Genomic DNA, 57,671 nt, shown 5'->3' with positions numbered 1-57,671 from the left:
ATAAAACATGAGCTCAGGCGTCATTGGAGAGGACATACATAACGTTGTCAGTTCTATATCCTGTATGTTTGCTTCTCCCTTTCCTCTCGCTTCCTCAAGCAAATCACGAATGATTTGTCTAAGTGATTGACTGTAATGACTCTCATATACTTTACTTGTCTGCTCTAAATTCCCAGAGATTGTGAGCATCCGAATCCAGTCTAGATGGTGACCGACGATCAGATGAATTTCTTCGAGAACATAGCGCAAACGTTCACGAACCGGCTGATCACTTATTTTGCTCAAGTAAAGATGCAAAGCTGGGATCAGCTGTTCAAATCTCTCCCCAAGGATAGAAAGGCACAAATCACTTTTATTGGCGTAGCGGCGGTATAAAGTGCCCTGCCCAACACCAGCTGTTTTCGCAATTTTATGCATGCTGACATTTTCTACACCAAATTCTTGAAACAAGGAGAATGCGATCTCTTCAATTTCCTCCCCAATATCTTTTTCCACCATGCTCACCTTCTTTACCTTCATCCACATGACACTTCTCTCTATGTGTTAAATCAAAACACTTTAGGTTTTTCTTAGGACAATTATCCCGATATTATCTTACGGACAACTGTCCGCAATGTCAATCATTATTTTTTACTTATGATCCTTCTTTCAATTCTATTAAATAATGCACACTGTTTATCATTATTTAGACCGATTTTCCCTTTTGAAAGAATCATGTATGATCAATAAAGAAAGCGCTTCCATAAAAGGAGAGGAGAATGCGAATATGTACCGTATGAAACGAATGTTGATGCTGCTTGTCACTGGATTAGTCTTGAGTTTGTCCACATTTACAGCGGGTGCCTCGGCACAAACGGGTGGATCGTTTTATGAACCTTTTAATAACTATAATACGGGGTTATGGCAAAAAGCCGATGGATACTCGAATGGAAACATGTTTAACTGTACGTGGCGTGCAAATAACGTGTCGATGACATCATCAGGTGAAATGCGTTTATCGCTTACAAGTCCCGCCTATAACAAGTTTGACTGCGGAGAAAACCGCTCCGTTCAAACGTACGGCTATGGGCTATATGAAGTCAACATGAAGCCAGCCAAAAATGTGGGGATCGTCTCTTCTTTCTTCACTTATACGGGACCGACTGATGGCACGCCTTGGGATGAGATTGACATTGAATTTCTAGGAAAAGACACGACAAAGGTACAGTTTAACTACTATACCAATGGTGTAGGAAATCATGAAAAGATCGTCAACCTTGGTTTCGATGCAGCGAACTCTTATCACACGTATGCATTTGACTGGCAGCCAAACTCTATCAAATGGTATGTCGATGGACAATTAAAGCATACCGCCACCACTCAAATTCCTCAAACACCAGGGAAAATTATGATGAACCTGTGGAATGGTGCAGGTGTCGATGAATGGCTCGGCTCCTACAACGGGGTTACCCCGCTCCACGCACATTATAACTGGGTGCGTTACACAAAAAGATAACTCTATCAAAAAAACCTGTGACAAGTCACAGGTTTTTCTTCGTTTAATTAGAATGAGTTTTCAGCTGATGAGCGAGTTTTTTCTCATGATTGTGGATAATATCTTCATAACTTTCTATTTTGAAATCCAACCGTTTAATGGTCTCTTCGATTTCCTTTTGTTTTTGGACGAGTCTTTCTCGTTCATTGACCAAAATGTTTTTTCGCGAAGATAACGTATGATCATCATCCTCAAAAAATAAGGCTGTATATTCTCTAAGCGCATCAATCGAGAGCCCTGCATTTCTCATGCACTTGATAAATTCAATCCATTGAAGATCATCCTCTGTATAATCACGAATCCCATGATCGTCACGTTTGATTTCCCTAATCAAACCAATATTTTCGTAATATCTAAGTGTCGCAGTGGATAAATCGAGCTGTTTTGCTGCTTGTGCTATTTTCATTGTACTCTCCTTCTTTCTCTTACCTTCCGATCTCCCTTTCCTCATCATCTCCATTTTGAAAAAGAAAGCAAGATGCTTTTGGCTCAATTCTTTTATTAAAAGCCTGAAGAGGGTTTTCTATTGACTTAGAGTTCACTTTAAGACGTACAGTATAGAAGAAAGAATCGTATCTTATTTTTGAAAGGATGATCAAGAATGTGTCAGACGCACCAATCAAACGTTTTAAGTGTATCACATGCAAAAGCGAATTTTGAACGGACGACCATTGAACGAAGAGCGCTTCGTCCACATGATATTTTAATTGATATTCAATTTAGCGGGATCTGTCATTCAGATATCCACAGCGCTTTTGATGAATGGGGCGGCGGCATTTTCCCGATGGTTCCAGGTCATGAGATTACTGGGGTCGTTGCAGCTGTAGGGGATGATGTGACGAAGTTTCAGATCGGAGACCGTGTAGGCGTTGGCTGCTTTGTGGATTCCTGCGGCACCTGTGAATATTGTCAAAATGGAGACGAGCAGTATTGCACAAAAGGGGTCGTCCAAACGTATAACAGCCGTGACTATGACGGGGAGCCGACTTATGGCGGCTACAGTCAAAAAATTGTCGTGACTGAACGATTTGTCGTCAGCATTCCTGATCAACTGCCTCTTGATGCCGCAAGTCCTCTTCTCTGTGCTGGCATTACCACTTATTCACCATTAAAGCACTGGAAGGCAGGTCCTGACAAAAAGGTCGCTATCGTCGGAATGGGCGGACTCGGTCATGTCGCCATTCAATTCGCGAGCGCTCTAGGTGCTGAAGTGACGGTATTGAGCCGCTCTTTGAATAAAAAAGAAGAGGCCCTGTCATTTGGCGCAAAAGATTATTTTGCTACAAGTGATCCTGATACGTTTCAGACACTAGCCGGTCAGTACGACCTTATTCTCAATACGGTCTCTGCCAACATTAATGTGGATGCCTATTTGTCCTTACTCCGTGTAGATGGAACCTTGGTGAACGTCGGTGCACCGCCTAAGCCGGATCAATTCCACGTCTTTTCATTAATTTCCGGCCGCCGCAGCATTGCTGGTTCACTCGTTGGCGGCATCCAAGAAACACAAGAAATGCTCGATTTCGCAGCTGCTCACAACATCGCACCACAAATTGAAGTCATCAACGCTAATCAAGTTGATGAAGCGTATGAACGAGTGCTGAAAAGTGATGTGCGTTACCGGTTTGTGATTGATATTTCGACGTTGTGATCGGATTCTATTTTGAAAGACTGGCTCAATGGCTGGTCTTTTTTTAACCATGATTTCCTCATAAACAGCTGTTTACGTTTGAATGACTGGATACGGATATAAAGGCTGGCGTCCGAGCTGTAATTGTGGATATCCTGTTTTTCTTATAGCGCGGAGGATATGTTCAAATTAAAAAAATTACCACAAAATAACCCCACTTTTTCAGAACCAAATTTATTGACAACAAATAAATAAACATGTTATTATTAAAAATTTGATTATTTAACCTCCAAGTGTGGTACCCTTAAAGTAGATACAATATATGGAGGTGGATGATATGTTTCAAATTGGTGATAACATTGTTTATCCAATGCACGGAGCAGGTATAATTGAAGCAATAGAAGAAAAAGAATTTTCTGATGAAAAACAGCAGTATTATGTGATTAAAATGTCAATCAGTCATATGAAAGTCATGATTCCAACACGAAAAATGTCAGGTTCACGTATAAGACCTGTTACAGATATACTGGCTTTAAAGAATGTGATGCACATTTTCCAGCATGGCAAATCAGATCAATTACTGACGTGGAAAGAACGGCATACAATTAATACAAACAAAATAAAAACGGGGAACATCCAAGATGGTGCTGAAGTTGTGCGTGATCTTATGCGTATGAAGAAAGAGAAAGCACTAAATGCTAGTGAAAAGAAAATGCTGGATGATGCCCATGAATTTTTGCTAAGTGAATTAGAAGTCATCAAAGGGATTACAGAAAAACAAATAAAAAGTTTCTGTTAAGAATCTCTTCCTCACCATTTTTGAATACACGTTCTCTAAGAACATGTCCACCCTTCATTTTATTTAAAAAAAGAATTTATTTAGGCAAATTCCGCATATTGTAAATCCAATATGCTATACTGTTGATAAACCTTTGAAGCATGAATTTTTTTACGATTACCTTGTAACATCTCCCTACTTGTACGCTGAGTAGGGTTTTTTATTGAAAAAATGCGTGAAAGCATAAAAAAACAGGCTCTCTACAGAGAACCTGTTTTAAAAGAATGAAGATTAAGCAGTTTTTTGAACGTTAGCAGCTTGAGCTCCACGAGAACCTTGCTCTACGTCAAATGTTACTTTTTGACCTTCGTCTAAAGATTTGAACCCGTCACCTTGGATAGCTGAGAAATGTACGAATACATCGTCGCCTTCTTCACGTTCGATAAATCCAAAACCTTTTTCTGCGTTAAACCATTTTACTGTACCTTGTTCCATGTTTGTTGCCTCCTCGTGCGTATACCACACAATGTATTATACTATCCTTGCCCAAAGTATCCTCAAGACGAAAAGTCTTTCTTCATGCTATCCTTTACGCCGAACAAAAATAATTATTCTTATTGTAGCATGAATCGGAAATAATTGCAATTTAGGATTTAAAAGCACATGATTTTTGTTCTTCTCTCCCTTTAAAGATCGCTTTTTTCTCAAATATAGAATAGGTGGTTCAATCATGAAAAGCAATGTGATTGACATCATCTCTAATGACCACATCTAATACACAATTTAAAAAATCAATATCAAGAAATGTATGACACTTATTATGAAAGGATAGATTAAACTAAGCACTTGATGCGAGTGATTCTGATGACACTTCACTCCAAATGCATAGCATCAAACAATCATGAATAACTCTTAAAAGCCAAAGTCTAACCTCAAAGAGTTATTCATCTTAGCTTTTTGATCTATTCACTTTATAATTAACGGTCAAAATTCTTTACACTTCATTTCCCTTTTAAAAACGAACAATCACTTTCCCTTTCGGCCGTCCATTTGCAACTAGTTTTAACGCTTCATTAACTCTCTCTAAGGTGAATATTGTTGGGTGAATTGCTGGAACAATGTTGTTTTCTTCAATGATTTTTGCCAACTCTTTCAGTTGTGCACCGTCAGAACGAACGAAAATAAAACGGTATTCCACGTTTTGTTTCTTAGCTTTGCGGTCATACTTTGCACCAGCAAGGGCAAATAATATTTGTTTCCATCGTGGGAAATTTCGATCTTTCCCGAATTGTTTATTAGGACCTGTACGAAGTGAGAGCAACCTTCCACCCGGTTTGATTATACTCAATTCACGGTCAAATTCTTTAGGTCCCAACGTATCAATCACGTAATCCACATTCGACAACAATTCAACATAGTCTTCAGTTCGATAATCCAAATATTGAGATGAACCCATTTCCAAAGTGCGTTCGCGTGCCTCTGAATTGCCGCTAACAATGACGTGCAAGCCCATTGCTTTCGCGATTGGTACAGCCATTTGCCCAAAGCTGCCTGATCCGCCTGGAATGAAAACAGTTTCTCCGGATTGTGCCTCAAGCTCTTCATGTAAACCTTGATACGCTGTGAGTCCAGCAAGTGGTGCAGCAGCAGCTTCCACATAGGTTAAATTTTTTGGCATGAGGGCAATAGAAGCAGCGTCAATTGCGGCATATTCTGCAAAGGCGCCAATCTTTTCTATAGGGAGACGTGTATAAATAGCATCTCCTACGTGAAATTCTGTGACAGCTTTCCCGACTTTTTCGATCACTCCTGCCAATTCATTACCAAGCGTTAATGGGAATTCATAATCTTGAATCAGTTTCACGCTGCCTGTAATAATTAACATTTCGAGTGGATTGACTGCCGCAGCTTTGACCTTTACCAAGACTTCGTTTTCATCGATTTCTGGAATTGGAATGTCATTGACTTTGGCATGAATATTTTTTGAATACTTGGTGATCTGAGCTGCTTTCATGAGTGTTTTCATTTTTTCATTAGCATCCTTCCTTGAGATTATTACAGCCGGTGTTCCCGCACTCAATCGGTGGAACAGATATTAGAGTTCATCAGCCCATAGCGTCCGAATGCAGTATACCTCTGCCAGTGTAGCGCAATTCATGCGTCAAGAATTTTTCAATTGTATGCTATTTTTAAGCATTACTGTACGATTATGTTACCATACTAGTATTGGATAGATCGGCTTTCTCAAATTGAATTCATAGTTTTCATCTACAACCCCCACCACTTCATCTTTGTCATAAACCTCCATCATAAAACCTGCCATTTGCTTAGCTGTGTGGTACATAGGGAGATTTGCTTTGTAATCAAACTCTTTCATATCATTTGCATGTTTTGCGAATTCTGTTTCCGTCATTGCTGGTGCTAAAACTTTTGCCTTCATTTTCGCACCTTTCAGTTCAAGTTCTTTTGCAAGCCCTTCGGTGAAGGCACTAACATAATATTTAGAAGCAGAATAAGCAACACTGCCAACAGCAATTACATATCCAAGTGCTGAGGATACGTTAATTAATTGAGTTCCCTCTACATCAGCATAATCTCTTACAAATAGTGTAGAAAGGATTGTCAAGGATTCTATATTAACGCGTAACATGGTTTCTACTTTATCTAAATTCTGATCTATGACAGAAGAGGTTTCACCAAGACCAGCATTATTAATCCAAGTCTCAATTTGATACTCCTTTAAACTGTTATACAGTGTATATGCCTGATCTGTGACAGATAAGTCACTTGTACGAATAATAACATCTAATTCAGGATTTAGATTCTGAATGGTTGATTTAAGTTCTTCTAATTTATCTAATCTTCTAGCTACAATAATTAAGTTTTTGCCACGAGCAGCAAATGCTAATGCTGTCTCATATCCTATACCTGAACTTGCTCCTGTAATAACTGTGTACTTCATATTATTCTCTCCTTAAAAATATTTCAGATTGGGTTGACAAAGTCAAACCGATAATGGTTTCTAATTCTTTTTTATCATTTGTTGTTTTTACTAATACTCGTATTCCTATAAGTGAATTATGAATAAATTGAGAAAGCCCTTTGATATCATAGTGTTTAGAAATTTCTCCTTGTTCTTGACCATGTTTCAGTAGATCAAATAAGAAGGTTTCTGTCTTTATAAAAGTCTCTGTAACTTTTTTAGTAAACGATTTATTCCATTACAAGATCTTGGCTAGATGGCAGATCATAATCAACTGCCGCTCCACTCCTGGTCACCCTCAATTAGGTCAATGCCCTGTTCTTTGCTGTGTGGATCTGACCATACGGGTCACCACTTTGCGTGGCATCAATCGCGGAAGGAGTGCCATGAATCGGTTGCGAGCACCTGGTATTATGACCGTCTTGCCGCGTAAGAAGCCTCGGTACCCTTCCTCAGCCACCTGCCTGGCCTCCATGATAGGACCACTCTGGAACAACTTCGATTCACCAATACCCGAACGATCAACGAAGCCGGTTGACGTAAGTCCTGGACATAGTGCAGTCACAGTCACCCCTGTACCGCTCAGTTCGTTCTCCAAAGCCTCAGTGAACGACAGCACGTACGCCTTCGTTGCGTAGTAAACCGACATCATAGGTCCTGGGAAGAAAGCCACCAACGAAGCCACATTCATCACGCCTCCTTGGCCCCGTTTGACCATATCCGGTAAGAACAGTTTCGTCATAACAGTCAGAGCCTTGATATTGACGTCAATCATATTCGTCTCTTGTTCTAACTGCGTCTCCAAGAACGTCCCGTACAAACCGAAGCCGGCATTATTGACAAGATAGTCGACGACGATCCCCTTCTCCTTGAGCTCCGCAAAAATCTCTTCCGGCACGCCGGGTGACGCCACATCCTTGGCGATGACCGTCGCTTGACTGCCATATCTTTTCCGATATTCCTTCGCGAGCTCCAAAAGCTTACCCTCGCTACGCGCCACCAGCACCAAATTATATCCTCCCTTGGCGAAACGATCCGCCAACTCTTTGCCAATCCCACCCGATACCCCGGTGATAAGAACAGTTTTTTTCATTTTACAGCACACCTCTATTTTTAGTTTAGACCTTTAAAACGTTTTACAGCGTTTCTTACTGCGAGTTGTTACTATGGATGTAGGTTATCCATAATTCGAATTTTTGTATCAAGAGGATTTATACTTGCCGCATATATCTCAACCTAAGACCTCGTCATTATTTATTTTGGGCTTAGGGAAGTCTAAAAAATTTGGTTTTTCACCGTATTTTCAATCGCTAAAGCTTTCTTTACAATCCTCCACATTTTTATTTAACGCACATGTATCTTTTCATAACGAACCGAAGAAAAAAGAATATGAATATCCCTAGATGGGATATTCATATTAATTAAATTATTTTAAGAAAGGATAATCTGTATAACCTTCTTTTCCCCCTACATAGAACGTGTTTATATCAGGTTCGTTTAGGGGAGCACCTGATTGAATCCGTTCTGCAAAGTCTGGATTTGCTAGTACCCAAGTGCCTACTGTGACAACATCTGCAAGATTATTATCTACATCAGACGAAAGCTGATCTAGAGGACGACCTGGACGGTTAACAAGAAGAGCTTGATCCCAAAGTTGACGCACATCTTTTAGGAATTGCTCGTTTCCAAAGTGCATTAAATGCAGATATGCAAGGTTAAGCTTATTTAATTCACTTATTAAATAGCGATACATCTCAAGGCTATTTTCCCCCTCATCAATGCCTTGCAGCGTTCCTTGAGGAGAAAAACGGATACCTGTTCTTTCCGCTCCTATTTCCTCAACAACTGCTTTAGCTACTTCAATAGCGAATCGAGAACGCCCCTCAATCGTACCACCGTATGCATCTTGACGATGATTGGAGTTTTCACTAAGGAATTGTTGGATCAGATAACCATTCGCTCCATGAATTTCAACTCCGTCTGCACCAGCTTCAATTGCTGAACGTGCTGCTAAACGAAACTCATTGATAACATCTTTTATCTCAAGCTCACTCAGTTCTCTTGGTGTTGGAACTTCTTTCATTCCTTCTGCCGTGAAAATTTCTACACCAGGAGCAATAGCTGACGGTGCAACTGCTTGGCGGTGGTGAGGTGTGTTATCAGGGTGTGATATACGTCCCACATGCATAAGTTGAATAAAAATATGACCGCCTTCACTATGAACTTTAGAAGTTAATTTTTTCCATCCTTTAATATGATTTTCTGTATAAATACCAGGTGTATTCGTGTAACCTTGCCCATCATCTGAAGGTTGGGTTCCTTCGCTTATAATTAAACCGACTGAAGCACGCTGACCATAGTACTCTGCTGCTAAATCGCTCGGCGTACCATCTGGTAAAGCTCTATTTCTAGTCATCGGAGCCATAGCTATACGATTTTTTAATTCAACGTTTCCGATACGAACTTTTTCAAATAATCTGCTCATATGAATACTCTCCTTTTTAATAAGAATTAGAATCAAGAAATAAATTTACGTGTTCTGCAAATAGTTCTGGAAATTGAAACAAATGCCCGTGACCAGAATCAGGATATATAATCAACTGTGCTTTAGGTAATTTCTCTGTTAAGATATAGCTATTTTTAGTCGGTACCATCACATCATTAACACCATTAGTGACAAGTACAGGGTGTTTGATGTTTTGCAACCATTCATAATCATGATTAGATTTTTGTTTAGCCCATTTTGCGATGGCTTGTAATTGAGCCTCTTTTACTTGCTCCGAACTATTTACTTTTTTCTGATTAAAAATTCTTTGTAGTGAAGCCATTCCTGCTGATTTACTTGTTTCGGTTTGTTCGTAGAAAAAGTACATAAAATCATTTATTCCATCTTCTTCTGTTCCGCCGTGACGATTCATTCTTTCAAGAATCTCTGGATTTGGATTAATACCAGATTCAGGTGAAGTACCTGCCATAATAATTTTTCTTACTAAATCTCCTTCTTGTAAAGCTAACTCTTGTGCAACCATGCCACCAATGGAAAAACCAAGAATGTCAACTTGTTCTAATCCAAGTGCTTTTATAAATGTTGCTGTATCTTTTGCCATATCAGCAATTGTAGTAGGTGTTAGTCCATCCGTCTCACCAACCCCTTTATTATCAAATAAGATTACAGGGCGTTTATTCGCAACAGGTTCAAGCATGGCTGGATCCCAGTTTTCCATCGTTCCTCTAAAGTGAACAAGAAATACTACTGGTATACCATCTTGTGTACCAAATTTCCTATATGCATAACGAGTTCCATCCGCTTCAATAAATTCTGATTCTGATGGTATTTTAAAGTTTGTCATTTTTGTGTTCCTCCTTAGAAATTAAAAAACAATTTTATAAGTATGCATTATGATGGTTTGTTTTCATGCTAATTTTAGAATGATCGTTCTAAATAGGATAAAAAAAGAAAGCTAGTCCAACACTGAAAGTGCTAGAGAAATGATGCCTTCTAATTCTTTTTTACTGTAATCAGTTTTTATTAGTACTCTTATACCTACCAAATTGTTGTGTAAGAAACGAGATATGTTATCAGAATCGATTTCTTTTGATATCTCTCCACTAGTTTGGCCCCGTTTTATAAGGTTATTAAACATATCTTCAGTACGGTTAAACATTTTTGTAACGATGCGTCCAATTTCTTTGTCCAACAAAGATAATTCAATGGCTGCATTTACTGATAGACATCCTTTTGGGTATTGTTTAATGGAATTCAGTACGAAAATAAAAACATCACGTATCGTCTGTTTAATGGATGAAGTGCTGCTGATTATGCTTTCCATCTCATTGACGATGAGTTCTTCATAGTTATTAAGGGAAGCCAAAAACAATGATCGCTTGTCGCCAAATGTGTCATATATACTCCTACGGTGTATGCCCATATGGTCCACCAAATCTTGCATGGATGTTTTTTCATAGCCTTGTTCCCAGAATAACTCCATTGCTTTTCTTAATACTTCTTTTTCGTCAAACTCTTTACTTCTAGCCATTTTAATTCTCCTTAAAAAAATCAATGAACCAATACTAACAAAAACAAATGTCATAATCCATTATAGAATGAACGTTCTAAAATGGACACATGAATTCCAAACCACGATTACATAATATCCTTTTTAGAACGATAAGTAAAGAATTATTGAAAACTAATAATAACCAAAATATATCTCACATCTTTTCCAACGGGATCAAAATTAAAATGTTATTACCAATACTTAATATCAATGCAAGGAAAAATTTTGGACTGGCAACCGTATTTTTAACTGGTTGTTGTTGGAGCAAGTGCTTATGACAAGAAAAAGTTATTTTAATCAATGATACAGTAATACCATTTGGTGAGAAAGTCTTCTCTCATGACCTTATGTTCCACATAAAAAAATAATACCAAAGGTGGTTAAACCCTTGGTATTATTGAGATGCGGCCGAGAGGACTTGAACCTCCACGGGTTATTCACCCACTAGGCCCTCAACCTAGCGCGTCTGCCATTCCGCCACGACCGCGTGTATGATGTGCTCATATATTCATAAGTGCACTGTTTGGAAAAACAATGCGGGTGAAGGGACTTGAACCCCCACGTCATAAAGACACTAGATCCTAAGTCTAGCGCGTCTGCCAATTCCGCCACACCCGCGTGACAATGGTGAGCCATGAAGGACTCGAACCTTCGACCCTCTGATTAAAAGTCAGATGCTCTACCAACTGAGCTAATGGCTCATCTGCTATGCAGAAAAACATATATAAAAAATGGCTGGGCTAGCTGGATTCGAACCAACGCATGACGGAGTCAAAGTCCGTTGCCTTACCGCTTGGCTATAGCCCAACGAATCAAAAAACAAAACATGACCCGTACGGGATTCGAACCCGTGTTACCGCCGTGAAAGGGCGGTGTCTTAACCGCTTGACCAACGGGCCATACAAAAATGGCGGAGAAGGAGGGATTTGAACCCTCGCGCCGCTTACGCGACCTACACCCTTAGCAGGGGCGCCTCTTCAGCCACTTGAGTACTTCTCCATTATGGCTCCGCAGGTAGGACTCGAACCTACGACCGATCGGTTAACAGCCGATAGCTCTACCACTGAGCTACTGCGGAATAATAAGACATGTTTCATTATATCTATGCCAGAAAAATGTGTCAAGAATTTTTAAGTGTTTCATTCCTGTCTCATTAGCGACGGCTTTTATAATTTAACATATACTAATATAACAGTCAAGCCTTTCTTCCTTCCTTTTTGTTTTCTGTTTAGACATGACAGAAAGACCCCGACCTCTAACTGAAAGACCAAGGTCTCCTTGCTGCTGCGCTCCCTATGAGTTCATGACAGCTTATACTTCCGCATCCACTTGTAAAAGGTGCTTCTTGGCACACCTGCTGACCTCGCTGCTTCTGTCACATGACCTTTCGTTTTGTGCAGTGCTTCTATCACTGTTTGCTTTTGAATGCGTTCCCTAAACGTGAGTTCTTTTGAATTCTCGGTACATTCTACTGGAGGCAGCTTCTGCTTTTTCTGATCCATCGTCTCTAATACCTCCGCATATTGCGATTCACCAATCCATCCTCCTTTAGGAAACAGTACCCTTATATGTTCAAACAGATTAAAAAGCTCTCGTATGTTTCCAGGCCAATGGTACGCTTCCAGCTTACGAAAAAATGATTCAGGAAATGTCGCATTCCATTGGTGTTTCTTTTGGTAATAGCGATAGAAATCAACAATGTCTTCTTTTCTTTCTCTAAGCGGCGGGATGTTGATTGGGTAGACATGAAGTCGGTAATACAAATCTTCTCGTATTTCACCTTCCTTCAGCAGTTCGTTCATATTTCGGTGTGTCGCTGTAATGATTCTAATATCCAAAGGGATTTCGTGTGTCCCGCCGAGCGGTACGACTTTCCTTTCTTCAATGACCCTAAGAAGCGCCACTTGCATCGCATAAGGAATTTCGCCAATTTCGTCTAAAAAGAGCGTTCCTTTCTGCGCCTGTTCAAATTTCCCCTTTGCTCCATGACGTTTTGCCCCTGTAAAAGCTCCTTCAGCATAACCAAATAGTTCGCTTTCTAACAGGCTTTCAGGTATGGCTCCACAATTCACGGCAATAAACGGTCCTTTATGTCTTTCACTAGCTAAGTGAATCGCTCGAGCGGCCAGTTCTTTCCCTGTACCAGTTTCTCCCCAAATATATACATTTACATCTGTTTGTGCCGCTCGTTTCAATTCGCTGAGCGTCTGCTGAAATACTGTACTTGTTCCAGATTCCCCGGGAAATTGAGCAAAAGAAACAGTTATATTGCTCTTCTCTGCTTCTTCAAGAGAAAAAGACATCCCAAGCAGCTTTCCGTCTTGTTCGGACTGAATGATGTGCTTGTCCCGTGTAACAAATGTATCGTCCATGAGCAGCTCAACATCCATTCCGTACCAGTCTGAAAACCGGTCTCTAATCGGCTTACTTGCCAAAACAATCTGCTTTTTCTCATTACAGACAACATATGGTTCGTCTGCTTCTACCTGCTGGAGACAATGACTGATCAGCTCCATCTCTTTCCTTTTTTGCTGGACCTGAATTTCTCTCTCTATGGCATATGCAACTGTTGAAGCCATTCCAAGCATAAAAGGATGATTTTGATCCGCCATACAGGAGATATCAATGACTCCTATGATCGTGCCGTCTGCATCACGAATAGGGGCCGCTGAACAACTCCAATGGTGGGAAGCGACTGAAAAATGCTCAGTTCCGTTGATCGCTACGGCTTCCCCAATGACCAGTGCCGTTCCAATAGCGTTCGTTCCCACATCGGCTTCGGTCCAGCGCGCGCCCTCCATAAAATTTATTTTTTTCGCTTCTACCAGCGTCCTTTGACTTCCTGTCAGACTTAGCACATAACCATCTGCATCGATAAGTAATGCCATCATGTCCGATTCTTTTAATTGACGACTGATTTTATTTAAGTAAGGAAGAGCTGCATTTAGGAATAGTGAGTACTTCTTTTTTTGAACACTGAATAACTCCTTTTCTAACAACGACTGTCCTTTATCTAAATACGGGTTCACATTTGCCTGTTTACATCTGTGCCATGACTCCATCACTCTCTTATCCAGACGAGACCTATCAAGCAAACCTTCATGAACAAAACGTTTCCAAGTATTTAAATAACAAGGCGTCGGATTCATTCCATCCTCTCCTCTGGGGGCTTTTTATCCATTATAGATAATTATAAAAGCGCTTTCAATTATTGGCTGACCCAGGAAGTCATTCGGATAGAAAGTTTCTCTATCAGCAGTGCACCGCTCGCCCATTTGTTTGCAGCAAGGCTTCGTGTATCGCCTCAGAGAGTGTCGGATGTGCCGCAATAAACTGCTCTAATGTATCAGCTGTCAACTCTGTATGCATCATCACCGCCGCTTGTCCAATCAGTTCTGTTGCATTCGGCCCGATAATGGATACACCTAAAATTTCTTGATATTGCGGTTCGACAATGACCTTTACTTGACCAGCTGGCTGATTTAAAATTAATGCTTTTCCATTTGCAGAAAATGCGAATTTCCCTATTCGAATCTCCCCATATTGTTTTCTAGCATACTCTTCATTTAAACCAACACTAGCGATTTCTGGAGACGTGTAGATGCACCTTGGAATCACTTGTTCATTGACCTTTACATCTTCACCTGATGCATGTGATGCCGCAATCGTTCCTTCATGAAAAGCAGCATGAGCAAGCTGAACGCCGCCTATCACATCACCGCACGCATAGATATGCGGGAGATTGGTTTGCATATGCTCATTCACGCAGATGCCGTTCCTGTCAAATTCAATGCCGATCTGCTCAAGATTCAGCTCTCCCAGCCTCGGCTTTCTGCCAATGGCGACTAAACAATGATCAGACTGGATGTCACAGCGCTCCCCATGATCCTTCTCAATGACCACTTTTTTTGAAATTGCATCAAGCTGTTTGACTGCGGTTGATGTCAATATCTCCACACCTGCTTTTTGAAGCTGATCGTGAAGACATTTAGCCGTATCGTGATCTTCTTCAGGTAAAATGTGTGCTGCCTGTTCCACCATGACAACCTTTGATCCCATTCGGCTAAAGATGCTTGCAAACTCACAGCCGATCACCCCTCCACCAATGATACAAAGCGAATCTGGTATTGAAGGGAGCGTCATCGCATCCTTACTATCAATGATCCACTCTCTGTCAAATGGGGCGAAAGGTAAAGCAGCAGGTTCTGATCCTGAAGCAATAATGATTTGTTTTGCCTGAATGATGTCAGATTTCCCTTCACTTTCTATCAATAGCTCATGTGCTGAAAGAAATGATGCCTTCCCATTTAACACGCTGATTTTGTTTTTATTCATCAAATAACGAACGCCATCAGTCAGCTGCTTGACGACTGACCTCTTCCGCTTTTGAACGGCATCCCAATGAATGACAGGCTCCTTCCCTGGAAGCTCAATTCCAAAGTGTCCAGCTGATTTCACATGCTCGTACATATCGGCGCTTTGCAAAAGTGCTTTCGTTGGAATACAGCCTTCATTCAGGCAGGTACCTCCTAACAGGCCTTGGTCGATTAGTACAATCTCTCTGTCAAAACGGGCGGCTGTTATTGCCGCCACATATCCTGCTGGCCCGCCTCCTATAATGACAAGCGTCATTCATTTCACCTTCTTCCTATAAAAGAATGGATACTGGATTTTCTAAATATGATTTAACAGTTGATAAAAATTGTGATGCCGGCGCTCCGTCCAGCACGCGATGGTCAAAGGTCAGACTGAGTGGCAGGATCGTCCCTTTACATAATTTATTCCCATGATAAACAGGCATGTGATCCGCTTTGCCAACACCAAGAATACCTGCTTCCGGCGGATTCAAAATCGGTGTGAAATGTTCCACACCATAGGCGCCTAGATTAGTGATGGTAAAGGTAGAACCTTCAATTTCATCGTGGAGAAGTCTGCCTTCACGTGCTTTTTTGCCATACGATTTGATACTCTTCGCCAGCTCAATAAGTGAAAGTTTTTCCGCATGCCGAATAACAGGCACTGCCAGCCCGTGATCTAAAGCAGCAGCGATTCCAAGATGAACATACTCAAAAGTTTCGACTCTATCATTCTGATATTGACTGTTCATTGCAGGATGCTCTAGCAGGGAAAGAACCACTGCTTTGGCTACAAAATCGGTCATGGTTAATTTCATATCGTGTCGTGCTGCGGCTGTTTCGTTCAACTCAGACTGTAATGCTGTCAGCTTTGTCACATCCGCTTTCATCGTTATTGTTAATTGTGCACTTGTTTGCAGGCTCTCCATCATTCGCGAGGCAATGGTTTTCCGCATCATGCTGACTGGCTGATGCTTTGTTGGTTCATTGTGTTGTTTTTCTTTTTCATCAGGAAGTGCTCGAAGCACATCCGCTTTCGTGATTCTCCCATCTGGACCTGTTCCCACTAGTGTATGAATATCCAGATTAGCGCTTTGAGCAATCTTACGTGCCACAGGGGAGATTTTCTTTCTCTCTTTCTTTTGTTTTGGCGGCAGGTCTTTTTCTTTCTTTTCCTCGACCTGTTCATTTCCTTCACCGATATAGCAGATGACCGTGCCAGGCGGTACACCTTCTCCCTCAGGCACTTTTATATCCAATATGGTTCCTTCTGCAGGTGATTCGATCTCCATTTCAATTTTTTCAGAGTTGATGCTTGCAATGCTTTCACCTTTATTTACAGTCTCTCCGATCTCTTTATTCCAGACAGATACCGTTCCTTCTTTCATTGACATGCCCAATTTCGGCATCACAACCTCGACAGCCATCTCCCTCTCTCCTTTCTTTAGTTCAAGATCTTTTCATGACTCTTTCCAACCATCTCTAATACGGTGTTCACAACCTTATCAGGTGTCGGCAAATAGATATCTTCAAGCGGTGGTGAAAACGGAACCGGTGTATGAGGAGCCGTCACTTTTTTGATTGGAGCGTCAAGTAAATCGAATCCTTTATCCGCAACCAGAGAAGAAATATCTGCGGCAATTCCGCACCTCGGATTTGCTTCATCTACAATGACAAGCCGATTTGTTTTTTCTACTGAAGTTAGAATGGCCTCTTCATCGAGCGGTGACAAGCTTCTTGGATCAATCACCTCTGCTTCAATTCCTTGGGCAGCTAATTGCTCGGCCGCTTCGAGTGCTGTATGAACTTGTTTACCTACTGCAAAAATGGTCACATCTGAGCCTTCTCTTTTCACATCTGCTTTGCCAAGCGGCAGCGTGTAGTATCGCTCTGGAACATCTCCTGTGATATTGTAAAGCGTTTTGTCTTCAAAAAAGATGACAGGGTCCTGATCCTCGATGGCTGCCAGCAGCAATCCTTTGGCATCGTATGGTGAAGAAGGCACCACTACTTTCAATCCAGGGATGCTTGTAAATAGCGCATACAAGCTTTGCGAATGCTGAGCAGCTGCTCTAAAACCCGCCCCATGTGTCGTTCTGATCGTGATCGGTACCTCTGCTTTTCCGCCAAACATGTATCGGAATTTTGCTCCTTGATTCAGCACTTGATCCAGACAGGTGCCGATAAAATCATTAAACATGAGTTCTGCAATTGGTCTTAGCCCTGTGGAAGCTGCTGCCATGGCCGCACCTACATAGCCAGCTTCACTAATCGGTGTGTCAAGAACTCGCTCACGCCCAAACTCCTGAACGATTCCTTTCGTTACACCAAGCACACCGCCCCATGCTTCATCGTCCTGTAAGTGATCGACATGAGCGCCTCCAGCAACATCTTCCCCCATTAAAATGACATCCTCGTCTCTTCTCATGGCAAGTTTAATCGCTTCATTTAATGCACTAGACATGCTGATTTCTCTTGTCATTTTCCTCTCCCCCTTTGATTTATTGATACGAAACATACACGTCGGTCAATAATTCGGTCTGATCTGGATATTCACTTTCTTCACTGAATTGAACGGCTTCATCTATGGCTTCTGTTACAGCCGCTTCAATATTTGATATCTCTCCATTCGTCAGCAGCTGCTGCTTGATCAATTCATTTTTAAAAAGAGCGATCGCATCTCTCTCTTCTTGATGTTCTGTTTTTTCTTGATTTGTTTTGTAACGCTGGGCGTCTCCTTCGAAATGGCCATAATTCCGATATGTCATGCATTCAATTAATGTCGGACCTTCTCCATTTTTTGCTCGTTCAATTGCTTGTTCTGCGGCTTGATAAACGGCCATCACATCTTTTCCGTCTACTTGAATCCCAGGAATGTTATAACCGGCCGCTCGATCGACGATTGATTTGCAGCTTGAAGCATAGGAAAATGGTGTCGCTTCTCCGTACCCATTGTTTTCTGCGATGAAAATAACGGGCAGTTTCCAGATGGCCGCGAGATTGATTCCTTCGTGGAAAGTCCCTTGATTGTTTGCACCATCCCCAAAAAAGCAAACGCTTACATTTTCTGTCTTTTTATATTTAGCTGTGAGGGCTGCCCCGCACGCAAGAGGAAAGCCCCCTCCAACAATTCCGTTGGCACCAAGCATTCCTTTATCAAAATCTGCAATGTGCATGGATCCGCCTTTGCCTTTACAGAGACCTGTTGCTTTCCCATAGATTTCTGCCATCATTCCTTTTAGATCACAGCCCTTCGCTATACAGTGGCCGTGGCCCCGGTGTGTACTTGTAATACTGTCTTTTTCATTCAGATGAGCACAGACTCCTACGGCAACAGCTTCTTCGCCAGCATAAAGATGGACAAACCCCGGCAAAATTCCTTTTGTAAAAAGGGTGTGCACCCGGTCTTCAAATTGGCGGATTTCCTGCATTTTTTGATACATCCATACGGCTTTTTCTTTAGTCAATGCCATTTCCATTTGATAAAACCTCCTATCTTTTTTGCTTGCACTTCTATACAAGCAAAAATCGTGCCAACATGACGACGCATGAACACTTAGGTTTTGAACGAATCATACCGATAAAAAAAGAGACAAAATGAGACATGCGTCTCTTTTTGTCTCAATATGTCCACACATCTTTTGGAACAAAAAAAGCATCCCCATAGAGGAATGCTTGTCACAATGAATTGGTTGTGCGCAGCCACTTTAATTTCCCTTTGCAGACGCCGCATACATAACGAGAGGTATCAAACCGTCTTTTCCTTATAAAAGACCGGCCGCATCCTGTGCAAATATATTCATGTCGTTTCTCCGCACGGCGCTTATTTTGTATGGTTTTTAGCGGTGTACAAAAACGCGGGGCTCCTACTTGTTTTAATAACGCTTTAAAATCACGGTCGCGATGCTGATAGCCCTTTCCCTCAAGGTGCAGATGATAATGACACAGCTCATGCTTGATGATCCCGATTAATTCTTCTCGTCCATGCTCCTCTAGGTATCGGCGGTTCAGTTCGATGTTGTGTGTACCAAGTAAATATCGCCCGCCTGTCGTTTTTAGACGGTCATTAAAAATAGCCTGATGGCGGAATGCCTTGCCAAAGAACTGCTGGGAAATGTGCTCTGTTAACTGCTGTAACTCTCTCTCGTTCAATCAAGATCGTTCCTTTCTATAAAAACCTCGAACGGGACAATTTCCCCTATGCATACATTGAAGGTACATCCACTGTTTCGATCAAAGGAGGAATGGGCGATGCCCAACTGGCTGAAAAATCAGATGCAGAAGGCATTTTATGAGAAAAATCATTATCAAATCAAATTGCTAAATCAATGCTGGTACTTCTATAGAAAAAAACATTCAGTCACATCAAGGCACACCCCATCCTAAGGTGCGCCTCGTTTTTTTGTTACTCTGGTTTCAGCATGGAGAGGGCAACGCGGCCTTTTGCTTGGTCAACCGAGTCCACCCATACGGTCACAATGTCACCAACTGATACAACGTCAAGCGGATGCTTCACAAAACGATTGCTTAGTTTGGAAATATGCACAAGCCCATCCTGCTTTACGCCAATATCAACGAATGCGCCGAAGTCTACGACGTTTCTCACCGTTCCTTGCAGCTCCATTCCTTGCTTCAAGTCTTCCAATTTCAACACATCTGTTTTGAGCAGCGGTTTTGGCACTTCATCCCGCGGATCACGCTCAGGTCTTGTCAGCTGATCAATGATATCTTGAAGTGTAATTGTCCCAATGTCCAGCTGCTGGGCTGCTTCGTCCAGTTTCACTTCAGCCATTTTCTCTTTTAACTGATCTGTGCCAAGATCGTCTGGCGTCATGTTGATCATGCGTAAAAACTGTTTTGTTTCTTTATAGCTCTCAGGGTGAATACCTGTACGATCAAGTGGATCTTGTCCATCTGTAATGCGAAGGAAACCGATACACTGCTCATATGTCTTAGCACCGAGCCTTGGGATATCCTTCAATTCTTTTCTGCTTGTGAATCTCCCAATCTCTTCGCGGCGCTTGATGATATTCCCTGCGACGGCTTTTGAAAGGCCTGATACATATTGCAGCAGCGCCTGTGAGGCGGTATTGACGTTTACACCAACTTGGTTGACGACTGTTTCTACCACAAAGGTTAACGAGCTGTTTAATTGCTTCTGGCTGACATCATGCTGGTATTGGCCCACACCGACAGACTTCGGATCAATTTTCACGAGCTCTGCTAAAGGATCTTGTAATCTTCTAGCGATTGAGATGGCGCTTCGTTCTTCGACTTGCAAATCTGGAAACTCTTCTCGCGCAAGTGCAGATGCGGAGTATACACTTGCTCCTGCTTCATTCACGATCAAATAGGACACCGGCTGATCCAGCTCTTGAATCAAGTCTGCAATGAATTGTTCTGTCTCTCTTGAGGCTGTTCCGTTTCCAATCGCAATGACTTCAATGTTTGATGATTGAATGATCTCTTTCACTTTTTGTTTCGCTTCCGCTTTTTTCTGCACAGGCGGATGCGGGTAAATGACGCCAATATGATGGACTTTGCCTGTATCATCCACGACGGCTAATTTGCAGCCTGTCCGAAATGCGGGGTCGACTCCAAGTACACGTTTCCCTTTCATCGGCGGCTGAAGCAGCAGTTTTCTTAAGTTTTCAGCAAAAATATGAATCGCTTGTTCCTCTGCTTTTTCTGTCAGCTCTTTTCGTATTTCTCGCTCGATGGAAGGCTGAATGAGGCGTTTATACGCATCATCGATTGCCGCTTCAATAAACGGTCTCGCCGTCGTCTGTTTGCCTTTTAGAACTTGTTTGTCGAGATAGAAGCGAATATTTTCAGCAGGTGGTTCGATGGCTGCCTTTAAAATGCCCTCTTTCTCCCCGCGGTTGACCGCTAGTATACGGTGCGGGACAATCTTTTTGATTGGCTCTTGATAATCGTAATACATTTCATAGACGTTTTTCTCATCGCTTTCGACGTCTTTTCCTGATGTGACCAGACTACCCTTTTGGTACGTTTCACTGCGAATCCATTTTCGCATATCAGGATCATCTGCAAGCTGTTCAGCAATGATGTGCTGCGCACCCTCAAGTGCCTCTTCTACATTTGCCACTTCTTTTTCTTCGTTAATAAAAGCAGCTGCTTTCTTCTCGATCTGATCGCTTGGCAGCGTGAGTAAATATTCTGCCAGCGGCTCCAGCCCTTTTGCTTTGGCTACATTCGCCTTTGTTTTGCGCTTTTGTTTGAATGGCCGGTATAAATCTTCGACCTCTTGCAGTTTATGCGCTTGTTCAATTTTCTGTTTTAATTCATCAGTCAGTTTGTCTTGTTCAGCAATTAAACGAATGACTTCTTCTTTTCGGTTCATGACATTTTGGATATATGTATAGCGCTCTGAAATGGTTTGAATTTGCACCTCATCCAGTGAGCCTGTCTGCTCTTTCCGATAACGGGCAATAAACGGGACGGTGTTGCCATCCTCTAAAAGCTTGATCACACTTTCAATTTGTTTTGTTGAAAGCTTTAATTCTGTCGCAATTTGTTTCAATAAAAAGTCAGATGTCTTCATACTTTGCATCCTCTCACTGTGTCTTCTCTTTTAGTGTATCAAAAAAACCGGCAAAACAGAAAAAAGGTCAGCTATTTTACGTGAGCTGACCAAGTACATAGGTGAGATCGTCCTTTTTGTCTTGTGTGTATGTTTCAAGCTGTTTGGCGATGTCTTCAACTGAATGTCCATGCTTTAAACACATGCGCATGTTTGGCACATTCAGTCCGTCTGAATACATAATGAATATCGATCCTTTTTCGTAGGAATAGGTGTATGTTTTATATTTTCTAGGTTTCCCTGATAAGTATCCTGATGTCGGAAGTGGATAAATATAGTCGCCAGAAGGTGCATTCAAGATAAACCGAATATTACCAACCGAACAATAGGTAAATTGCTGCTGGGAAAAATTCACCTTTAATATGGCCACAGTGGCCCCGCGTTTATTTTTCATAGCCTGATTGCATCTGTCGATGAGGGCCGCCACATCCTCATGTCCATATTCTTCGACAATTTCGCTGACTAAAGAAGATGATTCATTGGCGTACTGGCCGCTGCCCAATCCGTCTGCTACAGCACAAATTAGTTCTTCATCATCTGCTTTAATAAAAAAACTGTCCCCGCAGCATGCTTTTCCTTCTTTATTCGATTGATAAATAATGGCGTTTACATGCTCATGCTGTTCAATCTGCTTCATTACCCTAGCTCCATAGACGCATCTTCTGATAATGCATCTCGCAGTTTTTTCACTGCCTTTCGCTGCAGTCTCGATACATGCATTTGGGATATACCAAGCAAATCGCCTGTCTCTTTCTGACTCTTATTTTGCAAGTAAGTCAGATTGATAATCTCTTTTTCTCTATCCGACAGCACATGAAGCACACTCTCAAGCATCATTTTTTGATTCACACGTTCGTAGCCCTCTTCCTGTGAGCCGACAACGTCTAAAATCGTCACAGTACTTCCTTCAGAATCAGCCTCTACGCCTTGGTCAACAGACAGCGCTTGATAGCTTTTGCCCATCTCCATGGTTTCAAGTACTTCTTCTTCTGTTACATCTAAGTATTCTGCAATTTCTTGGACTTTAGGTGATTTCTGTGTCTCTGTTGTCAAATGATCAACTGCCATTTTGATTCTTGGTCCAAGCTCTTTAATCCGCCTTGGTACATGGACACTCCATGTCTTATCTCGTAAAAAGCGTTTGATTTCCCCGATGATGGTTGGAATAGCAAAGGCTTCAAATGATTTACCGACGAGCGGGTCGTATCGTTTAATAGCGCCAAGTAAACCTATCATTCCAACTTGTCTAAGGTCCTCATGAAAGCTTTTTCCTTTAGAATATTTTTTCGCCAGCATATCAACCAAGTTTGTATAGCATTCGACCAGCGTGAGCTGCGCCTGCTCGTCTTGATTGGTTTGATAGCTTTGGATGAGGCGGTCTACTTCATCTTTAGTTAGTTTCATAGTTTTGGATGGTTGTGTCATGGTCAACTCGCTCCCTGTTTAAAAACTTTGTCATCGCCACGGTAACTCCGGAGTTTGCTTGCACCTCGACTTCATCCATCAATGTTTGCATTAAGTATAAACCAAGACCTCCTTCTGCCAATTGATCCACCGTATGAGCAGATGTGTACGGTCCGAGGTCTTCCTGTTTTTGCTTAAAGTCAAAGCTACCGCCTTTGTCAGCGACAATGATTTCTAGACGATCCTCGTAGACAAGAAAGCGAACAGCCACCTCTCCATCTTCGCCGTCTTCACCTTTGTAGGCATGCTGAACTGCATTTGTACAGGCCTCACTGACGGCAATTTTTAAGTCCTCAATCTCTTCATAGGCATAGCCCATCCGGCTCGCTACGCCTGACAGAGTCAAGCGAATGATGCCTACATATTCTGGTTTTGCCGGTATTTTCATCTCGATTAGATCTACTGATTCGTTCATTGTACCCCACCCTCTGACTTTGCAGAAATGTCAATGATGTCCTTTAATCCAGTGATTTCAAACAACCTTACAAGCCGTTCTGACAAGTTCTCAAGCTTTAATGTGCCACCTGCTTTTTGAGCCGCTTTAAACAGCCCAACGAATACACCTAAACCTGTACTATCCATATACGTAACATCCTTTAGACAGATTTCAAGATGCTCTCCCGCCTCAGCTTTAGGCATGAGCGTTTCTCTTAGCTCAGGAGCGGAGTACACATCAATTTCTCCGCTGACACTGATTTTCGTTTTTTGATCTATTTGATGCTCTTTTACAGACATATTCATTATGCATTCACCTCGAAATTCTTGTTTCCTAAAGTTTTATATACCCGCATGTTCACTTTCTAAACCTTTCTTTTGAGAACAAGTAAAGTAAAGTCATCGTGCAGCTGAAAATCCTGCAGTTTGAGTAAGCTGGCGTAGATGGCATCCACCATTTCTTGAGCTGAATAGGATAGGTGCTCAGATATGAGTGTTTTGATGTCCTCCCGCTCTAAGAAACCATCCTCTGACTTGGATTCTGTGACCCCATCAGAGAATAAGATCACCATATCTCCTGCGTCCAAATGCTTCTCGTACTGTCTGTAGTCAAAGTCTGGTGCGATCCCAAGGACAAGCCCTTTTGCATCTAAATCGTAAAATGTGTTCTCTTTTTTGCAATAGAAAAAGCCCGGCTCATGACCAGCCGATGCGTATTTAAACTCATGCGTTTCTTTATTATAGCTGCCATAGAACATCGTGATAAACATACTTGGGTCTACGTTTTGCTCGACTACACGATTCAGGGTTTTCAGCACCTTTGTTGGGCCGCTCCCTGACTCTGGCAAGGAATCCATCGCATATTTAATCATCGACATACAGAGCGCGGCCGGGATTCCCTTTCCAATGACATCTGCGATCGCGATATTGATTGTATCGTGATCCGTCACGAAGTGGTAATAATCTCCACTCATCTGTTTTGCCGGTACACTAATTGCACCAATATCAAAGGTATCTCCTTCTGGAATTTTCGTTTCCAGAAGGGTTTGCTGAACATTTGCAGCAATTTCGATTTCAGATTTTATTTCTTGCTGGATGCCTCTGAGTGTTAAATGTTCTTGGTAGGCAAGTCCGTACCCAATCATGACTTCAATTAAGAAGTCTAGTGAATGAAAAACATCTTCCGGCAAATCAGGGTAAAGCTCCTGAATCACTTTTCGGTGAACACTCACTATTTCTTCAGGAGGTATTTGATGATCAATGGTTTTACGGCTAAATTTTTGAGCTTGATAAAGCGATGTTTCAGTTAAATCACTGATATAACGACTGAGCAGCTGATGGTACCGCTGCTCCATTACCTCCTTAAAATCCATGGTTTCCCTCCTAGCGAAGCCACTTAACAGCTTGTATCTCCGTTCCTTGTTCTGGTGCAGAATCTAATTTAAATTCATCCATCAGTCGTCTGACGCCCGGAAGACCTGCTCCGAGCCCGCCTGATGTTGAAAATCCGTCTTCCATTACTTTACGTATATCCATGATACCTGGCCCCTCATCGGCTGCTATGACTTTGAGTCCACGCTTTCCGCGCTCCATCACTTCATCTATACAAATCTGACCTTTACCAGCGTATAAATAAATGTTTCGAGCTAATTCTGAAATGGCCGTCGTAATTCTTGCTTGGTCAACTGTTCCAAATCCAAGTTCTTTTGCAACATTGCGCCCCAATTGTCTTGCTGCGACTATGTCCCATTCCGTCAATATTCTTACACAGGATTGGTCTTTCATATCTATTCCCCCAATTCCCGCTTCAGTGTCTCAAGCCCTTGTTCAAGATCTAGTGCTGTCTGAATTTCTTCAAGCGATATTCCAAGTTCAATCAGCGTCACAGCGACTGCCGGCTGTATTCCTGTTAATACAACTTTTGCCCCCATGAGCTTGGACATCGTGATGACATCGCCTAATACCTTTGCAATAAAGGAATCAATCATGTCGACGGATGTGAGGTCAATGACAACACCGTTTGCTCCTGTTTCATGAATTTTATTCAGCAAGTCTTCTTGAAAGTGGAGAGCCGTCTGATCATCAAGCTCCCACTGTATTGAAATCAGAAGACAGTTATATAGTTTTAAGATTGGAATCTTCGGGTGATTTCTCACTAGGTTATCCCTCCAATGAAACAATTTTTCGATTTGTCATTTCCAAAGCAGTTTGAATTCCTTTTTGAAGGGTATTCTTTGTTGTAACTTGCGATAAATCAATTCCAAGGTTCACAATGGTTTGGGCTATTTCTGGGCGAATACCGACAAGCAAACACTTCGCACCTACTAATCTCACAGCCTCAGACGCTTGAATGATATGGTGGGCTACCATTGTGTCAACGACAGGGACACCTGTAATATCAATTAAGACGACCTGTGAGCGATGTTTGACGACACCATTGAGCAGGTTCTCCATAATTTTTTTCGCACGATCTGTATCAATTGTTCCAACAAGCGGCATGACGGTGATGTGCTCAAATACAGGGATCAGCGGGGCTGAAAGTTCCTGCAGCGCAATTTTTTGAAGGTTGACTGTTTTCTCCCATGAGATGGAATACTGGTTTAAGATCTCGTTATGAATAGGTGTGATGAATTGGTCGATTTGCCAGATGAGGTCATGACTTTCTTCTGTTGTATCTTTGTCATCGTTCATTTTTTGATATAAATGTGTACGGATTTCAGTTAGACCATTTGCCAGTAACTTAAGTGATATACCCATTTGAACAATGTTTAAAGCAAGAGTTTGCACTTTTTCTTCAAAATCCTCATTATACCCCTCTGAAAGAGATGTAATGATCAGTTGAACATATTCCGAACAGATGGTTTCATACATTTTGTCGTTCAGCATCATGTCCGTTTCTTTTTCTCCGAGTCGTCTAAAAATGTCCGTCCACTCTTTTTGTAATTCCTCTCGATGCTCTCTTGCAAAAGCTAACACGATATGATTCGACATGTTTTACCCCCTACGTACATAAACAGCACTTCTTTTAGTCTTCCTTCATTATAACGTTAATAAAAATTGAACACAAAAAAAGTTGCTCCCAAGAGAGCAACCAAATCTCACCATATTAAAAATCAATAAGAGCCAAACTAACTTGTAAGGCTTCATCAACCTTCTCCATCATCTCATCATCAAGATGTGTGATTTTATCTGTCAATCTTTGTTTATCGATTGTACGAATCTGCTCCAAGAGAATGACAGAATCTCGTTCAAAGCCGTAGCGCTTTGCATCAATTTCGACGTGAGTCGGTAATTTCGCTTTTTGTATTTGGGCTGTTATGGCTGCAACGATAGCAGTCGGGCTGAAGCGATTTCCAATGTCATTTTGAATCACCAATACTGGGCGAACCCCGCCCTGCTCGGAGCCAACAACAGGAGATAAATCAGCAAAGTAAACATCACCGCGTTTAACAATCAAATGTTTAACCCCCGCTGACTAATCGCTCAACTGTATTCTCAGCCTCAAATTCTGCGTATTGTGCCTCTGAAGAGATATTCAGATTAATTTTCGCCATCTCCATGTAGCCGCGTCTCATCGATTCACGATTTTGTCGAATATTACGTTCACGAATATACGTTTTTGTCGCTCGGTAGATCAATTCATTTCTTGTTACCTTATCCTGCTCTGCTACTCGTTCGATTTCAGACATCAAAGCCTCCGGTAGTCGAATCTTCATTTCGTTTGTTGCGCTGGATTCAGACAAAAAACATACACCTCCACAAAACTTACGGATACCGTTTCGATCCATTCCAAGACTAATCATACCATTATTCAATGCGCAAGCAAAGCTGTTTTTTCATGATTTCTTATTAGAACATGAAGCGGCTGTTCACCCGTAAATCAAAGATGATAATGGAGTTCCTCTTTCACATTATACGCTTTTTTCCGAAAATCATACGGTATTTCCAAAATCTCTAAAAAAGGGAGAATGTTTACGCCTTCTTTGTAGAATAAAAAGGAACGATGTCAGTTTGACGATCGTTCCTGTGAAAGCTGTTTAGAAAAAGCTTGGCCCGCCTTGAAGCAGCGGATTCCGCACATGCACCCTTTTGCCGTCCTCTATATATACTCTTGGGACGCGGTGTCCAATGGAGCATGTGACTTCATAGTTAATGGTTTCAAGCCTTTTTGCAATTTCATCGACTGATACCATTTCTTCACCTTGTCCACCAATCAAAACGACTGGCTCCCCTACTGGAAGGTTCTCTTTCAGTTCAACCATGAATTGATCCATACATACCCTTCCGGCAATCTTCCGGCGCTTTCCGCCAACAAGTACTTCCGTACCTGCCAGCTTCCGAATCCACCCGTCTGCATAGCCGACTGGTACCGTACCGATCCATGTATCTTGATTGGCGGTATACGTCGCCCCATAGCTGACACTCTCACCCTTTTGAATGGGCTTCACATGGGCGAGCTTTGTATGAAGAGACATGGCTTCTTCCAGCTTGAAAGGGAGTTCATCTTTGATTTCCTCTGATGGTGACAGCCCGTACATACTGATGCCGAAGCGAACCATATTAAACAACACTTCTTTAAACCTTAAACCTGCTGCACTATTGGCACAATGAACGAGCAGTTCGTCCGTATGAAGCGGCTGAAGCAGAGTTTGAAAAGTGTCGACCTGCCGCTCAAAATAGTTTTCATCCTTTTCATCTGCTGTCGCAAAGTGAGTAAATACACCTTCCAGTTGTAAATAAGCATGCTCGCTCACAAGCTTCTTTACTTCGCTGACTTCCTCCAACGTTTTCACACCTAAACGGTTCATTCCGCTGTCTATTTTCAAATGAAAACGAATGGGTTGTCCCATCTGCCCTTTCACCATAGCGTCGACTTCCCTCAGCCACTCTATGGAGTAAGCGGTCATGATCACATTGTATCGAACAGCGGTTTTGACATACTCCGGCGGTACTGCGCCGAGTACAAGAATCGGTGCTTTAATGCCTTGATTTCTTAAAGAAATGGCCTCATCTAAAAAGGCGACAGCTAACAAGTCTGCTCCTGCTTTGAGTGCAGCTCTTGCCACTTCTATATCTCCATGTCCATATGCATTGGCTTTCACAACAGCCATCAATTGAACATTTTGACCGATATGATCTTTCATATGTGAAACATTGTGCTTGATTGCGGTTAAATTAATTTCTGCCCAAGTGTCTCTATAAAAGGCATTTGTGTCCATCAGTCACACTTCCCTATTGAATGATTCAATCCCTTCATATGATACTAAAAATCAAGAATAATGTGAAACAAATCAAAGAAAATCAGCCCTTGCACAGGGCTGATGCTTCATTTATCAAGGCTTTCCGCCTGAGAATCTCATTTATTTAGCTGACTGGCCTTCTACACTCTTTGCAACCATCAAAAGCTCTTCTTTCGATAGATCACTTGAGGAAATTAAGTAGTCAACTCCGTCAGATGTCCATGAGAGGGATTGATCTGTCAGAACCCCTACTGTCATACCAAGATCGACCGGCTCACCGTTCATCGTGACAGGCGTAGATGCTTCAGCTACTCGCGCTTTTTCCTGAATGAGTGTGAAGGATTTCTTGCCGCCGTACGTAATCACATAACGCTTCCCAGCATCTGTCGTCATTTCTTTCTCTTCCATCTTCTTCACGCCTTCTGGCATATCAACTGGTGTTTTCACCGCAAAGCTGTCAGATGGGTCTGCACTTGTGGCAACATCCATTTGAGAGAGTGTCATGTTTTTCTTCTCATCAAATGCATCTTTGTCAAAGGATTTATTGAATTCAAAGTGAGAGAATTCCACTTTCACCATTGGCTTTTTGTCGCTATCCAGCACTTTCACACTGGCAGGCGCCATTGTTTTCTTATGAAAGGTAATCTCTTGGGTAGGCAGCATTTGGTTGTGCTGATAATTGGTCTTCGTTTCGAACACATACTTTGACTCTTTCGCTTTGAACTGAGCTGCGCTGTCATTTTTAATATCCTTCACAAGTGATTCGAATAAATAGACCTGACTGCTATTATTCGGCCAATCACTATGGAAACGGAAGCTCTTGTTCAATGAAGGTGTCAGCACAAACACACCATTGCCATTTCTTAAAATGACTTGACTCTGATCCTTTTTCGGATTTTCTAAATAGACACGGTAAAGCTCCGGCTTTTTGTACCAAATTTCTACCTGGTACTCCTGCGGGTCATTTCCTGTCTCAATGGTCATTTTTGCTTTGGCTTTGTATGATGTCATTTCCTCTGCCTTTTTGTTTAAATCTCCAACGATATCTTGCTGAGATTTTTGACCGCATGCGGAGAGAATCAGTACAAAAAGGATTCCCGTTACAAGCAAAACAAAGCTTTTTCTCACCCTTTTCAACCCCTTCGTTAATTGTGTTAAAAGGAAGAAACCGCTTGTTTGACTTTAACAGTACGCCTCAAGAGTTAACTGCGTACCGCGAACCATCAAAGCCTGTTAGCAACTCGCCCTTCCTTATCGCACTACCCAATATATGAAGGGGGGACAAACAATATGCAGACTAGCTTGACAACCTTTCAATTAAAACTTGTGCAGCAGCATATTCCTTTGTATGGGTAATGGACACATGAACCTGATCTCCCTCCGCTTTCTTGCTTTTGATAAAGGGTTTTCCCTTATCGTCTTTTTGAATGTCTATGTCATGAAAGCTTAAATGCTGACCGATTCCTGTTCCGTATGCTTTAGCGAAAGCTTCTTTTGCCGCAAAGCGCCCTGCCAAAAATTCCAGCTGTCTTTTTTCATTGAGTGTACGAAAGACGTCCTGCTCACTTAAAGTCAAAATGCGTTCCGGTAAACGAGGCTGTCTGCTGAGTACTCGCGAAAGACGGTCGATCTCTACAATATCAATGCCTATGCCTTTAATCATGAGGTACCTCCTATGATACTCGTACTAATTTAAGTGTTCGCTTCATAAACGTGTTACTATAAACTTACCAATATCTAGTCAAAAGGGGTTTGTTATGTTTATTCGAACGGAGAGCTTTCAACAATTTATTAGATCGTATCCAATCGTAACAGCGATCCTTGCTTTACAAATTGGCCTGTGGCTTATATTTGCGGTTCCTATCCCTATTATACAGCTTGGACAGGATCATCTCGTCGGTTTCAATTATGGTGTAGCGGCTGGGGAATGGTGGCGGCTCGTTACACCTATTTTTCTTCACGGAAGTCTCACGCATATTTTATTTAATTCCATGTCCCTTTTCTTATTCGCCCCAGCGCTTGAACATTTGCTTGGGAAGGTTCGATTTCTGATCATTTATCTTGGTGCAGGATTCATTGGCAATCTCGGAACCTATTGGGTGGAGCCTTTAGAGTATGTACATGTTGGCGCTTCTGGTGCGATCTTCGGTTTGTTTGGGGTTTATCTATACCTTGTCCTGTTTAAACCGCACATGATGGACCGCGGGAATTCACAAGTGATTTTAACGATTCTTGCTGTTTCTGTCATTATGACGTTCGTCAATTCGAACATCAATATCATGGCTCACTTATTTGGATTGATCGGCGGTATGCTTCTAGCACCGATTACGCTGCTTTTCCATTCGAAAAAAAGACGCTATTAATCTCATAAAAAATGTCGATCACTCCTCAAGCAGGAGCTGATCGACATTTTTCGTTTAGGACGATTGATTTTTTTCATATGAATACCAATCAAATACACGTGCCGCATCTTCTTCCTCAAGGTGATGCACACCAAAGGAATCAAGCAGCGCAGAGGATTTCACAAAGGTGTGAATACTTGCGACCCGGCCTTTCTTTTGGAAAAAAGATTGCGTCATCGTATAGTTTTGCATTCGTTTTCTCAAGACAATGCCAGTGGTCTTGCCAATGCCTCTTGATGTCATTTGAATCAATGAATCTTTGATTGTATATCCTGATTGTTTATAAGCTAAATAGCCGAAGAATAGAGCAAGCGGTAACGGAATGAGTCCCAAATACCCCCATGGTGGAAAGCGTACCGACAGGATGACACCTGCAAGTAACGGCACAAAGCCATATGAGATCAGGTAGCGTTTGAGTGAACGCTTTGGCACTTTTTTCAGCTCTGTTTCTGGTGCTACATGATAATGATCGGTGAATTGTGACAGCAATTCATTTATTTTTTTCTTCCGAATGAGCGGAAATAAGACGGAAGAGGTTTCTTTCTCTGTAATTGAACCTCCTGCACTAACAAGCATCACGGTCGCAAAACCAAAAGGCTCACGGATAATATTCTCCTTGATTTTCACTGCTTGAATTCTCGCAAGTGGAATGGTCATTTGATGTCTCTCGATGAGCCCTCTTGTAATGATGATGTCATTCCCTTTTCGTTTTGCAGCAAAATTCGCATACTGAAGTGCTGTTACCCCAACACTCAAGATCCAAGCGATCAATACGGCAAGAAATATCAAAATCGCATAGATTTCAATGCTCGCATGGCTTAAAAAAGAGAACTGCTTGAAGAACCCGTCCAAAGGGAGAATTTCATCTATTTGCGTGTAGATGGCAAGACACCCAGATATAATGACCCCGATACCGCTTGAAGTGGTCGCAGCCAAAAGCAATTCTGGCACACCCATACGATAGGAGACATTGATTTCTTCCTGCATAGGTTTTTGCGCAGTCAAATGGCCAGGCAGATCACCTGCTTCATCCATCATTTCTTCTTCCTGCAAGCGTTTCTTCCGGTTGAAAATCGACTGCTTTAATTGTTCTGCTTCTGCTTTAGTAATCGCGGTCAGGCTCACTTCTGGACCATCCGTTCCGCCTGCCGTTTCGATTTGGACCCGTACTAAACCAAAAATCCGCTGGAAAATACCTTCACTTGTATTGACTGTTTGAATTCGTTCTAACGAGATATATTTTTTCTTTTTCGTGATTACACCCGATTCCACACGAAATTCATCGTCTTCCATCCGGTAGGTGAATCGTCTCCATTCTAAAATGGTATATACGGCTTTCCATAAAAGAAGCACACCAAGAATGATAAATGCATAAAAGCGAATGCTGGAGTTCGAGTTCACAAAAATCAACACGAAAAAAGGGATAATGAAGTTTTTGATCATGGATACAGCATCTGATATAAAATCAATGAACATCGAGATGGGATGTACACGTTTTGGTTCAGACATCATCTTCCGTCACCCTTGCTAAACGAGATATGTAATCACGAAGCTCATCTGCCTCTTCTAATTCTAGCGCCGGTATATCATGAACTGTGGCAGCAGTCGAAATTTGAACAGATGCCAAACGGTAGCGCCTTAAAAGCGGCCCTTGAGATGTATCAACATGCTGAACACGAACCATTGGCACAATGACACGTGTGACGCGAATGAGTCCATGCTGTATTTCAATTTCATTTTCGAATACTTCGTAGCGCCAGATGTGGTGGCGGATTTTTGGTATGAGCCAAATGCCAAAAATAACCTGTAAGACCCATAAACCAGAAAGAATCGCTCCAATCCAATATGGCCATTGAAAATAGTAGCTGGCAACAAATACCCCAATGATGATGAGTAAGAAAATCAATGAGATAATTCCATTTTGAAGACGCCATACCTTTAAACCATTTAAACTAATTTGACGTTGCGGCTGTTTTCTCACATTCTTCCCCCATTCTCTTACTTTTCTATCAATATATTACGTAACAAAGCCTAAAAAGTTTCAATTTTAAAAAAAGCGAACCCTGCAAAGGATTCGCTCTTGTATGTTAGTTGTTATAAGATTTCTTTTGACGACGATCGTTAGAAGAACGATTGCGGTCATTTGAAGAACGCTTTTTATCACCATAAGATGAACGGCTGTTCTTGCCTTTTCCACGGTAGCCTCCGCCACCGCCGCCGTCTCTGCGTTTAGAAGAGCTGCGGTTGTTACGATGACGTTTAGAAATCATCGGTGCTTCATCTGTTAAACGAACAGGCGTTGCATCCGGCTCTTTTGTCATCATTTTGATCGCAGCTGCAACCACTGTTACAGAATCATGATCTTCCAACAATTCAGCAGCAGCTGTCATGTAGAAGTTCAAGTTGTTTTCACTGATGATTGTGCGTAGACGGTCAACTGTTACTTGCTGTTGTCCTTCAATCGCCTCATCAAGTGTAGGCTCTTTCATACGATCCATTTTACGTTTAGTCGTTTGCTCAATCGCACGAAGCATATCTTTTTCACGTGGTGTGATGAATGTCATCGCCATACCTGTACGTCCAGCACGTCCTGTACGTCCAATACGGTGCACGTAGCTTTCTGGATCTTGCGGTACGTCAAAGTTATACACGTGTGTTACGCCTGAGATATCAAGTCCACGTGCTGCAACGTCTGTTGCGACAAGCACATCGATTGAACCCTCTTTGAATTTACGAAGCGCAACCATACGTTTTGCTTGAGTCAGGTCACCATGAATTCCTTCAGCTGTATACCCTCTAAGGTTAAGTGCTTCAGTCAATTCGTCAACACGGCGTTTCGTACGGCCGAAGACAATTGAAAGCTCAGGTGATTGAATGTCAAGAAGACGAGTCAATGTATCAAACTTTTTACGTTCGTGAATATCCAAATAGAACTGTTGGATGTTAGATACAGTCATTTCTTTCGCTTTTACTTTTACGTGTTCTGGGTTTGTCATGAAACGCTCTGCAATGCGCTTAATTGGTGCAGGCATTGTCGCAGAGAATAAAAGTGTTTGGTGTTCACTTGGTACATTTGAAAGGATCGCTTCAATGTCTTCGATGAAACCCATGTTTAGCATTTCGTCTGCTTCATCTAGCACAACTGTTTCAACGTTTTGAAGACGCATTGTACGACGGTTAATGTGATCGAGTAAACGTCCTGGAGTCCCTACGATGATATGAGGATTTTTCTTGAGCGAACGGATTTGACGGCCGATATCTTGTCCACCGTAAATAGGAAGTACGCGTGCACGCTTGTCTTGGCCGATTTTATATAGCTCTTCAGATACTTGAATCGCTAATTCTCTTGTTGGCGCAATGATAATCGCTTGGATATTTGGAGACGCTGGGTCGATTTTTTCAACCAGAGGAATACCAAATGCTGCAGTTTTTCCTGTTCCTGTTTGTGCTTGTCCGATGACATCTTTATTTTGAAGACCGAGAGGAATCGTTTCTGCTTGAATCGGTGTTGCTTCTTCAAATCCCATGCGGTTAATAGCCTTCATGAGACTTTCGCTTAATTGAAAATCTTGAAACGTTATAGTCAATTTATTCAAACTCCTTCTAATTGCTGTTTCAGTAATCTCGTGAATGATCATTAAAAACTGCCCTTTTCTGAAAGGACAGGTCCATTATATACAAAGCCCGAATTACCCTACCTTATATCTTACCATTACACTATTTGTTTTTCAACAAGACAGAAATGGATATATCTACTGTTCTACAATGACAGATTCACCTTCACTTTGATCTCCGTCCATCCATTTCCACTTTTCAAACAGTTGAATTTTTCCGTTATCCAGCTGCTTTGGAGTGGAATTGCAAGTCCCGCTTCTCATACTGCCGTCCTTGCTTACATGGTGGTATCTAAAATGAAGTGTTCCATCCTCATTCACAGTTCCTACAAGTACGCCAGATACAATACTGCCGCCTTGATATGTGCCCGTTAATATATTCCCGTCCTGACGATATTGAAATATGGTTCCTGCTGATACTTCTCCGTTACTCGAATTAGACTGCGGGATAAAGGTTTTTCCGTCATATTGAAACAACCGAATCAACCACCTTTTCTTTCCTATTGTACCATATGCCTGTCACTCATTCGACAAAAATGATGCAAATTTTAACAAGTGGGATTCAATTTATATTAGTTTAGCCACATTTTAGCTTTTATATATATTAAATTGCTTTTTTTAGAAAATGTTCTACTTTCTCAAACAATTGCTGGGCACATGGCTCATGACAAACATGATGTTTACAATCGGGCAAATAAAACATTTCTTTCTGGCGAGACGGGACTTTATGATAAATAAATTCTGCACTTGAAGCAGGCACAATCCCGTCGCTTTCACCTTGAACAATTAACACAGGCAGATGAAGCTTCTCAAGCGAATTCTTCGTTTGCTTTACCAGCTTCATAAATTCTATCGCAGCTGAGAGCGGCGTGCTTGTGAGCTTATGGCGATATCGATCATATAAAGGGTTTGTATCAATGATCCCTGACAGGGACTCCTTCACCATCTGCCTTGTGTCTTGCATCATTTGTTTTGGGTTCACATATTTAGCCGCAGCACTTAATAGGACGAGACGGGCAACTGGGTACTTCGCTGCTAAGTAAGAAGCAATCATTCCGCCCATAGAAAAGCCGATCAAATACACGGTGTCACAAGTTCGATAAAGGGATAGAAGTTCGAGTTCAGCTGTCGCTATCCATTCTTGATAAAGAATGCCTTTTAACTGAAGCTCATCCCCATGCCCCGGAAGCGTGACAGACTGCACTTCCCAATCTGCCGTCTGTTTTAAATATTGCGCCAGCGGTTCTACTTCATAAGGGGCACCCGTAAAACCGTGGATACATAAACAGCCAATCATTCTGTCACCTTCTCACTTTTATAGTGCAGTAATGACTTCTTCCAATTTCATACCGCGTGAGGCTTTGACAAGCACAACATCGTCAGGCCCTGCCACTTCAGCTAGTTTTTTCTTCAGGTCCTCTTTGTCCATAAAGGAGAATACGTGCTCAGCCCCGAATGATTTTTTCGCTCCTTCAGCAATGAATGCACCTAGACGGCCATACGTCATGACATGATCAATAAATTCCGGCTTGATGTAACGGCCGAGTTCATAATGATACGTTTCTTCTTCGCTGCCCATTTCGAGCATATCTCCAAGTACAAGAATACGATTTGCGAAGCCGTCCATATCTCCCACAAGATCAATGGCTGCTTTCATAGAAGTAGGACTTGCATTATACGCATCATTAATGACAGTGATTCCTTTATCTGTTTTAAACAGCTCAAGACGCATCCCCGTCAACTTCGTTTGCATCAGTCCCTGGGCTATTTGTCTTTCATTCAGCCCAAAATGCTGGCCAATAGCAATAGCAGCAAGTGCATTCTTCACATTATGTTTCCCTAATACAGGAATGAGAAAACCTTGGGCATACCCTTCGACCTGAAATTCTGTTCCTTCTGCAAGCTGGTTGATGTGCGTTACCTTGATATCACAGTCCTCTGCTTCTCCAAAGGTTTTTACACGCTGAGAGAGTGAACTTGCTCTTTCGCGAAGCAAAGGCTCATCACCTAAGTAATAAAAGATGCCGTCTTCTTTTAACCCTTTGACGATCTCACATTTTGCATCAGCAATGGCTTCTCTTGACCCTAAATCTTGCATATGAGATTCCCCGATATTTGTGATGACTGCCGCATCCGGCTCAGCGAGGTCTGATAAAAATTCGATTTCGCCTTTTGCACTCATGCCCATCTCCAAAACCGCAATATCGGTTCCTTCTGGCATTGCAAGAATGGTGAGCGGAAGACCGATATGATTATTAAAGTTACCGTCTGTTTTATGAACTTGATACGCTGTTTGCAAGACGGAATGAATCATGTCTTTCGTTGTGGTTTTCCCATTACTTCCTGTAATACCGACAACACGAGGGTTTTCTTCTTTTAAGTATGATTTCGCCAGCTGTTGAAGCGCAGCTAGTGTATCCTCTACAAGAATTACTGGAACGCCTTCTGGCGGATTGGCTTCTTTTTGATTCCAAAGAACAGCTGAGGCTCCTAGCTCCACTGCTTTTGAAGCAAATGTGTGACCGTTAAAATGTTCTCCGATAAGCGGGATAAACAGGGCGCCGTTTGATACTTTTCGTGTATCTGTTGTCACTCCGTGAATCTGTTCTTCGCCAAAAGCTTGATTAGATAGGGTTCCACCAGCCATTTGGGCGATTTGTTTCACTGTACGTTTGATCATGATTTTTCGCCTCTCTTTCTCATTTCACGTTTGAAGGAAAAGAGACACTACCTAAGGATAGTGTCTGCTTGCTGCTCACATTAAAAAGTTGTTTTAATGGTTTGTTTTTCTCGATGGCGTTCAATTGCAAGTGACACCAGCTTTTCAATTAACTCTGGATACTCTACACCAGTGTGCTTCCAAAGTAATGGGAACATACTAAATGGTGTGAATCCAGGCATTGTATTCACTTCATTGATCAACACTTCACCTTTTTCTGTCAGGAAGAAGTCTGCACGTACGAGACCAGATCCATCGAGGGCTTTAAATGCCTTAATCGCCATGTCATGAATCGTCTTATATTCATCCTCTGACACACTCGCCGGAATGATCAAATCTGTATCGCCATCTTCATATTTTGCTTTGTAATCATAAAAATCTGTTTTAGGTGCAATCTCACCAACGACAGAGCATTTCGGCTCATCATTGCCTAACACACCAATCTCGATTTCTCTTCCAACGACGCCTTCTTCTACGACCACACGACGATCATATTGGAAAGCGAGGTCAAATGCAGTCTGCAGTTCTTCTTTGCTGCGGCATTTGCTAATTCCAACACTTGATCCCATGTTGGCAGGTTTCACAAAGCATGGATAGCCCAGTACTTTTTCCACCTGTTCTAAGCTGTCTGGTGTCGCTTTCTCGTAGTCTTTTTTATTGAAAGAAAGGTGCTTTGCTTGTGCAAGTCCTGCTTGTGCAAAAACATCTTTCATCATGACTTTATCCATACCCGCGGCAGACGCGAGAACGCCGTTGCCGACATACGGGATATTTAACAGTTCAAGTAATCCTTGCATTGTGCCATCTTCTCCATTTGGTCCGTGCAGCAACGGGAAGACAACATCAATTTTCTCATCAGCCGATGCAGGCTGTGGAAACATGCTTTCATTTAAAGAAGTTGGTAAAAACGTCTTTGCGTTCTGTTCAAATTGAAGCATTTTGACGTTTGATACTGGTTCAGTGAGTTTTTCTCCTCTTAACCATTCACCCTCTTCTGTAATATAAATTGGATGTATATCGAACTTCTCAGTGTTAAGTGCTTTTGTAACTGCAAGGGCTGTTTGCAGTGATACATTATGTTCGGCTGACTTTCCGCCGTAAATCAATCCTAAACTTATTTTCAATGGATACTCCCCCCACTAAAATTCATCTTTACTATCTTATCACTTTCAAGCAAAAATGCTCTAATTAATTTTTGTTGTTACGTAATTGAAATGATTTGTAAAGGTTGTAAGCGCCTCCCGAGCATTTGTATGTCATTCGCCTTTATTTTATATTAAAATGACATTGAAAAGGAGTTGTGACAAATTGAAAAAAATCACAAGTACTGAACAATTCAATGAAATTATTCAATCAGACAAAGAAGTCATCGTTAAATTCTTTGCAACATGGTGTCCTGACTGCACAAGAATGGACATGTTCATTCCAGACATCCTAGAAGCTTATGCTCACAATGAATGGTTTGAAATAAATAAAGATGATTTCCCAGAATTAGCTGAAACGTATCAGGTAATGGGTATTCCAAGCCTGTTAATTTTCAAAAATGGTGAAAAAACAGGTCATTTACACAGTGCAAACGCAAAATCGCCTGAAGAAGTGACAGAATTTCTTCAAGAGCACGTTTCTTAATTGATGAAACGAAGGACATCAGCAAACTCTTGCTGATGTCTTTTTTCTTTTTAAATCTCTTCATAAGACGAGCTGCACAGCCAAAACGTTTCAAATTGATGTTTCACTTACGACAAGTCATGACAAGATTATTTCCTGGGAAAGAATGCAGCGTCGAACCAGCTTGGAATATGTCGGTTACGTGAATTTTCTGAATTGAACCTTTACTTATGACATTTGTCTTTGTATAATGGAGTTGCTAATTGAAAATGATTATCAATTTCATCTATGTGAAATCCTATAGACGTCCATTCTAATAAGGGAGCGATAAGTCACATGTCTAAGAAGAAAATTAAAACCTATCAGCAATTGATTGAAGAGAATAAAAAGGCCATCATGCGCGATCCTCAAATGATGGAAAGTATTTACGAAACCATTGACAAAAAACACCAGAAGCAGCTTGCAGCTGCTGGGCGTGAATCATAAGTACAAGAGGAGCAGTCATCACTGACTGCTCTTTTGTCTGCTTCAATAAAATAAAAAAAGCCGATAAAATCTGTTATTCGATTTTATCGGCTTTTTTTTAATTTGCTTTCGCTACACGGTCCTGCTTCATTCCTAAATAAATGAGCATATATGTGAGATAACCCATTGTCATCGTTAAACCACCGAAGAAAAATTGAGAAAAGACTGGTTCCTCAAATGTCGTGACGGCAGCAAGAACGATCCAGCTTGCATATAAATAGACCATGAACCATTTCATGTTTCTTTTAAGTGTATACAGAAAGAAAAGACCCGCTAACGAAAAAATTCCCAGCGCTAGTCTGAAATAAACAAGGTGATCAAACTGGAAGGCAAAAGACACAAACGAAAACGACAGCAGCAACAAAATTGGTAAAGCCGTAATGAAATTTTTCACGATAGTGCCACCTCCATGACTCCTTCTTATTATAAGACAAAATCAGCCGGTTATCGTGAAATACAGACTCGTTTTCACAAAGATGTCACGAATTTTTCTTGTTATTTGACACAATTTTTACACATTTACATCACGTTTCCAAAAAAGAATCCAAGCCGATCCAATAAAGAAAACAAAATGCGCCCCTACTATAAATAGAGAAAACAAAATGCTCATCCCATGAAAAGGCGGCGGTCCTTGAAAGCTGTACTGAGTAAAGTCCGTATTCGCGAAAAGGAGGATTTTCCCCCACTGATTTTCTAAGAGAGACATGATCGGTACAAGTGATTTCGCCGCATATAAAACAAAAAACGAGGTCACAAGGGCAACAAGACTGTTTCTAAACAAACTGGAACACATAAAAGCAAAGCTTGCCATCATGATCACTTCCACCCACTGAGATCCAATGACGGCAAACGTATGCTGAAATAATTGCCCCGTTCTTTCATCAAAATCAGTACCGAAGAAAATAAGACCAAATAGAAAAGCCAAAACATAATAAAAAACAAACAAATAAATGACTGTCAGCACAAGTGTGATGTATTTTGACAGAAAAATGTGCAGTCTTGTTTTTGGCCGGATCAATAGAAACTTGATCGTCCTTTTCTGAAACTCTGTTGAGATCAAGGTCGCGCCAATAACAACAGCAAGTACCTGCAAAATAAACACGACGTTCGTGGAATAAGCAAAATAGTTCGCGACTGTGTCTTGTCCACCAAAGCTTGATATGACTCGTTTCAAGGTTAGAGCCATGGCCAGTTGAAATACAACGATCAATAAAAGAGCAATGAATGTGATCTTTTTCTTCATGATTTTCTTATGCTCATTCTTGATGAGATTAAGCATCTGTCGTCCCGCCTTCCGTCCATTTCATAAATGCCTCTTCAATTGACTGCTTTTGAGGCATCATTTCAAGTACATCAAACCCCGCCAGCACAAGCTGTTTGTTCAGCTCTGGCACACGTTCTTTGTTCAGTTGAAGCAGTACACGCGCTCCATTTCGTTCATATGTATAGTCGTGTGCATCAAGCCATGAGACCGCCTTTTCTACTGGCTGAATATTCATCAGCACCTGCTCTTTCCCCTCCATATCCCGGAGATGAGTACTAGCTTTGATCTGTCCCTTTTGAATGATAATCATTCGGTCACATAGCTCCTCTACCTCATGCAATAAATGCGTCGCAAATAACACCGAGGTTCCTTCTTCCTTTACAAGCATTTGTAAGTGCTCCCTGAATTCCTTCATTCCTGCAGGGTCCAGTCCATTTGTCGGTTCGTCTAAAATGAGCAGGTTCGGCCGATGCAAAATAGCTTGTGCAATCCCAAGCCTTTGTTTCATCCCTAGTGAATACGTCTTGACCTTCTGATGAATGGCATCCTCCAGACGAACTCTTTCCACCACTTCCTGAATGCGTTCCTCCGTCACGCCATCGTGCATCGCTGCATACATTTCAAGGTTTTCAAAGCCTGTTAAATACGAATAAAATTCTGGGTTTTCTATGATCGCACCAACAGATGACATCGCCTTAAGAAAATCCTCATCTTGTGAATATCCATTGATCATGATGTTGCCATTGTTTTTTTTCATCAAGCCAACGATCAATCGAATCAAAGTTGTTTTTCCAGACCCATTGGGTCCAAGTAGTCCAACAATTTCTCCTTGCCCAATATCTATAGAAATATCCTGCAAGATCATTTTCCGGCCAATTTGTTTATCGACTTTCTCTACTTTTAAAACAGCAGACTGCAAAATGGTTCCTCCTTCTGATGTAAAGCCTGTGGCGGCAGTTATGACCGCTCATCCTGTAAAAAGTATATCACGCGAGACAAATCAATCCATGAAAAAAAGGACTGATCCAGTCAGCCCTTCTTGCTTATTACAGTGATAAGTTAGGTGTCGGCGCTTCTTTCTCGTGTTTCTTTTCGGTTTCAGAAACAATCACCGCACATGCTGCGTCACCTGTAATATTAACTACGGTTCTTGCCATATCTAATAAGCGGTCTATGCCAAGGATCAGCGCTATTCCCTCAACAGGAAGATTCACGGAATTTAACACCATGGCCAGCATGATGAGTCCTACCCCTGGGACACCTGCTGTACCGATACTTGCTAAAACAGCTGTTAAGACAACCGTCAGCATTTGAACAAGCGTCAGTTCAACCCCATACACTTGAGCGATAAAAATGGTCGCAACACCTTGCATAATGGCTGTGCCATCCATATTAATGGTTGCACCCAGCGGCTGCACAAAGCTTGAAATCGGCTCTGGCACCTTTAAGCGCTTTTGCGCTGTTTCCATTGATACCGGCAGTACTGCGTTACTGCTTGATGTACTAAACGCAACAACCATCGCTGGTGAAAATCCTTTAAAGAATGCCATTGGATTTCGTTTAGCTAAGATAGCAATGGTTGATCCATATGTCAGGAAGAAATGCAGGATAAGCGCAATTAACACGACCGAGAAGTAAAGTCCCATCGCTTTCATGGCATCCAGCCCCTGACTGCCGATTGCCGTTGCAATCAAACCGAATGTCCCGTACGGTGCAAATTTCATCACAACACCGACAAGATACATCATTAATTCATTTCCTTGTTCAAACAGCTTCAGTAAGCCTTCCGTTTTTTTACCAAGCATGGCTATGCCAAGACCTAAAAATACACAGAAGACGATAATTTGAAGCATATCTCCTTCAACTAACGATTGGACTGGATTGGTTGGAATAATGTTGAGTAGTGTTTCTGCCATTGATGGGGCTTCCTCTGCGGAATAATCAGCCGCTTTTGTATCAAAATCGCCGAAGGCTCCCGGCTTGATCAATAAGGCTAATGAGATGCCAATAATGATGGCAAAAGTCGTAGTGAGCAGGAAATAAGTAATGGTTTTTGCGCCGATTCTGCCTAGCTTCTTCGGATCGCCAAGGCCTGCTACACCGAGCGTGATCGAAAAGAATACAATGGGCACAACAAGCATTTTAATCAGGTTTAAGAAGATTTGACCTAGAGGTGTAAATAAATAAGGGTCTAACACTTTGAATACATTTGGAGCAAAAAGGTTGAGCAGCAATCCTGTGATTGCACCTACAAACAAGGCAATAATAATTTTCGTCGCCAGCTTCAATAAAATCTCCCCTTCCTCGTCAAAAAGCCCACGAGAGAGTCTTCTCGTGGGCCTGCGTGTCCATACGTGTACCACTGTCTACTCTCTTCACGCTGATGAGGTTAGCTGACGGGTTAGGACGAAGAGATGTCCTTTTTTCTCAGATAAGAAAAATTCACCCCAAAAACATGGGTCCCCCATTCCTTTAGAAGGATTAAGCGTGTGGTAATATGATATTTTCATACCATTTATACCTTATTTTTAGAAAATTGTAAACAGGTTCATATGAACTTTTTAATTACTTTCTTCCCTATTTGTCACTTCAAGAATATCTAAAATAAACACAAAGATTGGGATACCGATAATAAGTCCCCAAATGCCAATATAGTGTTCAGAGAAGATCAGCACAATAAACGTGAAGAAAATAGGGAGTTCTGTTTTAGCTGACATGAGCTTCGGATTCAAGAAGTATGCTTCAATAGCATGGATAATCACAATCACCAGCACAATATACAGGACATACATTCCGCCTCCGAGTGTATACGCAATGATGCTGAGTGGAATAAGAGAGATAACCACACCCGCTACTGGGATTAATCCTAGCAAAAAGACCATGACCGCTAATCCAAATAACTGCGGGAAGCCCATAATGCCTAGCGCAATGGTCGTTAGCACACAATTAACGGTTGCAATAATAAACTGTGCTTCGAGTACTTTTCCAAACGTTCGGGAAAATTTACGTCCAAAGAAGGCAATTTCATGATAGAATACGGAGATTTTACTCGTTTTGAACTTGTTCATGAATTGAATGAGGCGTTCTTTTTCGAACAGGAAGAACATGCTTAATATTAAGGACATAATGACCTGGATACTGAACGTGCTGAAATCGGTTATGTATGTATAGAGGAAATTAAACCCTTTCTCAAAGAAAGCTGATATTTTGAAATCTCCGAATACGTTCGTGATGACGTCAAAGAAGGGTAAATCTTGTGGGTGATCTGCAATTTTCTTTCCTAAATGGAATAGCTGCTCTACCTGTTTGGCAATGATTGGTACAAAAACGAATCCCCCAAATGTCAATCCACCAGCCAGAAGAATATACAAAATGGTAATGACCGATTTCTGTCCTATTTTCAGGAAGCGATTTAAAAAGCCTCTAATGACCTCTTCCAACCGATTCATCAAAAAGGTGAAAATGAAGGTCAAAAGAATTAAATTCATCATTCCTCTTAATAGATATAATGCTGTAGCTAATACTACAAATACTGAAAACCGCTTAACACCGGGTTTTTCGAACAATTTTAAAAATGCCGTCATTACGTTACACACCTGCCAGGACTAAAGTCTATTTTTCATCGTATCTGATATACATTATATCGGATCTTTCTGTAAATTATATAATAAAAGGTCAAAGAGGTCTTACGATTTGTATTAATTTTATTGGTTTTTCTTTTTCACACAAAAAAACCGAACCCATGTAGAACATAAGGTTTCGGTTTTTGGTTGTTTTTATACTAAACAGCCTGCTTCATATTCCGCATTTCCTGAAGTGCTGTTTTGCTCTTCGCTTCGTCAAATTCTCCTTCACTCTTCGCGACAACAATTGTTGCGATGCCATTTCCAATGAGGTTTGTAATCGCTCTTCCTTCACTCATGAAGCGGTCAACCCCAAGCAGCAGTGCTAGACCCTCTAACGGAATGACCTGTAATGCCGCAAGAGTAGATGCAAGCACGATAAATCCGCTTCCTGTCACCCCAGCAGCTCCCTTTGATGTAAGCATCAGAACAAGGATAATAGTGATCTGCTGACCGATCGACAGGTCTACACCAAACACTTGCGCCAAGAAGACGACGGCCATTGATAAATAGATGGAAGTTCCGTCTAGGTTAAAGGAATAACCTGTTGGAATGACAAGACCAACAACAGACTTAGAGCACCCGTAGCGTTCCATTTTATCCATCATTCTTGGCAGCACGGATTCTGAAGAACTTGTGCCAAGTACAATTAAAATTTCATCCTTGATAAACCGCAGATAACCGAGCAGGCTGAAGCCATACATTTTACAAATGATGTTCAGTACAACGAAAATGAACAAGAACATGGTCAAATAAACGGAGAGCATCAGACTCGCCAGCGGTTTAATCGATGCCAAACCAAAGTGTCCGATCGTATAAGCCATCGCCCCAAATGCACCAAGAGGCGCAGCACGCATGATATAACCAATGATTTTAAAGAAAACAAGTGACAGCTTATCAAGCCATTCGATGATGCCTTTCCCCTTCTCGCCAAGAGCAGCGAGCGCGACACCGAATAGAATAGAGAAGAATAAGACCTGTAAAATATCACCCTTTGCGAAAGCATCAACCATGTTAGATGGCACGATGTGTGTAACAAATTCCATCCAGTCGATACCCTGTCCCCCATTTTGGGTATACTGTGAAACGTCCCCTTTTTCAAGCTTGCTATAGTCAAGACCAGCACCTGGCTTCATGATATTCACCACAAAAAGACCGATGACTAGAGCAAGTGTCGTGACAACTTCAAAATAAATAAATGCTTTTCCCCCAACTTTCCCAACCTTTTTCATATCACCCATCTTGGCAATACCAAGAACAATGGTTAAGAAAATAATTGGTGCAATGACCATTTTAACGGCATTGATAAAGGTGTCACCAAGCGGCTTCATTTCTTTTCCGACGTTTGGCCAAACCATCCCGACAATGATCCCGATTATGACAGCTGCAATTACCTGAAATGTCAGGTTCTTCAAAATCCTTTTCATAAAAAATCAACTCCCTCACCCTTTGATGTAAACGCTTAACTATTATCTGTAGATAAATGATAGCGATTTCATCAAAGGCTGTGAAGCTTATGGACATATCGTACATTTTGGTCTTTTTGGTCTCTTAGTCAGAATGTACGATATATTTATTCACAGGCCGTCCTACCCCGCCATATTGCATATCTAATTTCAGCTCGCCTTCTTTTACGAGGAAGTCTAAATACCGGCGTGCCGTGACGCGGGCAATGCCAAGTGCATTGGCGACTTCTTCTGCAGACTGCGCGCCTTCCTGCAAGCCCATATACGCTTTAATTTCGTTCATCGTATGCACATTCAGCCCTTTAGGAAGCCAAGTATCTTCCTGCTTAACAGCAGGCTTTCGTATGATATCATCGAGCATCTCCTGAGAGAATTCTGCTGCAGTTTGGATTTTTGATTTAAACGCCTTATAGCTTTCAAGTGATTCTTTCATTCGTTCAAATTTGAATGGTTTAATAATATAATCCCGCGCACCATTTTGAAGCATGATGCCGATGGTCTCTTTGTCCTTCGCTGCTGAAATGACAATCACGTCCACTTTCATCTTCTGTTTTCTGATGTCTTGCAGCGTTTTGACGCCATCCTTTTTTGGCATATAGACATCAAGTACCACGAGGTCTGGACGAATTTCTTTGATCAGCTGGATGCCCTGCTCCCCGTTCCCAGCGACAGCTGCTACTTGAAAGCCAGGAACACTCATAATGAACTCTTTATTCACTTCTTGCACCATCGGGTCATCTTCAATTAACAGCACCTTAATCTGAGTCATCTGTCTCTCTCCTCTATGGTCATTGGGAATTCGATTGAGAAGGTGGTACCAATGCCGATGCTTGATGTGACCTCTACATTTCCCATCCCTTTGTCGATAATCGTTTTTACAATATACAGGCCATAGCCTGTTCCGCCCTCTTTGCCATGTGTGAAGCCTTTATCGAAAATAGAAGGAATCATTTCTTTTTCCATCCCGGAGCCATTGTCTTCAATTAAAATCGCGAGGACATCCTCCGTTTGATCGATACTAATGGAAATGACTTTTGTGTCTCTTTCTACAGTATCATACGAAGCAAAGGCGTTCTCAATGAGATTTCCGAGCAGCTTTGTCATATCATGCTGATCAAGCCGTTCAGGGAAATCACGCAGACAGCTATGTTCATCTACTTCGACCATGATGCCAAGCTCCTTGCCCCTTCTGATTTTGCTCATCAATAACCCTGCGACAGCATCATGCTCTATGACGCGATGAAGAAAGTCCGTCACATGTTCCTGCTCCTCTGTCGTTTGAAAGGCTAGATCGAGCGCCTGATCGGCTTTACCAAGCTGAATCAGCCCGGCAATCGTATGAAGCTTATTCATATGTTCATGGTTTTGCACCCGCAAACCGTCCACAAAGTTCTTAACCCCTGTGAGCTCCTCCGCCAATTTTGCCGCTTCTGTCCGGTCCTGAAAAATGGCGACCGCTCCGATGATCTTCTTTTTCATGACAATCGGAATCCGGCTGCTCATGATCCGCTTTCCGCTCATATGGATTTCTTCATTGTAGACGGGTTCTGCGCGATCAATAATCTCAGGAAGTCTCGTATCAGACAGCACACCCCAAATATTCCGGCCCACGACATCACCTGTTACGCCAAAAATCTGCTTCGCCTTCTCATTAAAAATGGTGATCATGTGCTGATTATCAATGGCGATGACCCCTTCATTAATAGAGTGAAAGGTTGCAGTGCGTTCCTCTAGCATTCTGACAATCTCATGCGGCTCCAGCTTAAACATTTGCTGTTTAATATGACGGGCGAGCAAAAATGAACCCACAAGCCCAAAGCTGAGCGTCAGCAGGAGGATCATGAGGATATCCTGCTTCATTTCTCCTAATATATCTGCCATACTTGGCAGAGTTCTTCCTACAAGCACAACCCCTGTTTGATTAAATTGATCATCCTTGACTGGATAAAAAGCTCTGATGGCTGTTCCAAGCTCTCCCTCTGCTTCTGAGAAATAAATATGCTCTGCAAAAGCCGGCTCTTCATCAGTTCCTTCTGAGCGCTGGCCAATCCTCGTTTTCACTGGATGCGTTAATCTCACATGATCCATATCCATCACGACAATATAGTCAGCATCTTGAATAATCCGAATCTCTTCGATTGCATGCTGTAATTGATCACGATCCTTTGTCTGATCAGCTAACGCCTGCTTCACCTCATTCATCTCAGCCACGGTTCTCGCCGTGTTCATGAGTCTTTTTCGAAGCTCCCGTTCCTCTGTCTGCTGAATTCCCCCAACAAGAACAATGCCTCCGATTAGTAGGGCGAAAATGACAACGAAATATGTGAGGATGGTAAGCTTCCATCTAATAGATAATTGTTGTAATTTCAATCGATTTCTCATCATTTTTTCACCTGTATCTTTACGGATTCTTCCTCTGTCAAGTATGCTTGACATAAGGGGGATCTGACGCATGAAGAATTTACTCGCTTATACACTATTGCTCATGATCGGTTTTGTAACCGCTTTATACCTTGGTTTTTATCATATGATGCCAAAATCAGCGACAACCTTTGATGATGAACAGACAGGGCTGAAGGACCAGCTTGTATTCAAATTCAGCCATGTCGTGGCAGACAATACACCTAAAGGACTTGCCGCAAAGAAATTTGCTGAGCTCGTGCACGAAAAATCCGATGGAAAGATCAGCATTCAAATTTTCTCCAACGGAAGCCTTTATTCTGATATTGAAGAAATAAATGCACTCAAAGAGAATCAAGTTCAATTTATTGCTCCGTCTACCTCGAAGCTCGGCATGCTGTCCCCTGAGTGGCTGGCACTTGATCTTCCCTTTGCTTTTTCAAATTACAATGCGGTTCAAGAAGGCCTGCAAGGTGCAATTGGACAAAGGTTGTTTGGCACGCTGCAAAAAGATGGGTTAAAGGGAATGGCTTATTGGACAAATGGCTTTAAGCAAATTACTTCTAATAAAGGGCCAATCAAACAGCCGGCTGATTTAAAAAACCAGTCTCTCCGCATTATGCAAAGCGACATGATTGAAAAACAATTCAAACTCCTTAGCGCAAAGCCCTATCAGGAATCATTTAATTCAACGTTTCAGCTATTAGAAACCAAAAAAGTAGACGGTGAAGAAAATACCATTTCAAATATTTATTCAAAAAAATTCTATCATATACAAGACTATATGACGATCAGCAATCACGGGTATTTAGGCTATGTGGTCTTAACAGATCAATCCTTCTTTGACCGCCAGACACCCGAAACGAAGCGAATTTTACTTGAAGCCATGGAGGAAACAACGGCTTGGAATGAAAAGCATGCAGAACAGATGAACAAAGATCAGCTGGAGGACATTAAACGTGAATCGCCGATTGCCATTCATGAATTGACGCCAGCTGAAAGACAAAAATGGATGAAAGCCCTTGATCCTTTGTATGATGAAGCCGAAAAAACGATCGGCTCCACCCTCATCAAACAGATCCGCGAACTGCGTGCACGTTATGAACACTCACCTATTCATGCTTTTCAGGAAGAGGATGAGAGCAAATAAAAAATCCCTTTGATATGGGATTTTTTTATGCGCCGGACTCACTCTGTTCTTGCTGCGTGAGCTCTTCTAATCTTGTTAAAATTCTTCGCTTTCGGTATTGCATCATGCCTGTTTCGGCAATTCCTTTTAATTGTGAGCGGTTTGAAACGGCACCAAACAAAATTCCGGCGATGGGAACAAGTTGAAATAGTTTCTTCCAGCCGAACGAATCCCGGTAATTATAGACGACCTCACGCCACCCTTGGATTTGGGAAATCATGTTTTCATGCTTACCTTCGGATGCATGATAGCTTTTGAGTTCTTTTAGAATCGATTTCTTTCCAACGACATCCGCGGAGTTCAGCTGCAAGCATTTAATGATGAAGACCCGCTCGTCTTTGTTTTTAGGATCATAGCCATAGGTAACGGCAATATCCTGTAATGTTTTCAGGGAGAGACCCAGGACCGCAGGGATATCAGCGGCTAGCGTAAACATTCCGCCGACACCAGTTGTCGCCCCTTGTACCGTCGCGAGATTCGTTCTGTTTTTCCCCATATGTTCACTAATGGCATCCATCATTTCGATCGGGGCCTTTCCAATATCCTCTATGCGCTGAATGGATTCGTCTGCACATTTCTTTTGAAATTGATGAATGATGCCTTTTTCCGACGTCAAATAGGCACCGCCAGATTGAATGTAATGACCCATTTCGTCTAGCAGCACACCGATTTTTTTCTGAATAAAAGCAGGCGTCAGCTTGTCCAGCATTTGAAATGGAAGGCGGCTGAGCTTCTCCCAAAACCATACCTTTTGCTGGTCTTTCTCCCACTTTTCGATCTCCTTTAATTGTGCTTTTAGCCATTCTCTTTCCTCCATGTCATACGCCTCCTTAGATGCCGCTGAAGTATTTGTCTGTTATTATACACAATCCTTGTCCATCATACGTATAGAACATTGAAGCGGTTCCGAAAGGTTTTAATCTTTTTCAAAACGGTTATTGCTTAATAAACAAACAAAAGAGGAGTGATCAACATGTTAGGATTTCTAATTTCATTAGTTGTGGCGATTGTCATTGGTCTCATTGGGAGTGCACTCGCTGGAGGCAGTGTACCAGGAGGATGGATCGGCTCAATGATTGCCGGGTTTGTAGGCGCTTGGATTGGTCATGGATTACTTGGAACGTGGGGTCCTAGTCTGGCAGGCTTTGCGATCATTCCAGCGATCTTAGGAGCAGCCATCTTTGTCATTATTTTAAGCCTGATCTTCCGCAGCGTGGGATCAAGGGTATCTTAAAAAAACAAATAACAGAGGAAGCAGTAGGGACACCGTCTAAGAGGCGGTGTTTTTTATGTTGCGCGTTGACAAGGTATCTATTTTTTTCACTTACATATGATAAACAAACCTATTAGTTCAGATAGTTGACTTTTCATGAAGATGGGCATATGATGATTAAAAATTGCATGAAGGAAACTTTTTGTGCCCAAGCAAAACTTTGTAGAATCTAGGTGATGACATATGACAAACAAATACATCGAGGCACAGGCACACATGTCAGCGGCAGCTGAACGTGCACTTGAAGGTAAGGTCAAAGGATTTAGAAGGCTTCTTCCTTTTCTAGGCCCTGCTTTTATCGCTGCCATTGCATATATTGATCCAGGGAATTTTGCCACCAACATTGCGGCTGGCTCTAAATATGGATATCTTCTCTTATGGGTCATTCTTATATCAAATCTCATGGCGCTGCTCATCCAATCCTTATCCGCAAAGCTTGGAATAGCGACAGGGAAAAACTTACCTGAAATCGCACGTGAAGAGTTTCCAAAACCCGTCTCCATTGGTTTATGGATTCAGGGCGAACTCGTTATTATTGCCACAGATTTAGCTGAATTTATTGGAGCGGCACTTGGTTTATACTTGCTCTTTCGGATTCCTTTGCTTGAAGCATCTATTATTGCAGCCATCGGATCATTTGCGATTTTAGAATTGCAAAGAAGAGGATATCGAGCATTAGAAGCCGGCATCACTGGCATGCTGTTCATTGTCGTGATCGCTTTCGCTGTGCAAACCTTTGTCGCCAAGCCTGATATGGCAAGTGTCGCAGGCGGGCTTTTCATTCCAAAATTTGAAGGCACAGATAGTGTACTGCTTGCAGCTGGAATTTTAGGTGCCACTGTAATGCCGCACGCGATCTATTTACATTCAGCATTAACCCAAAGAAGAGTCGTCGGCAGAACGGAAAAGGAGAAAAAACAGATTTTCCGCTTTGAGTTTTTAGATATCCTCATTGCGATGCTAGTCGCTGGAGCCATCAATGCCAGTATGTTGATTGTGGCAGCCGCTCTATTTTATAAAAATGGTCTCTTTGTTGAAGATCTGGATGTTGCGTTCCAGCATTTTAGCACACTCGCAGGTCCTGTATCAGCTATCTTATTTGGTGTAGGCCTGCTTGTAGCAGGACTATCAAGCTCTTCTGTCGGTACATTGTCAGGCGATATCATTATGCAGGGTTTTATTCAATACCGCATTCCACTGTATGTCCGCCGGCTGATTACCATGATTCCCCCTATTGTGATCATTGCATCTGGGGTGAATCCGACATCCGCACTTGTGATGAGTCAGGTGGTGTTATCCTTCGGTATTGCCTTTGCTTTAATTCCGCTCATTTTATTTACAAGTAAAAAACGAATTATGGGCGAATTAACGAATGCCCGCTGGGTAACAGGAATATCTTGGGTGATAGCAGGTCTTGTTGTCGCACTCAATCTCTTTTTAATTGTGGATACGTTTATGTAAAAGACAGTAGTGATGCTGTCTTTTTCTTTTCATATGGTTATGGTAAAATTCCCCTGAGAGGATGTGGGCACATGTTTTTTTATCAAGATCAAGAGATATCCATGCGGCTGCTTGAGCCAAGAGACGCACGAAGTCTATATTTGCTCATTCAGCGGTCAAGAGAGCATTTACGTGAATGGATGCTTTGGGTGGATTCAACGAAAACAGAAGAAGACAGCATGGCGTTCATTCAAGGCGCAATGCAGCAAGCCATGCAAAACAACGGTTTTCAAGCGGGCATCTGGTCACATGGAGAACTTGTCGGGATCATCGGCACCCACCAAATTCATTGGATCGACAGGACTGTTTCAATTGGCTATTGGCTCGGAGAAGGCTATCAAGGAAAAGGCATCATGACAAAAGCGTGCAAAGCAGTCATTCATTATTTATTTGAAGATTGTGGACTGCACCGCATTGAAATCAGGGCTGCTGTCGATAACCTGAAGAGCAGACGCATCGCAGAGCGATTATCCTTTTCGCTTGAAGGCATTTTGAGACAATGTGAATGGCTGGGCGACCGCTTTACGGATCATTGTGTATACGCCCTTTTGCAGCCTGAATATATGAAAGAAAAAACGCATTCTATGAATCAGCCCACGTAATTGTGTCGATTGCATGAATTATTTTACAAAGTGAAGCTTTGTAGTATCGATTGCGATCAGCATCTGATAAAATAGAAGGAAAAATCGAGGTATGAAGTATGTCTCTTATTATTTTATTTTACTTATGGATTGTCCCTTTATTATTTGGCATTTTCTTCTCATTCTTAACAAAGAAAGCCACATACAAACGCCGCTTTGTCCCATCATATAGCATGGCAGGACTCAGCATCGTTTTTCTCATTCTGGCACTTGTCTTTTCAGCCAGCCATTTTCTATTCATTTGCGGTATGTTCCTATTTGCCACCACCCTTGTCGGCACAGGCATCCCTTTATTTTTAGCCTTTACAAAAACACCATCATAAACAAAAACCACCTTTTCGCAATGGAAAGGTGGTTTCTTTTTTATTGATTTGGCATTCTGTAAGTCACAGTGGCATCATGATTGGCTTCAATTACTTTCACAATGTCTTGAAGGATCTCTGCTGCACGATCGTTTGAGTCATACTTACCGAGCGTCTTGACCCAAGTATCGCTTCCTGCGATCATCCCTTCAATCTTTTTGCCGGCTACTGTGATTTCGTGGACATGAACGAAACTTTGCTGGTTTTGTGTGAAAATCCATAGCATGGTTTTAGCTCCTTTTTTGTGGTGATTGGATTAGTTTAACATGTAATTTCCAATTATGAGTGGGTGATTGAGTTTGCAAGTGCATTTTCAGTTTAAAAAACCTTGATATTTCGTAAAAAAATCAAGGTTAACATAGTATCGTAATCTTTTAGTTTTTATGTCATCATTTAGACGTTAAAATTACATAGGTTCTTTTACTGGCAAAGCTCCATTCATTATTCTTTTATTAATTGTTCACTTTCACTCATCAGACATAGCATCGTCGTAATCCTGTAATTCTTCCATTATTTCTTTTAATCGCTCAATACTATTGATCAATTCATCGTAAGAAATTTCTTGATAATTAAATATTCCTTCACCATATTCATCACTATCAAAGATTTTCACATCCGCTCCCAAATTCAGTAAAGCATCAACTAATTCCTTTAAATTTTCCATACTATCAATATCATTCGCATCCGTTTCGGAAAAAAAGTCCTTGTTTTCAATCCCACTTTTTATATCTGTAATTCCTAAACCGGTGTACTTTCTTAAAGGTAATACATATTTATTAATTGGACCTTTTGAGCTTATCTTAATAGCTATCTTACTCATATTTTTCCTCCCTATTAAAATTCCTCTAAATAATCTGGATTAACAGGTCTACCAGGTGCATTTTTGCTATAACTCCCTCCATGCCAACCCTTTAAATGTTCTCTTCCAGTCACAGGATAAATTAATTCTCCTCTATTACTGATATGTGGATAATTCATAGCATTGTAAGTATGGTGTCCGATAATGGATTTCCCATTATATTGTGGTTTTTTGCTTTTTAAAATCTCTTGTTTTTGTTCATTAGTCCAATTCCTTGTTGTAGATTCTCCATCTAAAATTCTTTTCTTTTCTTGTTTCCAGAATTCGGTAACCCCTGCAGCCCTTCTTTTGGAGAATCTTTTATCCCATTGATATCGTTTATACTCTTCCTTTGTAACAGTACGATTTTCAATCTTTTCCTTTATTTTCTTCTGCTGATTCCGACTTAACGATTTGTAAGGTGTAACTTTTGTAGTTAAATCTAATTCTACTTTCTGTACCCTCTGAGCAATAATTTCTTCACCCACTGCTACTTTTTTATTACTCAAAGTTTTTTCTGTACTCTTAATCCCCATCTTCCCATGAAACCCTTTAGCCCCAAACGGCAAAAGCATTCCAAGCGCCGCATTCATACTTGCTTCCTGCTGTTCTTTTGAGATCTTGTTTCCAAACATGTCTCGGCCTGTGATCGCTTCGCTGAAGCCGTTGGTGGCGGTGAGGCCATACAAGCCTTTTTGAGATGTTTTCAGGGCGTCAAAAGATTTTTGCGATGTCTTGTAGATATCGACCGCCCTGACTGCGGCTGATGTGGCTTGGGTGGTTTTATAGACTGCTTTTCCGCCTTTGAAAATGCGGCCTGCCCAGCCGACGATTGGGATGTAGCCTGCGGCTGCCATGCCGCCTGCAGCGACTCGCTGGCCTGCGGTGAGTTTCTCTCCTGTGATTGGATCAACGCCTGTTGCGGCACGTTTTGCATCGTTCACGCCGGTCAGTTCATTCACGATGTTTCCACCATAATCGAGGGCTTTTTCATACCAAGGGCGGTTGGCGAGGGCTTCTTGTTCCTTTGCGATCTTACGGGCTTCTTCTTGTTCTTTTTTGATTTTCAGATATTCAGAAGTTTGCTTCTCAATATCGCTCTTTGCCTTGTAGATTTCGCTATTTTGATACGCTTTCTTGTCAAAATTCATAGGCGAAATCGCTTTTCCGTCATTTGTCGCATTCATCATTTCAGCGTACAATGCCATTGTAGCTTGCTGTTCCGTCTCTGACAAAGCATATTCGTCTTTTAAATTTTGATCAAGCTCTCTTAGTTCTTTGACCGTCTTTTTTCGTTCATCTTCCGCATCTTCTATTTTTTCATCAAAGGTTTGGCTATCAAATACCTCTAGGGAAATGAGGTCATCAATGTCTTGAAAAATCGTTTTGAGTGCCTTTTTTTGATCTTTCACAATGCTTTTGGCATTCTTAATGCCCATATGTACTGCGTTGTCTAAAAAGTGTTCTTCTACAAAGGTATCGCCGCCAAAGCTCGTATCATCCAGTGTCCCAGAAACACCTTCATGAAAGGCTTTTTGCTTATCAATGAAGCTGATAAACATGTCTACATTTCCAGCAAGCTCTTTATAAAAGCTTTTAATGTTATCGGCTCCTTTCCCAGTGAAATCATCACCGAGATTGGCCACACCTTGTAATGACTTTTTTAAATCTACCATTTGTTCGCGGAGTTCCTGATAGTGTTTTGCCCTTGTATCCATGGCACTTGTTAGTGCTTTTGCATCAAGTATCTTACCCAGAAGAAGTCACTCCCTCCATTATTGATCATAAAGTCTATTTTACCTTTCTCAGCGAATTGGAAAAATAGGCTTTAAGTTACAAAAATAATTTCCAAATATTTTTAGAGGGAATAAAACAAGTGATAATTGAAATGTTTTTTCCTTTCAGCAAAAAAAGTCAGTCCTCTTTTGAGAGGACCGACTACATTTTGTTTAGAAAAAGCGTTTTAAACTTTTCTTGAGTGGAGGGATATCCAGCTCGCCTTTTTCAAAGAATTTTTTCAGTAAGTACTTACTAAAACCAGCTGCTTGTGTGTACGTAATTTTCCCAGGTAACGGCGGTTCATTGGTGACAGCAACATCAATAATGACGGGTTTATCTGATTGAAGGGCTGTATCAAAGGCTGGAGCTAGTTCTTCATGTGATGACACGGAGATTCCTTTGCCGCCACATGCTTCTGCGAACTTAGCAAAATCAATATCTTCCAGCTCTATACCATAATTGATGTTTCCTTTTACCTGTTGTTCATATTCGATCATTCCAAGGTTGTTGTTGTTTAAGATCACAACAACGATCGGCAGTTTATATTTTACCGCTGTCACAAAGTCTTGCATGACCATTGTGAAGCCACCATCTCCGCAGACAGCAACCGCTTGACGATTCGGTTCATTTAACTTAGCAGAAATCGCTCCAGGCAAACCACAGCCCATTGTGGCAAGCCAGCTGGAGATGATGAAATCCTGCCGTTTCATTTCGAAATGGCGGGCCATCCATACGGTTACATTCCCTACATCAACAGAAAGAATGGCGTCGTCTTCAACTGCTTCTTCTAGTCTAGCAATGACTTGCTGCGGTTTAAGTGGTGATGTGGCAACGGATTTTTCCTTATCCATTTCTTCTCGCCATTTCATCATATGCTCTGTACAAGCTTCAAGGAAACCACGCTGCTCTTTATATTCAATGTAGGAGGTCAGTGCCTGCAAACCACTCTTGCTGTCACTCACGATTCCTACGTCTACTGGATACCTTTTACCGATTTGATCTGGTTTAATATCCAGTTGAATGGCAGGTGTGTCCTCTGGTAAGTAGTCTCTATATGGAAAGGAAGTTCCAAGCATAATTAAGAGATCACACTCTTCCATCGCTTCATAAGCTGGCTTCGTTCCAATTTGACCTAGGTTTCCTAAAAAGTATGGATGCCTGTCTGGCACAACCCCTTTTGCAGGAAGTGTGATGACGATAGGTGCAGCAGCCTTTTCTGCAAATGAAAGAAGCTCTTCTTTTGCATTTCGTAATCCTTTACCTGCTAAGATGACTGGCTTCTCCGCATTGTTAATTAGCTGTGCTGCCTTTAGCAGTTGATCTTTCTTTGGACGTACTTCTCCCTCAACATAAAGAGGAGATGTATAAACTGGCTTACGCTTAATTT

61 protein-coding genes, 7 tRNA genes and 1 riboswitch (2 of these 69 running past the window's edge) are annotated in these 57,671 nt (G+C 41.7%); of the genes, 12 read left to right on the top strand and 56 right to left on the bottom strand.

The features are described from left to right. On the bottom strand, positions 1-495 hold the 5' portion of the coding sequence (locus tag MHI23_RS02795) for a TetR/AcrR family transcriptional regulator (RefSeq protein WP_342492465.1). It extends 78 nt beyond the left edge of the window; the window shows 495 of its 573 coding nt (coding positions 1-495); the start codon lies at positions 493-495; its stop codon lies beyond the left edge, outside the window. Between the two features lie 271 nt (positions 496-766). Between MHI23_RS02795 and MHI23_RS02790 the strand changes: the two genes are divergently transcribed. After that, a complete protein-coding gene (locus MHI23_RS02790) occupies positions 767-1,495 on the top strand; it encodes a glycoside hydrolase family 16 protein (RefSeq protein WP_025093569.1) in 729 nt (242 codons plus the stop codon). A 43-nt stretch (positions 1,496-1,538) separates the two neighbouring features. Here the strand turns inward: MHI23_RS02790 and MHI23_RS02785 are convergent, their stop codons facing one another. After that, on the bottom strand, positions 1,539-1,940 hold the full coding sequence (locus MHI23_RS02785) for a MerR family transcriptional regulator (protein WP_008346757.1): 402 nt from the start codon (positions 1,938-1,940) through the stop codon (positions 1,539-1,541). A gap of 195 nt (positions 1,941-2,135) precedes the next feature. On the opposite strand from MHI23_RS02785, the gene MHI23_RS02780 reads away from it, so the two are divergent. Both MHI23_RS02780 and MHI23_RS02775 read left to right on the top strand, forming a co-directional pair. After that, positions 2,136-3,185 (top strand): NAD(P)-dependent alcohol dehydrogenase, encoded by a 1,050-nt coding sequence (locus tag MHI23_RS02780; protein ID WP_342492268.1) that lies wholly within the window; start codon positions 2,136-2,138, stop codon positions 3,183-3,185. A gap of 316 nt (positions 3,186-3,501) precedes the next feature. Then, positions 3,502-3,963: a CarD family transcriptional regulator gene (locus MHI23_RS02775; protein WP_087976933.1), complete on the top strand. Its 462-nt coding sequence runs from the start codon at positions 3,502-3,504 to the stop codon at positions 3,961-3,963. 270 nt (positions 3,964-4,233) lie between these two features. Here the strand turns inward: MHI23_RS02775 and MHI23_RS02770 are convergent, their stop codons facing one another. The 20 genes from MHI23_RS02770 to MHI23_RS02675 form a co-directional block, all read right to left on the bottom strand. Next, positions 4,234-4,437: a cold-shock protein gene (locus tag MHI23_RS02770; RefSeq protein ID WP_003214229.1), complete on the bottom strand. Its 204-nt coding sequence runs from the start codon at positions 4,435-4,437 to the stop codon at positions 4,234-4,236. A 517-nt stretch (positions 4,438-4,954) separates the two neighbouring features. Further along, the gene (locus MHI23_RS02765; RefSeq protein WP_087975223.1) at positions 4,955-5,968 is read right to left on the bottom strand and encodes an NADP-dependent oxidoreductase; all 1,014 of its coding nucleotides are present in this window, start codon (positions 5,966-5,968) and stop codon (positions 4,955-4,957) included. 186 nt (positions 5,969-6,154) lie between these two features. Beyond that, the gene (locus MHI23_RS02760) at positions 6,155-6,904 is read right to left on the bottom strand and encodes an SDR family NAD(P)-dependent oxidoreductase (RefSeq protein WP_087975224.1); all 750 of its coding nucleotides are present in this window, start codon (positions 6,902-6,904) and stop codon (positions 6,155-6,157) included. A gap of 328 nt (positions 6,905-7,232) precedes the next feature. After that, positions 7,233-8,018 (bottom strand): SDR family oxidoreductase, encoded by a 786-nt coding sequence (locus tag MHI23_RS02755; protein WP_342492267.1) that lies wholly within the window; start codon positions 8,016-8,018, stop codon positions 7,233-7,235. 333 nt (positions 8,019-8,351) lie between these two features. After that, positions 8,352-9,410, bottom strand: a complete 1,059-nt coding sequence (locus tag MHI23_RS02750) for an alkene reductase (RefSeq protein ID WP_342492266.1) — start codon at positions 9,408-9,410, stop codon at positions 8,352-8,354. Between the two features lie 16 nt (positions 9,411-9,426). Further along, positions 9,427-10,275 carry an alpha/beta hydrolase gene (locus MHI23_RS02745; protein WP_087975227.1) on the bottom strand — a complete coding sequence of 283 codons (849 nt, stop codon included), beginning with the start codon at positions 10,273-10,275 and terminating at the stop codon, positions 9,427-9,429. Between the two features lie 111 nt (positions 10,276-10,386). Continuing rightward, a complete protein-coding gene (locus tag MHI23_RS02740) occupies positions 10,387-10,962 on the bottom strand; it encodes a TetR/AcrR family transcriptional regulator (RefSeq protein ID WP_342492265.1) in 576 nt (191 codons plus the stop codon). A 424-nt stretch (positions 10,963-11,386) separates the two neighbouring features. Next, positions 11,387-11,470: transfer RNA gene (locus tag MHI23_RS02735), tRNA-Leu, on the bottom strand. Between the two features lie 48 nt (positions 11,471-11,518). After that, positions 11,519-11,601 (bottom strand) — tRNA-Leu (locus MHI23_RS02730). A gap of 7 nt (positions 11,602-11,608) precedes the next feature. Next, positions 11,609-11,684 (bottom strand) — tRNA-Lys (locus MHI23_RS02725). A gap of 31 nt (positions 11,685-11,715) precedes the next feature. Further along, positions 11,716-11,790: transfer RNA gene (locus MHI23_RS02720), tRNA-Gln, on the bottom strand. A 20-nt stretch (positions 11,791-11,810) separates the two neighbouring features. After that, a tRNA-Glu gene (locus MHI23_RS02715) sits at positions 11,811-11,882 on the bottom strand. Between the two features lie 9 nt (positions 11,883-11,891). Beyond that, positions 11,892-11,982 (bottom strand) — tRNA-Ser (locus MHI23_RS02710). Positions 11,983-11,986: 4 nt separating this feature from the next. Continuing rightward, positions 11,987-12,061 (bottom strand) — tRNA-Asn (locus MHI23_RS02705). Between the two features lie 223 nt (positions 12,062-12,284). Further along, a complete protein-coding gene (locus tag MHI23_RS02700) occupies positions 12,285-14,132 on the bottom strand; it encodes a sigma-54-dependent Fis family transcriptional regulator (RefSeq protein ID WP_342492264.1) in 1,848 nt (615 codons plus the stop codon). 103 nt (positions 14,133-14,235) lie between these two features. Next, positions 14,236-15,615, bottom strand: coding sequence for a dihydrolipoyl dehydrogenase (lpdA, locus tag MHI23_RS02695; protein ID WP_342492263.1), 1,380 nt, complete (start codon positions 15,613-15,615; stop codon positions 14,236-14,238). Positions 15,616-15,631: 16 nt separating this feature from the next. Then, the gene (locus MHI23_RS02690; RefSeq protein WP_342492262.1) at positions 15,632-16,765 is read right to left on the bottom strand and encodes a dihydrolipoamide acetyltransferase family protein; all 1,134 of its coding nucleotides are present in this window, start codon (positions 16,763-16,765) and stop codon (positions 15,632-15,634) included. Between the two features lie 17 nt (positions 16,766-16,782). Then, on the bottom strand, positions 16,783-17,820 hold the full coding sequence (locus MHI23_RS02685; protein WP_342492261.1) for an alpha-ketoacid dehydrogenase subunit beta: 1,038 nt from the start codon (positions 17,818-17,820) through the stop codon (positions 16,783-16,785). A gap of 19 nt (positions 17,821-17,839) precedes the next feature. Beyond that, entirely contained in the window at positions 17,840-18,817 is a 978-nt protein-coding gene (locus MHI23_RS02680) for a thiamine pyrophosphate-dependent dehydrogenase E1 component subunit alpha (protein WP_342492260.1), read from the bottom strand. 199 nt (positions 18,818-19,016) lie between these two features. Beyond that, positions 19,017-19,490 carry a SprT family protein gene (locus MHI23_RS02675; RefSeq protein ID WP_342492259.1) on the bottom strand — a complete coding sequence of 158 codons (474 nt, stop codon included), beginning with the start codon at positions 19,488-19,490 and terminating at the stop codon, positions 19,017-19,019. Positions 19,491-19,589: 99 nt separating this feature from the next. Here MHI23_RS02675 and cmpA point away from each other — a divergent pair, with 99 nt between their 5' ends. Then, positions 19,590-19,724 carry a cortex morphogenetic protein CmpA gene (gene cmpA / locus MHI23_RS02670; RefSeq protein ID WP_008346893.1) on the top strand — a complete coding sequence of 45 codons (135 nt, stop codon included), beginning with the start codon at positions 19,590-19,592 and terminating at the stop codon, positions 19,722-19,724. A gap of 19 nt (positions 19,725-19,743) precedes the next feature. Here cmpA and MHI23_RS02665 read toward each other — a convergent pair whose 3' ends face one another. The 14 genes from MHI23_RS02665 to acpS form a co-directional block, all read right to left on the bottom strand. Further along, positions 19,744-21,903 (bottom strand): Tex family protein, encoded by a 2,160-nt coding sequence (locus tag MHI23_RS02665; protein ID WP_342492258.1) that lies wholly within the window; start codon positions 21,901-21,903, stop codon positions 19,744-19,746. 76 nt (positions 21,904-21,979) lie between these two features. Next, complete coding sequence (locus MHI23_RS02660; RefSeq protein ID WP_024427379.1) at positions 21,980-22,579, bottom strand: PP2C family serine/threonine-protein phosphatase; 600 nt, start codon at positions 22,577-22,579, stop codon at positions 21,980-21,982. Beyond that, the gene (gene sigB, locus MHI23_RS02655; protein ID WP_024427378.1) at positions 22,579-23,367 is read right to left on the bottom strand and encodes an RNA polymerase sigma factor SigB; all 789 of its coding nucleotides are present in this window, start codon (positions 23,365-23,367) and stop codon (positions 22,579-22,581) included. The genes MHI23_RS02660 and sigB overlap by 1 nt, the downstream gene beginning before the upstream one ends. Beyond that, entirely contained in the window at positions 23,333-23,821 is a 489-nt protein-coding gene (rsbW, locus tag MHI23_RS02650) for an anti-sigma B factor RsbW (RefSeq protein ID WP_024425393.1), read from the bottom strand. Before rsbW ends, sigB begins: the two co-directional genes overlap by 35 nt. After that, positions 23,818-24,147, bottom strand: coding sequence for an anti-sigma factor antagonist (locus MHI23_RS02645; RefSeq protein WP_024425392.1), 330 nt, complete (start codon positions 24,145-24,147; stop codon positions 23,818-23,820). Before MHI23_RS02645 ends, rsbW begins: the two co-directional genes overlap by 4 nt. 59 nt (positions 24,148-24,206) lie before the next feature. Beyond that, positions 24,207-25,214 carry a PP2C family protein-serine/threonine phosphatase gene (locus MHI23_RS02640; RefSeq protein ID WP_056768356.1) on the bottom strand — a complete coding sequence of 336 codons (1,008 nt, stop codon included), beginning with the start codon at positions 25,212-25,214 and terminating at the stop codon, positions 24,207-24,209. A 10-nt stretch (positions 25,215-25,224) separates the two neighbouring features. After that, positions 25,225-25,626, bottom strand: coding sequence for an anti-sigma regulatory factor (locus tag MHI23_RS02635; RefSeq protein WP_024425390.1), 402 nt, complete (start codon positions 25,624-25,626; stop codon positions 25,225-25,227). A gap of 2 nt (positions 25,627-25,628) precedes the next feature. Continuing rightward, positions 25,629-25,997: an RsbT antagonist protein RsbS gene (gene rsbS, locus MHI23_RS02630; protein ID WP_003214235.1), complete on the bottom strand. Its 369-nt coding sequence runs from the start codon at positions 25,995-25,997 to the stop codon at positions 25,629-25,631. A 4-nt stretch (positions 25,998-26,001) separates the two neighbouring features. Further along, positions 26,002-26,832, bottom strand: coding sequence for an RsbT co-antagonist protein RsbRA (locus MHI23_RS02625; protein ID WP_342492257.1), 831 nt, complete (start codon positions 26,830-26,832; stop codon positions 26,002-26,004). A gap of 115 nt (positions 26,833-26,947) precedes the next feature. Continuing rightward, complete coding sequence (gene ndoA, locus MHI23_RS02620) at positions 26,948-27,298, bottom strand: type II toxin-antitoxin system endoribonuclease NdoA (RefSeq protein ID WP_024425388.1); 351 nt, start codon at positions 27,296-27,298, stop codon at positions 26,948-26,950. A 4-nt stretch (positions 27,299-27,302) separates the two neighbouring features. Next, positions 27,303-27,584: a hypothetical protein gene (locus MHI23_RS02615; protein ID WP_003214273.1), complete on the bottom strand. Its 282-nt coding sequence runs from the start codon at positions 27,582-27,584 to the stop codon at positions 27,303-27,305. Between the two features lie 294 nt (positions 27,585-27,878). Then, entirely contained in the window at positions 27,879-29,060 is a 1,182-nt protein-coding gene (alr, locus tag MHI23_RS02610) for an alanine racemase (protein WP_342492256.1), read from the bottom strand. 141 nt (positions 29,061-29,201) lie between these two features. Beyond that, positions 29,202-30,218, bottom strand: coding sequence for an outer membrane lipoprotein-sorting protein (locus MHI23_RS02605; protein WP_087975235.1), 1,017 nt, complete (start codon positions 30,216-30,218; stop codon positions 29,202-29,204). Positions 30,219-30,378: 160 nt separating this feature from the next. Next, positions 30,379-30,744: a holo-ACP synthase gene (acpS, locus tag MHI23_RS02600; RefSeq protein ID WP_024427373.1), complete on the bottom strand. Its 366-nt coding sequence runs from the start codon at positions 30,742-30,744 to the stop codon at positions 30,379-30,381. A 94-nt stretch (positions 30,745-30,838) separates the two neighbouring features. On the opposite strand from acpS, the gene MHI23_RS02595 reads away from it, so the two are divergent. Beyond that, positions 30,839-31,444: a rhomboid family intramembrane serine protease gene (locus MHI23_RS02595; RefSeq protein WP_024425384.1), complete on the top strand. Its 606-nt coding sequence runs from the start codon at positions 30,839-30,841 to the stop codon at positions 31,442-31,444. A 54-nt stretch (positions 31,445-31,498) separates the two neighbouring features. Here the strand turns inward: MHI23_RS02595 and MHI23_RS02590 are convergent, their stop codons facing one another. The 7 genes from MHI23_RS02590 to MHI23_RS02560 all read right to left on the bottom strand — a co-directional run bounded on the left by MHI23_RS02590 (position 31,499) and on the right by MHI23_RS02560 (position 38,940). Then, positions 31,499-32,995, bottom strand: coding sequence for a PH domain-containing protein (locus MHI23_RS02590; RefSeq protein WP_342492255.1), 1,497 nt, complete (start codon positions 32,993-32,995; stop codon positions 31,499-31,501). Continuing rightward, positions 32,985-33,464 carry a PH domain-containing protein gene (locus tag MHI23_RS02585; protein ID WP_024425383.1) on the bottom strand — a complete coding sequence of 160 codons (480 nt, stop codon included), beginning with the start codon at positions 33,462-33,464 and terminating at the stop codon, positions 32,985-32,987. Before MHI23_RS02585 ends, MHI23_RS02590 begins: the two co-directional genes overlap by 11 nt. Before the next feature lie 106 nt (positions 33,465-33,570). Beyond that, the gene (locus MHI23_RS02580) at positions 33,571-35,070 is read right to left on the bottom strand and encodes a DEAD/DEAH box helicase (RefSeq protein ID WP_024427371.1); all 1,500 of its coding nucleotides are present in this window, start codon (positions 35,068-35,070) and stop codon (positions 33,571-33,573) included. A gap of 165 nt (positions 35,071-35,235) precedes the next feature. Beyond that, entirely contained in the window at positions 35,236-35,574 is a 339-nt protein-coding gene (locus MHI23_RS02575) for a hypothetical protein (protein WP_024427370.1), read from the bottom strand. Between the two features lie 127 nt (positions 35,575-35,701). Continuing rightward, positions 35,702-36,394: an alpha/beta fold hydrolase gene (locus MHI23_RS02570; protein WP_024427369.1), complete on the bottom strand. Its 693-nt coding sequence runs from the start codon at positions 36,392-36,394 to the stop codon at positions 35,702-35,704. 18 nt (positions 36,395-36,412) lie between these two features. Then, complete coding sequence (gene murF, locus MHI23_RS02565; RefSeq protein WP_135033051.1) at positions 36,413-37,777, bottom strand: UDP-N-acetylmuramoyl-tripeptide--D-alanyl-D-alanine ligase; 1,365 nt, start codon at positions 37,775-37,777, stop codon at positions 36,413-36,415. 80 nt (positions 37,778-37,857) lie between these two features. Next, positions 37,858-38,940, bottom strand: a complete 1,083-nt coding sequence (locus MHI23_RS02560; protein ID WP_024427367.1) for a D-alanine--D-alanine ligase — start codon at positions 38,938-38,940, stop codon at positions 37,858-37,860. A 184-nt stretch (positions 38,941-39,124) separates the two neighbouring features. Between MHI23_RS02560 and MHI23_RS02555 the strand changes: the two genes are divergently transcribed. Together MHI23_RS02555 and fbpB are read left to right on the top strand one after the other, a co-directional pair. Continuing rightward, positions 39,125-39,445 carry a thioredoxin family protein gene (locus MHI23_RS02555; RefSeq protein ID WP_342492254.1) on the top strand — a complete coding sequence of 107 codons (321 nt, stop codon included), beginning with the start codon at positions 39,125-39,127 and terminating at the stop codon, positions 39,443-39,445. Between the two features lie 315 nt (positions 39,446-39,760). Beyond that, complete coding sequence (gene fbpB / locus MHI23_RS02550; protein WP_065215285.1) at positions 39,761-39,910, top strand: Fur-regulated basic protein FbpB; 150 nt, start codon at positions 39,761-39,763, stop codon at positions 39,908-39,910. Positions 39,911-40,007: 97 nt separating this feature from the next. Here the strand turns inward: fbpB and MHI23_RS02545 are convergent, their stop codons facing one another. From MHI23_RS02545 to MHI23_RS02510, 8 genes are all read right to left on the bottom strand, one after another. Continuing rightward, positions 40,008-40,343, bottom strand: coding sequence for a hypothetical protein (locus MHI23_RS02545; protein WP_024427366.1), 336 nt, complete (start codon positions 40,341-40,343; stop codon positions 40,008-40,010). A gap of 117 nt (positions 40,344-40,460) precedes the next feature. Next, positions 40,461-41,228 carry an ABC transporter permease gene (locus tag MHI23_RS02540; protein WP_024427365.1) on the bottom strand — a complete coding sequence of 256 codons (768 nt, stop codon included), beginning with the start codon at positions 41,226-41,228 and terminating at the stop codon, positions 40,461-40,463. Further along, positions 41,221-42,132, bottom strand: coding sequence for an ABC transporter ATP-binding protein (locus MHI23_RS02535; RefSeq protein ID WP_025093589.1), 912 nt, complete (start codon positions 42,130-42,132; stop codon positions 41,221-41,223). Before MHI23_RS02535 ends, MHI23_RS02540 begins: the two co-directional genes overlap by 8 nt. A gap of 127 nt (positions 42,133-42,259) precedes the next feature. Next, positions 42,260-43,501, bottom strand: coding sequence for a dicarboxylate/amino acid:cation symporter (locus MHI23_RS02530; RefSeq protein WP_024425376.1), 1,242 nt, complete (start codon positions 43,499-43,501; stop codon positions 42,260-42,262). A gap of 76 nt (positions 43,502-43,577) precedes the next feature. Further along, positions 43,578-43,711, bottom strand: a riboswitch (cyclic di-AMP (ydaO/yuaA leader). 63 nt (positions 43,712-43,774) lie between these two features. Further along, positions 43,775-44,797, bottom strand: a complete 1,023-nt coding sequence (locus tag MHI23_RS02525; RefSeq protein ID WP_024425375.1) for an AI-2E family transporter — start codon at positions 44,795-44,797, stop codon at positions 43,775-43,777. Positions 44,798-44,994: 197 nt separating this feature from the next. After that, positions 44,995-46,263: a C4-dicarboxylate transporter DctP gene (gene dctP / locus MHI23_RS02520; RefSeq protein WP_224427123.1), complete on the bottom strand. Its 1,269-nt coding sequence runs from the start codon at positions 46,261-46,263 to the stop codon at positions 44,995-44,997. Positions 46,264-46,387: 124 nt separating this feature from the next. Then, positions 46,388-47,071, bottom strand: a complete 684-nt coding sequence (locus MHI23_RS02515; RefSeq protein ID WP_024425373.1) for a response regulator — start codon at positions 47,069-47,071, stop codon at positions 46,388-46,390. After that, on the bottom strand, positions 47,068-48,672 hold the full coding sequence (locus tag MHI23_RS02510) for a sensor histidine kinase (RefSeq protein ID WP_176364956.1): 1,605 nt from the start codon (positions 48,670-48,672) through the stop codon (positions 47,068-47,070). Before MHI23_RS02510 ends, MHI23_RS02515 begins: the two co-directional genes overlap by 4 nt. An 82-nt stretch (positions 48,673-48,754) precedes the next feature. On the opposite strand from MHI23_RS02510, the gene MHI23_RS02505 reads away from it, so the two are divergent. Then, on the top strand, positions 48,755-49,852 hold the full coding sequence (locus tag MHI23_RS02505; protein ID WP_342492253.1) for a DctP family TRAP transporter solute-binding subunit: 1,098 nt from the start codon (positions 48,755-48,757) through the stop codon (positions 49,850-49,852). 25 nt (positions 49,853-49,877) lie between these two features. Here the strand turns inward: MHI23_RS02505 and MHI23_RS02500 are convergent, their stop codons facing one another. Next, complete coding sequence (locus MHI23_RS02500) at positions 49,878-50,708, bottom strand: EcsC family protein (protein WP_087976904.1); 831 nt, start codon at positions 50,706-50,708, stop codon at positions 49,878-49,880. Between the two features lie 156 nt (positions 50,709-50,864). On the opposite strand from MHI23_RS02500, the gene MHI23_RS02495 reads away from it, so the two are divergent. The 4 genes from MHI23_RS02495 to MHI23_RS02480 all read left to right on the top strand — a co-directional run bounded on the left by MHI23_RS02495 (position 50,865) and on the right by MHI23_RS02480 (position 53,628). Continuing rightward, entirely contained in the window at positions 50,865-51,125 is a 261-nt protein-coding gene (locus tag MHI23_RS02495; RefSeq protein WP_024427360.1) for a GlsB/YeaQ/YmgE family stress response membrane protein, read from the top strand. Positions 51,126-51,347: 222 nt separating this feature from the next. Further along, complete coding sequence (locus MHI23_RS02490) at positions 51,348-52,625, top strand: Nramp family divalent metal transporter (RefSeq protein ID WP_224427122.1); 1,278 nt, start codon at positions 51,348-51,350, stop codon at positions 52,623-52,625. 71 nt (positions 52,626-52,696) lie between these two features. Next, positions 52,697-53,266 carry a GNAT family protein gene (locus MHI23_RS02485; RefSeq protein ID WP_024427358.1) on the top strand — a complete coding sequence of 190 codons (570 nt, stop codon included), beginning with the start codon at positions 52,697-52,699 and terminating at the stop codon, positions 53,264-53,266. Between the two features lie 98 nt (positions 53,267-53,364). Further along, positions 53,365-53,628: a hypothetical protein gene (locus MHI23_RS02480; RefSeq protein ID WP_008346966.1), complete on the top strand. Its 264-nt coding sequence runs from the start codon at positions 53,365-53,367 to the stop codon at positions 53,626-53,628. 40 nt (positions 53,629-53,668) lie between these two features. Here the strand turns inward: MHI23_RS02480 and MHI23_RS02475 are convergent, their stop codons facing one another. The 4 genes from MHI23_RS02475 to MHI23_RS02460 all read right to left on the bottom strand — a co-directional run. Continuing rightward, the gene (locus tag MHI23_RS02475; protein ID WP_306654758.1) at positions 53,669-53,893 is read right to left on the bottom strand and encodes a hypothetical protein; all 225 of its coding nucleotides are present in this window, start codon (positions 53,891-53,893) and stop codon (positions 53,669-53,671) included. A 240-nt stretch (positions 53,894-54,133) separates the two neighbouring features. Next, positions 54,134-54,487, bottom strand: coding sequence for a hypothetical protein (locus tag MHI23_RS02470; RefSeq protein WP_024425366.1), 354 nt, complete (start codon positions 54,485-54,487; stop codon positions 54,134-54,136). A 14-nt stretch (positions 54,488-54,501) separates the two neighbouring features. Further along, the gene (locus MHI23_RS02465; RefSeq protein ID WP_342492464.1) at positions 54,502-56,262 is read right to left on the bottom strand and encodes a T7SS effector LXG polymorphic toxin; all 1,761 of its coding nucleotides are present in this window, start codon (positions 56,260-56,262) and stop codon (positions 54,502-54,504) included. 192 nt (positions 56,263-56,454) lie between these two features. After that, on the bottom strand, positions 56,455-57,671 hold the 3' portion of the coding sequence (locus tag MHI23_RS02460) for a pyruvate oxidase (protein ID WP_342492252.1). 505 nt of this gene lie beyond the right edge of the window; only the last 1,217 of its 1,722 coding nucleotides appear in the window; the start codon falls outside the window, past its right edge; it ends in the stop codon at positions 56,455-56,457.

It is taken from the genome of Bacillus sp. FSL M7-0003, assembly GCF_038628485.1.
In the GTDB taxonomy this organism is placed as follows: domain Bacteria; phylum Bacillota; class Bacilli; order Bacillales; family Bacillaceae; genus Bacillus; species Bacillus safensis.
The sequence above is the reverse complement of the archived record's forward strand: the minus strand, read 5'-3'. Positions and strand labels throughout refer to the sequence as shown.

Coding starts and splice junctions, on each gene's coding strand:
- MHI23_RS02790 (WP_025093569.1), top strand. CDS start 767: ATGTACCGTATGAAACGAATGTTGATGCTGCTTGTCACTGGATTAGTC.
- MHI23_RS02785 (WP_008346757.1), bottom strand. CDS start 1,940: ATGAAAATAGCACAAGCAGCAAAACAGCTCGATTTATCCACTGCGACA.
- MHI23_RS02780 (WP_342492268.1), top strand. CDS start 2,136: ATGTGTCAGACGCACCAATCAAACGTTTTAAGTGTATCACATGCAAAA.
- MHI23_RS02775 (WP_087976933.1), top strand. CDS start 3,502: ATGTTTCAAATTGGTGATAACATTGTTTATCCAATGCACGGAGCAGGT.
- MHI23_RS02770 (WP_003214229.1), bottom strand. CDS start 4,437: ATGGAACAAGGTACAGTAAAATGGTTTAACGCAGAAAAAGGTTTTGGA.
- MHI23_RS02765 (WP_087975223.1), bottom strand. CDS start 5,968: ATGAAAACACTCATGAAAGCAGCTCAGATCACCAAGTATTCAAAAAAT.
- MHI23_RS02760 (WP_087975224.1), bottom strand. CDS start 6,904: ATGAAGTACACAGTTATTACAGGAGCAAGTTCAGGTATAGGATATGAG.
- MHI23_RS02755 (WP_342492267.1), bottom strand. CDS start 8,018: ATGAAAAAAACTGTTCTTATCACCGGGGTATCGGGTGGGATTGGCAAA.
- MHI23_RS02750 (WP_342492266.1), bottom strand. CDS start 9,410: ATGAGCAGATTATTTGAAAAAGTTCGTATCGGAAACGTTGAATTAAAA.
- MHI23_RS02745 (WP_087975227.1), bottom strand. CDS start 10,275: ATGACAAACTTTAAAATACCATCAGAATCAGAATTTATTGAAGCGGAT.
- MHI23_RS02740 (WP_342492265.1), bottom strand. CDS start 10,962: ATGGCTAGAAGTAAAGAGTTTGACGAAAAAGAAGTATTAAGAAAAGCA.
- MHI23_RS02700 (WP_342492264.1), bottom strand. CDS start 14,132: ATGAATCCGACGCCTTGTTATTTAAATACTTGGAAACGTTTTGTTCAT.
- lpdA (WP_342492263.1), bottom strand. CDS start 15,615: ATGACGCTTGTCATTATAGGAGGCGGGCCAGCAGGATATGTGGCGGCA.
- MHI23_RS02690 (WP_342492262.1), bottom strand. CDS start 16,765: ATGGCTGTCGAGGTTGTGATGCCGAAATTGGGCATGTCAATGAAAGAA.
- MHI23_RS02685 (WP_342492261.1), bottom strand. CDS start 17,820: ATGACAAGAGAAATCAGCATGTCTAGTGCATTAAATGAAGCGATTAAA.
- MHI23_RS02680 (WP_342492260.1), bottom strand. CDS start 18,817: ATGGAAATGGCATTGACTAAAGAAAAAGCCGTATGGATGTATCAAAAA.
- cmpA (WP_008346893.1), top strand. CDS start 19,590: ATGCCCAACTGGCTGAAAAATCAGATGCAGAAGGCATTTTATGAGAAA.
- MHI23_RS02665 (WP_342492258.1), bottom strand. CDS start 21,903: ATGAAGACATCTGACTTTTTATTGAAACAAATTGCGACAGAATTAAAG.
- MHI23_RS02660 (WP_024427379.1), bottom strand. CDS start 22,579: ATGAAGCAGATTGAACAGCATGAGCATGTAAACGCCATTATTTATCAA.
- sigB (WP_024427378.1), bottom strand. CDS start 23,367: ATGACACAACCATCCAAAACTATGAAACTAACTAAAGATGAAGTAGAC.
- rsbW (WP_024425393.1), bottom strand. CDS start 23,821: ATGAACGAATCAGTAGATCTAATCGAGATGAAAATACCGGCAAAACCA.
- MHI23_RS02645 (WP_024425392.1), bottom strand. CDS start 24,147: ATGAATATGTCTGTAAAAGAGCATCAAATAGATCAAAAAACGAAAATC.
- MHI23_RS02640 (WP_056768356.1), bottom strand. CDS start 25,214: ATGGATTTTAAGGAGGTAATGGAGCAGCGGTACCATCAGCTGCTCAGT.
- MHI23_RS02635 (WP_024425390.1), bottom strand. CDS start 25,626: ATGAAAGACCAATCCTGTGTAAGAATATTGACGGAATGGGACATAGTC.
- MHI23_RS02625 (WP_342492257.1), bottom strand. CDS start 26,832: ATGTCGAATCATATCGTGTTAGCTTTTGCAAGAGAGCATCGAGAGGAA.
- alr (WP_342492256.1), bottom strand. CDS start 29,060: ATGGACACAAATGCCTTTTATAGAGACACTTGGGCAGAAATTAATTTA.
- acpS (WP_024427373.1), bottom strand. CDS start 30,744: ATGATTAAAGGCATAGGCATTGATATTGTAGAGATCGACCGTCTTTCG.
- MHI23_RS02595 (WP_024425384.1), top strand. CDS start 30,839: ATGTTTATTCGAACGGAGAGCTTTCAACAATTTATTAGATCGTATCCA.
- MHI23_RS02590 (WP_342492255.1), bottom strand. CDS start 32,995: ATGATGTCTGAACCAAAACGTGTACATCCCATCTCGATGTTCATTGAT.
- MHI23_RS02570 (WP_024427369.1), bottom strand. CDS start 36,394: ATGATTGGCTGTTTATGTATCCACGGTTTTACGGGTGCCCCTTATGAA.
- murF (WP_135033051.1), bottom strand. CDS start 37,777: ATGATCAAACGTACAGTGAAACAAATCGCCCAAATGGCTGGTGGAACC.
- fbpB (WP_065215285.1), top strand. CDS start 39,761: ATGTCTAAGAAGAAAATTAAAACCTATCAGCAATTGATTGAAGAGAAT.
- MHI23_RS02540 (WP_024427365.1), bottom strand. CDS start 41,228: ATGCTTAATCTCATCAAGAATGAGCATAAGAAAATCATGAAGAAAAAG.
- MHI23_RS02525 (WP_024425375.1), bottom strand. CDS start 44,797: ATGACGGCATTTTTAAAATTGTTCGAAAAACCCGGTGTTAAGCGGTTT.
- dctP (WP_224427123.1), bottom strand. CDS start 46,263: ATGAAAAGGATTTTGAAGAACCTGACATTTCAGGTAATTGCAGCTGTC.
- MHI23_RS02515 (WP_024425373.1), bottom strand. CDS start 47,071: ATGACTCAGATTAAGGTGCTGTTAATTGAAGATGACCCGATGGTGCAA.
- MHI23_RS02505 (WP_342492253.1), top strand. CDS start 48,755: ATGAAGAATTTACTCGCTTATACACTATTGCTCATGATCGGTTTTGTA.
- MHI23_RS02500 (WP_087976904.1), bottom strand. CDS start 50,708: ATGGAGGAAAGAGAATGGCTAAAAGCACAATTAAAGGAGATCGAAAAG.
- MHI23_RS02495 (WP_024427360.1), top strand. CDS start 50,865: ATGTTAGGATTTCTAATTTCATTAGTTGTGGCGATTGTCATTGGTCTC.
- MHI23_RS02490 (WP_224427122.1), top strand. CDS start 51,348: ATGACAAACAAATACATCGAGGCACAGGCACACATGTCAGCGGCAGCT.
- MHI23_RS02485 (WP_024427358.1), top strand. CDS start 52,697: ATGTTTTTTTATCAAGATCAAGAGATATCCATGCGGCTGCTTGAGCCA.
- MHI23_RS02480 (WP_008346966.1), top strand. CDS start 53,365: ATGTCTCTTATTATTTTATTTTACTTATGGATTGTCCCTTTATTATTT.
- MHI23_RS02475 (WP_306654758.1), bottom strand. CDS start 53,893: ATGCTATGGATTTTCACACAAAACCAGCAAAGTTTCGTTCATGTCCAC.
- MHI23_RS02470 (WP_024425366.1), bottom strand. CDS start 54,487: ATGAGTAAGATAGCTATTAAGATAAGCTCAAAAGGTCCAATTAATAAA.